This is a genomic window from Ensifer sp. 22460, from assembly GCF_052044935.1.
Lineage (GTDB): Bacteria > Pseudomonadota > Alphaproteobacteria > Rhizobiales > Rhizobiaceae > Ensifer.
Window position 1 is genome coordinate 110,831 of sequence record NZ_JBQENZ010000007.1, and the last position, 57,671, is coordinate 168,501.

Sequence of the window (57,671 nt, forward strand, 5' to 3'; positions counted from 1 at the left end):
CCTCTCTTCGTCGTCGGCCCCGACGGCAACGACTCCGAACTAGTGAACTATCGGGTTCGCGGCCACCACATGATCGTCGACCGGCTCTTTGCCGCCGCTGAGCTTCGTTTCGGCGCCGGCCGGACGCAGATGCGAGTGCGGATCCTGCGGACCGACGGGAGACGGATGTTGTGAGTGATCAAGAACCCCGGAACGAAGAAGGTCTGGAACCTGATGAGGCTCGCCCGCTGACGGGCGAGCCCGTGATCTCCATGCGGCTGCGCCCCAAGGCGCCGCGCGTGACCCGTCTGTCGCGGAAATTCCTGGCCGGTGTTTCCTTGATCGCCGGCCTCGGTCTCGGCGGCGCGCTGATCTACGCTCTCCAGACATCTGATGGGAGCGGGCCTGCCGAGGAGCTCTACTCGACCGAAAATCGCACCACGGCCGACGGGCTTTCCAACTTGCCGCGCGACTATACCGGTCCGATCCTCGGACCTCCGCTCCCTGGCGATCTCGGCCGCCCTATTCTCGACGCGCAGAAACGCGGGCAGGCGGTTCCCGCACCCGAGGTCGTCATGCCTGAGCCAGGCCTCAGCGAGGAGGAGCGGCGCCGGCAGGAGGAGATGGAGGCGGCACGCACGAGCCGGCTCTTCGCCAGTACCGTAACAACGCCGGCAGCCGTGGACTCGGATAGCTCCACGCCGCCGGCCGGTAATTCAACCGCCCTGTCCGATCTTGCAAGCCTTGGCATCGCTCCTGAGCCCGCAACACCCACAGCAGAGGAACGGCGGCTCGCGTTTTTGAACGCCACCCCTGACAAGCGGACGGTCGCGCCGGATCGTGTCGCCACGCCAGCCTCCCCGAACATTCTCCAGGCCGGCGCCGTCCTCCCGGCCGCGCTCATCACCGGTATCCGCTCCGACCTTCCCGGCCAGATCACCGCCCAGGTGACCGAGAACGTCCATGACAGCCCGACGGGCCGCATCCTGCTGGTCCCGCAGGGCGCGCGGCTCATCGGCCAGTACGATAGTGGCGTCGGCTACGGCCAGAGACGTGTGCTCATCGTCTGGAACCGACTGATCATGCCGAACGGCCGCTCCATCGTGCTCGAACGCCAACCCGGCGCTGACAGCGCGGGCTACGCCGGCCTCGAGGACCGCGTGGACTATCATTGGGGCCAACTGTTCTGGGCCACTGCCCTCTCGACGTTGCTGAGCATCGGCGCCGAGGCGGGCTCTTCCAGCGAGGAAAGCGATATCGTCCGAGCTCTTCGCCGAGGCGCATCCGACAGCATCAGTAAGACCGGCCAGAAGATCGTTGAGCGCCAGCTCGACATTGTCCCGACGCTGACCATCCGGCCCGGTTTTCCGGTTCGCGTGCTCGTCACACGCGATCTCGTACTCGAACCCTATGGAGAATCCTGATGGCGAAGCTGAAACTCGGGCCGGTCGCGGACGACAAGCCGGTGAAGATCAGCGTCGAATTGCCTGCAACCTTGCATCGCGACCTCGTCGACTGTGCGGAACAGCTCGGTCGCGAGACCGGGCGTCCTGTCAGCAATCCTCTTAAACTGATTGTGCCTATGCTCGAGCGCTTCATCGCCACAGATCGCGGGTTCGCAAAGACCAAAAGCCCCCATCCCCGCCGGCCCCACGGGCTTAAGCCCTTGGCACGTTACAGTTTGTGCACATTGCCCAGGCCATGCGGACAACTGGCAAGGTCAGGACGTCGCCAGCTCCACGCCGAACGAGTCGAGCACGTCGGCGATGTGGTTCGCGAATGAAATGGTTGAAGTTCCCGCGAATAGCAGTCCAATTGCCATGCCCGTTGTCTGCTCAAGGATGAGCGCCCCGGAATCGCCCTCCTCGCTGAACGGGAGGGCGTCGATCGATTTAATCGCGATCTGATCGTGGAACAGAATCGTCCCGATGTCGTAGCGTACCTTGAGGTCCGTGCTGGCGCTGTCTACGTAGCCGGTCGTGTAGCCGGTTGTGCGCCCGAATTTCTCGACGATCGTGTTCAGTGCCGCGGACTTGGCACCGACAGGCGGGCCGATTGCCAAAATATCGGGGATGGCGAGTTGCCGCTTAAGCAGACGAGCAATAGCGCCATCGACGTAGTTCGGCTGCAATGTGTCGAGAGGGACAAATCCTTCCAGTTCGGCGATTTTGTCCTTCGTTGGATTGCCGGCATCGAATGGACTCGGTTCGAATACGGCCGTTCCAAACGGTTGCCGGTTCTGGTCCGCGAGCACATGGTTGTTTGACAGGATGTAGCGACCGAGACTGTCTGCCACGAGCCCGCCGAAAGTGCCCGCGAGCGAATTGAGCGGGTCGGCGTCGGCAAAGCCCGTTGAACAGCCCGGCTGCGCCGGTCGCATGCGCGAACGTGGATTTGCGAGCGGCTGCAGAAAGCCGATCTCCTCCACGTCGGTCGGTATGCCGTCGATTGCTCGGGCAGCAGATCGCCCGTGCCAATCTCGGACTTAGGTTGCTTGCGTCGGACGCAGAATTTTAGCGCCGGCTCCGAGGTTGTCCGGCCCGACACGATTTTGAAGCCGATGCCGATGCCCTGGAGATTGATGTTCGGGGTGGGCGATACCACGCGACGTCCGCCGCGAGAAACCGCCTCGAAAGCGCTGACTTGGCCTCGCCGAGATGTGTCGAGGCCGGCGCAATCGTCGATCTGCCATCCAGTTTTATGGGACTGGAAGTCGAAATAGCGGCGGTCGGGCCGGCGCGACCGCTCGACGTGCGTTAAGGGCGGCGTCATCTCGTCCGTCCCCAGTTTGACCTGATTTTGATTCCTCGACGCTTTCTAGCTCTCCACGCAATTTGAACTCTATCTGAATGCTTTTCTGCTTGCCAAAGGTGTAGATCGAGAGACCATCCGCGGACTTCAGCACGATATGGGCGAGCGATGACGACGGGCGATGGATGCTGGCCTGGTTCTGCGCAAGCGCACTGTTGCGCACTTGGCGACGTTGTCCGATAACAGGGAGTATCTCGTCACCAGATACGGACCTGAAATGGACTGTCTCAGATAAATCGGGTCACGGCGACACTTGAGGAATTGGCGCATACAGTTCGAACGATTGTGGCGGCCGAGAAATCCTACAAGTAGAAAGATCCAAGCATGGCCATCGAATAGCCCACGGACACAATCGCGTTTCACGCGGTTTCGTCGGCGGAGATGTCGTTGCGACGATCATCAAGCATAAGAACGACACGAACACGAACAGTGGATTCTACTACGTAACAGTGCTTGGCACAGATCTGCGGGATCGATTTCGTTACATCGGCGAAGCGCGGTCGGCGGCTGAACGGATATACGGCGAGCGCTGATCTCAGGCAAAAAGGGCCTGTTGCGTGGGTGCGGACCGGCAACTCTGGATGCAGCCGATCCCCATTATCCGCTAAATGTACCAATCCGCGTCCAATGAGTACGCCTCGATGTAGTCGATCTTCATCTCTGATCCATCGACAAAGTCGTCATTCGGTTTGCGTCGCGCGCGGATATCGACATGACCAAGCTGATCGTCGAAACGGCGAAACCGCTGGGGATCGCCGTGCACGATCACATCATTATCGGCAAGGATGGGCATGTCAGCCGGAAAATGCCCGCGACTGTTTTGACGTCCGCCCCGGTTTACAGGACTACAGCCACTTCGCGCGACGGAAGAAGCGAAAGAGCGTCAGGCACAAACCGATAATCACCGCCAGCACGACGAAATAGCCGTAGCGGAACTTCAACTCCGGCATATCGTCGAAGTTCATGCCGTAGATACCGGCTATCGCCGTCGGCACGGCAAGGATCGCGGCCCAGGACGCCAGCTTGCGCGAAATTTCCGTCTGTTCGGATTGCCCGACCATCAGGCTCGCCTCGAAGGTAAAGGCAAGCACCTCGCGCAACGCATCGATATCCTCCTGCACCCGGCGCACGTGGTCCGTCACGTCGCGGAACAGCGGCTGTAGCGCCGCATCCATGCCTGGCAGATCGATGTGCTCGTGCCGGCGGCAGACATCGACGAGCGGCACCACGGCATTGCGCAATCTGAGAAGATTGCGGCGCATCAGGTAGAGTCGTTCGATGTCACCCTTGACCAGTCGCTCCCGCAACAGCCGATCTTCCAGTTCCTCGACCTCCTCATGGATCGCCTCGATGACCGGCATATAGTTGTCGACGATGAAATCGAGGATCGAATAGAGGATATAGTTTTCGCCATGGGCGAGTGCTGCCGGAGAGGATTCGCAGCGCTGGCGGACGGCCATGTAGGAGGTCGATGCGCCGTGCCTGACCGAGACGACATAACCGCGTCCGACGAAGAGATGGGTCTCGCCGAACGCGATTTCGTCGCCGACCATGTGGGCGGTGCGCGCCACGACGAAAATCGAGTCGCCATAGATCTCGAGCTTCGGCCGCTGGTGCGCCTTGCAGGCGTCTTCGATGGCCAGGTCGTGCAGGTCGAACTCCTGCTGTATCTGGCGCAGCAGTTCCGCATCAGGCTCATGCAGCCCAATCCAGACCACGGCGCCCGGCCGCGAGCGCCACTTTCCGGCATCTTCAATGCGGATATCGCGTACCCTTACGCCGTTCTCATAGACCGCCGCCGCAACGACACCCGACCGATGCTCCGCTTGCGGGATGACGCTCTCGCCCTCAGACTGCGGCACCGCTCTGTTCGTCAACTCCAATCCCATCGCCCCCTCCCAGGCAAATACGACACCGATGGGCCCGGCATGTCGTAACGAAGCCAGCATACGCACGTTCCCTTATATTCTCATCCAGCTGTTTCGGCTATGAAAACCACTTCATTAAACCGTGCCATTGACGGTATAGACGCTTGCAAGCGAGAGTTTTTGCGATGCACAACGATTCCTCCCTTCAAACGGAAATGCCCATGACTCAGTTCGATCTCATCGTCGTCGGAAGCGGGCCCGCCGGCCGCCGCGGCGCCATCCAGGCCGCCAAGCTCGGCAAGAAGGTCCTCGTCATCGAACAGGGAAAGCGCGTCGGCGGCGTTTCGGTGCACACGGGCACCATCCCCTCCAAGACGCTGCGGGAGACGGCGCTCAATCTTTCCGGCTGGCGCGAGCGGGGCTTCTACGGGCGGGCCTATCGCGTCAAGCAGGAGATCAGCGCCGACGATCTCCGGCAACGGCTGATCATCACCCTCAATCACGAGGTCGAGGTCCTCGAACACCAGTTTGCCCGTAACCGCGTGCAGCAGATGCGCGGCAAGGCAAGCTTCGTCGATCCGACCACGCTCGAGGTCGTCAAGGACGACGGCGAGACCCTGCTTGTTTCAGGCACCAGCATCATGCTTGCCGTCGGCACCAAGCCTTTCCGTCCGGACTACATGCCCTTCGACGGCAAGAGCGTGCTCGACAGTGACGAACTGCTCGATATCGCAGAACTGCCGCGTTCGCTCGTCGTCATCGGCGCCGGCGTCGTCGGCATCGAATATGCGACGATCTTCAGCGCGCTCGACACGCACGTGACGGTCATCGACCCGAAGACAACGATGCTCGACTTCATCGACAAGGAGATCGTCGAGGATTTCATCTACCAGCTGCGCGATCGCAACATGAAGCTGCATCTCGGACAGAAGGCCGAGACGGTCGAGCGGCTCGACGATGGTAAGGTCCTGCTGACGCTCGACAATGGCCGCAAGATCGTCACCGACATGGTGCTTTTCGCCGCCGGACGCATGGGGGCAACCGATACGCTCAACCTGCCGGCCGCCGGGCTCGAGGCAGACAGCCGCGGGCGGCTCAAGGTCAATCCGGAGACGTTCCAGACATCGGTCCCGAACATCTATGCCGCCGGCGACGTCGTCGGATTCCCGAGCCTTGCCTCGACCTCTATGGAACAGGGCCGCATTGCGGCTCGCGTTGCTGTCGGCGCGATTGCCATGGAACCGCAGAAGTATTTCCCCTACGGCATCTACGCGGTGCCGGAAATCTCCACCTGCGGCCTTTCGGAAGAAGAGGTGAAGGAACGCGGCATCCCTTACGAATGCGGCATTGCCCGTTTTCGCGAGACCTCGCGCGGTCACATCATGGGTCTCGAATCCGGTCTTCTGAAGATGATCTTCTCGATGAAGACCCGCCGTCTTCTCGGCGTGCACATCATCGGCGAAGGCGCGACCGAGCTGGTCCACATCGGTCAGGCTGTGTTGAACCTCAAGGGCACGGTCGAGTATTTCGTCGAGAACACCTTCAACTACCCGACGCTTGCCGAAGCCTACAAGATTGCCGGCCTCGACGCCTGGAACCGCATGGGCGAGATCAAGCAGGAACTGCCGAAAGCGTAAGCCGCTAGCGACATAGCTGAGCACGCATCAAACGACGACAACGGCAGTCAAAGGAATCCAATTCGATAGGTGACGAGCAATAGCGCTTTGTCACCTATCGCCCAGAGCGCCGTTCAAGATTGCGTGCACGCCACCATGCCGGCAAATCGGGTAGCCTTGCCGCTCCTGATGAAGAGACATGAACGCCATGCGCATCCTTTCCCTCAATGCCTGGGGCGGCAAGCTCCATTCCCCATTGATGAGATATCTGGCGGAAGTCGACGCCGATGTCCTGTGTCTGCAGGAGATCGCGCGGTCGCCGACGACCGACGCCGAATGGCTCACCTATCGCGATACAGATGTCGAACTGCCGCAGCGCGCCAACCTCTTCGATGAGATCGCGGCAGCACTTCCTTGGCATGATGGCTGCTTCTGCCCGACGGCGCGCGGCACGCTCTTTGACGGCGACAGGCCGGTGGCCTCGGAATTTGGGCTCGCGACCTTCGTCCGACGCTCCCATTCCGTCATCGGTCAGGCGCTCGGCTTCGTGCATGGCAGCTTTTCATCCGAGGGCTGGGGGCCACATCCACGTGCCCGCAATGCCCATTGCATCCGCCTGTTCGACCATGATGCCGGCACGGCAATCACCATCGCCCAGATGCATGGCCTACGGGAGATCGGCGGCAAGAACGACACACCGGCACGGCACGCGCAGGCAGACGCGCTGGTAAACCTCATCCGTCAGGTCTGGCCGGGCGATGAGCGGCTTGTCGTGTGCGGTGACTTCAACGTGCTCCCGGACAGCGTGACCTTTCAGGTGCTCGCAGAGCTAGGGCTGACTGACCTGGTCGCTTCCCGTGGCCACACGGATACTCGGACGTCGCACTATCTAAAGGGCGGCCGCTTTGCCGATTACATGCTGGTGAGTGGCGAGGTTGATGTCGCCCGGTTCGATGTCGTCGAACAGCCGGAAGTCTCCGACCATCGCGCCCTCCTCCTGGACATCGGCAAAGCTATTTCGCCACGCCGCTGAGACGGCGACGCCACCGACGCCCCTCAAACGAAAAAAGCCCTGCCGCAAGCGGCAGGGCTTTTCGATTCCTAAGGCTTCGGTCCGATTACTCGGCGCTGTCGTCAGCGGCCTTCTTCTTGGCCGGAGCCTTCTTCTTCGGAGCGGCAGCTTCTTCGCCTTCGGCTGCTTCAGCCTTGGCAGCGGCCTTCTTCTTGGCCGGAGCCTTCTTGGCAGCCTTGCCTTCGCCCTCTTCGTCGTCAGCCGTCAGCTCTTCCTTGGAAACCGTCTTGTCGGTTACCGAGATTTCGCCGAGCAGGTGGTCGACGACCTTTTCTTCGAACAGCGGAGCGCGCAGCGAAGCAGCAGCACCGGGGGTGTTCTTGAAGTAGTCGAGGATCTGCTTTTCCTGGCCCGGGAACTGGCGGAGCTGTTCGAACAGCGAACGCTGCAGTTCGTCGTCGCTGACCTGGACGCCGGCCTTTTCGCCGATTTCCGAGAGAACCAGGCCGAGGCGAACGCGACGCTCAGCGAGCTTGCGGTATTCGGCGCGGGCTTCTTCTTCGGTGGTTTCTTCGTCAGCGAAGGTCTTGCCGGCCTGCTGCAGGTCGGTGTTGATCTGGCGCCAGATGTTTTCGAATTCGGCTTCGACGAGGCGCTCCGGCGTTTCGAACTGGTAGAGTTCGTCGAGCTGGTCGAGGATCTGACGCTTGACCTTCTGACGGGTCAGGTTGCCGTACTGGCTTTCGATCTGGCCGCGGACGATTTCCTTCAGCTTGTCAGCCGATTCGAGGCCGAGCTTGGTGGCCAGTTCGTCGTTGATTTCGATGTCCTGGGCGGCAGCGACGTCCTTGACGGTGATGTCGAAGGTCGCTTCCTTGCCGGCGAGGTTTGCAGCCGGGTAGTCAGCCGGGAAGTTGACAGTGATGGTCTTTTCGTCGCCGGCCTTCAGGCCAACGAGCTGCTCTTCGAAGCCCGGGATGAAGCGGTTGGAGCCGAGAACCAGCTCAGCGTCTTCGTCCTTGCCGCCGTCGAAGGCAACGCCGTCGACCTTGCCTAGGTAATCGATCGTGACGCGGTCGCCGTTGGCGGCCTTGCCCTTCTTCGATTCGTAGCTGCGGGCGCTTTCGGCGATCTTCAGGATCTGCTCGTTGACTTCCTCGTCAGCGATCTCGACGACTTCGCGGGTCACCTTGATGCCGCTCACGTCCTTGAGTTCGATCGCCGGGATGATTTCGTAGGCAACGGTGAACTCGAGGTCAGCTTCCGCGTTGAGGATCTTGTCGGCTTCGGCCTCGTCCTCGGTCATCGCGACTTCCGGCTGGGTCGCCGACTTCTCGCCGCGGCCCGACAGGATCTCGGTCGGCTTCTCGCGGACGATCTCATTGACGAGGTCAGCCATGATCGACTTGCCATAGACCTTCTTCAGGTGCGCAACCGGCACCTTGCCCGGACGGAAGCCGTTGATCTTCACACGGTCCTTCACTTCGGCCAGGCGCTCGTTCATCCGAGCTTCCATGTCCTTGGCCGGGATAACGACCTTGAGTTCGCGCTTCAGCCCTTGAGCGAGCGTTTCGATAACCTGCATGTTCAAACCTTCATTTCACGTTGACTGTGCTCTTCCCCTTCGAAAGGTCTGGCGAGCACGTGAGCCGATCCATTTGCCGGGAGTGGCTTTACGCAGTTCTGCAACCGTTTTGCAAGCAAAATGGCACTCCAGCCCCCTTCATCCTCGCAGAATCCGGACTTTAGGCGCGATCGCTGTCTGGTGCGGGTAGAGAGACTTGAACTCCCACGCCTTGCGGCACCAGAACCTAAATCTGGCGTGTCTACCAATTTCACCATACCCGCGTTCAGACAATCGCACCGCCTGACCGTATTTCCGCAAGTCCAACCAGCGGAATACCGCGGATACAATGGGCATGCTGAAAGTTCAGGGCTTTCCCGAGCGCGGCGTCTCTATATCACTCGTTTTCACGGGATCAAAGGGAAAATGCGGAATTCCACGACGGATCGGAGCGCGTTCGCGGAGCCTCAATAAAGGGGCTCTTCATAGACCGGGCTGCCGTTGACCGCGATCTCGCGGATCTGTGCCCTGCCCTTGCCATCAACGCGGATGTTGACGGAGAGCGCCTCGGCATTGCGCGCCTCTTCCAATGTGCGCCCTTCGCCCTCCGGCACGTAGAAGCGCTCGATGCCATAGTCCACGGTCAAGGGTAGCGGCGACGGCGACGGATAGTAGGAGAATGGAAGCGAGCGGAGCACGACGCTGTCGCCGGTCACCGGCAGCGGCTGGAACGACGCTTCTGTCGCCGTCCAGAAACCGTCTGGCTGCTTCGCCAGCCGAACATAGAGCATCACCTCGCCCGATTGTGTCGGAAGTCCACCTTTGAACAGTTCCGGCTGCAACCTTGAAATATCATAGCTCAGTATCACGTAGTCGCCTCTGAGCAGGTCGCGCGGATCGACGGGCACGGTCTTCAGAAGGACATCCCGCCCGCTTCTGAGGATCGAAGCCCTGCTTTCGATCATGTAACCGAGCGCCGCCGTCTGGACGCCGGCCACAAGCAGGGCGGCGAGCAGCGGGTTCAGCCAACGTCTGGTCGATGCACCACTGTTCATTGAGAAACCTCCGCCTGGCGCGTTCGCGCCATATGCCCCTCGATCCGAATGACCAGCCAGGCGATGCACGCGACGACCAGGCCCGAAATCAGGAAGAAGCCCGATGTGCCAAGCATCGATCCCAAGGTTTCGAAGGCGAGATAGAGAAGCTCGCCGGCAAAGGCGATGTAACCGAGATAACGCACCGCCCCGTTCTGCGCACCGGCAAGCGCAATGCCCAGGAGCGCAACCAACAGCGTGCCTGTTCCGGTCGCGACCTCCGTCGTCACCCCAACCGCCTCGTATTGAAGTCCGGTGAAACCAAGCAGGGCGAGCGCGAAGGAATAGAAAGCGGGCGCTGAACCCGCCTCGAGCGCAAGTTGGCGCACGGGCGAACCCGGCAGGGTCGCCGCCAGAAAGGCCGCAAGGCCGAGGACTGCGAGGCCGACCGCGAAAGCAAGTGACGGACTATCCAGATAAAGCCAGCCGAGCCAGGAAAGGACGAGCAGATAGGCCAGATGCCGGGCCCTGCCCGCCTCCGTGAAGCGGACCAGAAGAACGACGATCACGGACAGAACCGGCACGGACCACAAGTGCCAGTCAGAAGCCGTGCTGAAACCATTTTCCGTCAACATGGTACCGAAATAGAACCAAGCGAGCCCGCCAGCGGCCGTTGCCATCGCTGCAGAGCGAAACGCGAGCGCCGAAAGGCAGGCGCCAACGAACCAGAGCAGCGCTGCATCCGCCGCATCGCCCGACAAATGATACATCTGCCCGATGAGCGCGATGCCGCCGCCAAAGGCCGCCGCGCCCAGAACCAGCGCCGCGGCGGCAAATGTCGTCCTGCCATTCTGGATCAGCCAGGCAGCGGCGAAGTGGAAGCCCCAGATCAAGGCGACGATGCCGGCGACGCGCGCGAGGCGCGGCAGTTCCTCCCAATTGGCGGCAACAAGCAACAGGATCGATGCGGATAACAGAAGGGCCGCCAGCATAAGCAGGACGCGCCCTGCCCGGAACGTCGACTCGCGTCCGTCATACTCGGCAAGCATGGCGCGCGCGGCATCTTCCTGCAGCAGCCCCTTGTCGATCCAGTGTTTGAAGTCTCGCTCGAGACGCGCGCGATACATCCTGCCCCCAGCCCTAAGAATCCAATGCTTGAAATGATCCCGTTGCGTCACCAGCTAACCACGTATCGGCGCGGAAACACAATCGCTCTGTCGCGACTGAGGCCCCGAGCCGAAAGGGACTGATGAACGGCTTGCGCGATGCGCATATCTTCCATGCGGATATTGCACTGCACAAATCGATTTAAAGCCCCTATATTCAAATCATCAAAGGCGAACGACGGCATGAAGCCAGACGGTCGCCGGCGGAAGCGGCCAACCGCCTCAGTTTACTGAGAAAGGCCCGGGCAAAACCCGAGAGAATTCGGTCGAGCGTACTCCTCCTCCCAACGCTCCTCCGATCAGATTGGCAACACTCCTCCTCCCAGTTGCCAATCACTTCAAATGACGCTCGCTGGACCTCCTCCCCCAGCGGGCGTTATTGTTTTCAGCCCTCCCCCAGCAAGAAAATCTCCGACTTTGCGCAATTGCACAATATTCGTGCACACTTTCTCTGTATTCGCTCGCAGCCATGCACTCGATGCATAGGTGCCATTCTGGATCAGCGCTACCCTTCCGCCCGACTCCATACTATCTTCAACTCATCGATCGGGGCGGCGCACTCCTCCTCCCAGCGCCCCTCGATTTGGATCGGCGACACTCCTCCTCCCGGTTGCCGATCAGAACAAAGCGACGCTCGCTGGATCTCCTCCCCCAGCGGGCGTTGTTTGTTTTCCGGCCCTCGATTTGGGTCGAAAGCTTCAATCATCAGAACCTGATTGCAGATGCGTTTCGAACGCCATCCGACATCTGTCCGCCGCGCTCAGGCTTGCACGTGCTGCATGGGTGCGATGCAGCATTATCTCTGTAACTTCTGCTCAAAACAATTATATTCCAGACCATCAGATGACGGCCAGCAAGAGAGATGAGCGCTGGCACACGACCCTAGAAAGGATAGGATCATGAACCTCGCACGTTCTTTCAACAATTGGCGCAAGTATCGTCAGACCTGCAACGAACTCGGCCGCATGAGCGACCGTGAGCTGAGCGACCTCGGCATCGGCCGCGGCGACATCCCCTACGTTGCTCGCCAGGCGATCAAGTAATTCAGGCTGCGCTTCAAGCGCGACCGACCTCCAGTAAACGCCCTCCGGTTCATTCCGGGGGGCGTTTTCTTTTGGATCGCGACCATCCAGCCGCGCCATTCTTTCGCACTTGCGAGATCCCTCAACATCAGGGCGGCGTTACCCGCCTGCCTACTGCGCAGAGCGCTCGCCGTGACGCCCAACGCGGGGCGTGCAGCTTTCCCCTAAAAACCCTTGCAACACAAAGCGTTAACGCGGAACTATCGGCATTTTAATCAAGCGTTAATCGATGCCGCGTTTTCAAGCTCCTGGGTCGCTGTGCCTATCTATGGTGCGACGCACTGCACAAATGCATAGCAGCTGCATTTTCTTTGCACTCCACCTTCTAATTAGACAAGCGTATAAGAACCTCAACGGCGCAGACAGATGGCTGTCGCGACAACCTGATTTGAGGAAAAGACCATGAACCCGATTCGTATCGCAAAAAGCTGGATCAACTACCGCCGCACCGTCAGCGAGCTCGGCAACCTGTCGACCCACGCTCTCAATGACATCGGCATCACCCGCTACGACATCCGCAACATTGCGGCCCGTTCTTTCCGTTAATCGGAACGAACGACCAGACTTCCAAGACGGCGCCTTCGGGCGCCGTTTTCGTTTATTCGCGTTGGAACCGAGGGGCGAGCCGTGATAGGAAGCCGGCCATGAGCAAAGACACCTCTTCCCACTCCCCCATCCATGTCGTCGGCGGCGGCCTTGCCGGTTCGGAGGCTGCCTGGCAGATCGCCGAGGCCGGCGTTCCGGTCATCCTCCATGAGATGCGCGGCGTGCGCGGCACCGATGCGCACAAGACCGACGGTCTCGCCGAACTCGTCTGTTCCAACTCGTTCCGCTCGGATGATGCGACCAGCAATGCGGTTGGCGTGCTGCACGCGGAAATGCGCCTTGCCGGCTCGTTGATCATGAAATCCGCCGATGCCAACCAGGTTCCGGCCGGCGGCGCGCTTGCCGTCGATCGTGATGGCTTCTCTGACGCCGTCAGCGCGGCGATTGCCGCCCATCCGCTGATCACGGTCGTGCGCGAAGAAATCACCGGCCTGCCGCCGAGGGAATGGGACCTCGCGGTCATCGCAACCGGCCCGTTGACGGCACCCGATCTTGCAGAAGCCATCCGCACGGAAACGGGCGCCGATGCGCTCGCCTTCTTCGACGCCATCGCGCCGATCGTCTACACCGAGACGATCGACATGGACGTCTGCTGGTACCAGTCGCGCTACGACAAGGTCGGCCCCGGCGGCACCGGCAAGGACTACATCAACTGCCCGATGACCGAGGAGCAGTACAACGCCTTCGTTGACGCGCTGGTCGCCGGCGACAAGACCGGCTTCAAGGAGTGGGAAGGTACGCCCTATTTCGATGGCTGCCTGCCGATCGAGGTCATGGCCGAACGCGGCCGCGAGACTCTACGTTACGGACCCATGAAGCCGATGGGCCTCACCAACGCCCATACCCCCACGGTCAAGCCCTATGCCGTCGTGCAGCTGCGCCAGGACAACGCGCTTGGCACGCTCTACAATATGGTCGGCTTTCAGACGAAGCTGAAATACGGCGCCCAGGCGGAAGTCTTCCGGATGATCCCGGGCCTGGAGAATGCCGAATTTGCACGCCTCGGCGGCCTGCACCGCAACACCTACATCAATTCGCCAACGCTGCTCGACCGAACGCTGACGCTGAAGTCGCGCCCGGGCCTGCGCTTTGCCGGTCAGATCACCGGCTGCGAAGGATACGTGGAGAGCGCCAGCATCGGCCTGCTCGCCGGGCGCTTCGCCGCCGCTGAGCGCAAGGGCGCGACTTTGGCCGCACCGCCAGCGACCACCGCCTTCGGCGCGCTGCTGAACCATATCACCGGCGGGCACATCGTTTCCGACGATGAGCCGGGCAAACGTTCGTTCCAGCCGATGAACGTCAATTTCGGCCTGTTCCCGCCGCTCGATCCGGGAGCAATCACCAAGCCGGAGGGCGCCAAGCGCTTCCGTGGCAAGGAAAAGGCCGCTGCCAAGAAGCAGGCAACGGCGTCGCGTGCGCTCGCAGATTGCGCCGCATGGCTCGGCAAGTCCGCCTGACGGCGAATATTATACCAGAACACGAAACGGCCCGCTCGCGATGACGCCAGCGGGCCGTTTCTTTTGAATGGATCTGTGATGTCGCTACTCGCTCGCCTGCGCCGTAGGGGACGGTTCCGAGTCGGGCTGCGTGAATTCCGATTTCGGGTTGAAGCTGCCGAGCAGCCAGAGAGAAACTTCCGCCGCCTCGCCGGCGTTCTGGAACTCGAAGGCATTGTCCAGATAGGCAAAGTCCGGGAAATGCACGATCAGCCCGCGGCCGGTCTCCGAGCTGTTCACCCGGACCTTTCCAGGCTGGATGACGTGGCAGACATAGTGCGTGCCATGCGATTGGATGAAGCCCGCCTTGCCGTCGTGCAGCCTCAGGAAGATCGCCTTCCGGTCCGCGGTGGAATGCAGCGCCCGGATCGCTTCATCCGGAAATGCGCGCCCGAATTCCACCATCGCAGAACCTGCATCGGGATTGTCCCAATCCCGCTCCGCACGAGCGTTCATCCACATGTAGAATGCGCCGGCCAGAACAATGACGGCGATGAGCAATAACCAAAGCATCCGCGGGCGCTCCCCTTCGCTCGGCATGACGCCGATAAACCGCTTCTATAGACTACGAGGCTTGTGCCAATTTGGCGTCCCGTCGGGCGCGCCGACGCGGAACGCATCGGGTTTTTACCGGGCAGCCGCTCCGCTACAGCCGTCTGCCTTGCCGCGCTAGAAGCGACGACGCCGAGCGGCACGCCACATCCACCATTGCCGTAGCCATTGCGCCGGGCGAATGGGCGCCTTCAAAAGTCCGGCGCCAGCCGCCTCGGCGCGATCGAAGATCGGCTCGGCCAGCGCGAGCGGCACGAACGCGGGAAAATTCGATGGCGAGATCGCCGCCGTCTGAGCCCGTGCCTTGGCCAGATGATCCCGCCCGAACCCAGAAAATGCCCTGATCGCCCGGCCGATACCGTCGCTGTCTTTGCCGGCAATAAGCGTTTCCCGATCAAGGCCGGTCGCGCGCAGCAGTTCTGCCGGCAAATAGACCTGGCCGCGTCTCAGATGCAGCGGCAGCAGCATCAGGAGGCCGGCGACAGTCTGCGCCACACCGGCGTGACCGGCGGCTTCCGCGGATTTGGCCGCATTCTGCGGGTCGAGCACCAGCGACGAGAGCTGGATCAAGGCCGAAGCGGTCTCGCCGGCATAACCCTCGAGCGCCGGGCGGTCTTCCATGGGGTCGTCATAGAGATCGAAGATCCGGGCATCGATCATGTTCTGCAGGACCGAGACCGGCAGCCTGTGCTCGCGAATGCACTGCAGCAGCGCTTCGGCGAGCGGATGCCCCTCACCGGAGGCTGCATCGTTGCCGATGAGATCGCGCCACCACTGCATGCGGATTTCGCCTGGAATCGGCTCATGCACGAGATCGCGAATTCGCGCGATTTCCGCGTTGAACGCATAGAGTGCCGCGAGCGAGCGCTGCTTGTCGGCGGGGGCAAGCAGGCAGGCGAGATAGCGGTCGCGGTCCGTATCCCTGAGGTCGGCCAGGATCTGAGCGGAAATATCTTGCACGTCGTCTTCCCCGAATGCCCGATCAGACAGCGATCAGCGCGACGGCGACAGCACGCGATTCGGCCAGCATCACATTGTAGGTGCGAACCGCAGCCCCGGTGCTCATCGGATCCGACGATACATTGACGGCACGCAGCGCGGCCTTCAGGTCGGCGGGCAGCGGGCGAATGTCTTTACCGGTGCCGACCAGCAGCACTTCGATGTCTTTCGCCTCATCGATGACCCTGAGGAATTTCTCGACGGCCAGGGGATCGCCTTCGGCCACGTCCCACGCATAGACGCCCGAGGGCAGCATCAGGATCGAGCCGCGATGCGACATGTCCGCAAAGCGAAAGCCGCCGTTGCCATAGGCATCGATCGGTGCGCGGCCCGGAAAATGCGCTTCGCGAATTTCAATACCCTTGGGCATTTCAAACTGTACCCTTTGCCGCGCCGGCAGCACCCGTATCCGCGCCGGACGCGTTTTCGTCCCCCGGAATGTGGTCGGTCCGCTTCCCGAAGAGGATGAGGATCGGGCCGGCGATATAGATAGAGGAGATCGTCCCGGCGACGACACCAAACAGCATGGTGATGCTGAATGAGCGAATGAGGCCGCCGCCGAAGAGATAGAGCGCGGCGAGCGCCAGAATGGTCGTCAGCGCCGTCAGGATCGTGCGCGAGAGTGTCTGGTTGATCGACGTATCGATCAGCACCGAAAGCGGCATGCGGCGATAGCGGCCGAGATTCTCGCGAATGCGATCGTAGATCACAACTGTATCGTTCAACGAGTAGCCGACGATGGTGAGAACGGCGGCGATACTGCCGAGATTGAACTCGATGCCCGTCAGCACCAAGAACCCAATCGTCAGCAGCACGTCGTGCACGGTTGCGATAATCGCACCGACGGCAAAGCGCCACTCGAAACGCAGCCAGACATAGAGCAGGATCGCCACGAAGGAGATTGCGAGCCCAAGCGTTCCCGCGCGCGTCAGCTCGCTCGAAACAACCGGGCCAACCACTTCGACGCGGCGGAAGTCGTATTCGTCGGCCAGCTCCGTCCTGATGACGCTGGCTGCGGTCTGCTCGGCATTGTCGCCCGCTTCTTGAGACGGAACCCGCACCAGCACATCCTCGCCCGAGCCCAGTTGCTGGACCTGGACCTCGCCAAAGTTCAGCTCGTCGAGGCGGGTGCGGAGGTCGGCAACGTCGACGGGACCGCCCTTGGAGTGCAGCTCGATGATCGAGCCGCCCTTGAAGTCCACACCCAGATTGAGCCCGATACCCGCAAGCAGGAGCACCGAGGCCGCCGACAAGGCGGCCATCAGGATGAACACCGGATTACGGATCCGCATAAAACGGATGTCCAGATCGCTGAAGCGCCCGGTTCGAATGCCCTTCGGCAGGCGTTCCGACTTCCACTGCCGGAGCCAACGCTTCACGATCAGACGGGTCACCGTATAGGCGGTGAAAAGCGTCGTGACGCTGCCGATCGCGAGAGTGACGGCGAAACCGCGCACTGGCCCGGAGCCGAGGTAGAACAGGATGGCGCTGGCGATCAGCATCGTCAGGTTGGCGTCGAAAATGCTGCTGAAGACGCGAGAGAAGGCGTTGTTGATCGTGCGGAGCAAGGGCTCGCCACCACGAACCTCCTCGCGAAGGCGCTCGTAGATCAACACGTTCGAATCGACCGCGACGCCGATCGTCAGGATGATGCCGGCAATCCCCGGCAGGGTCAGCGTCGCCCCCGACACGGAAAGCGTCGCAAGGATCAAGACAATATTCAAGGCGAGCGCGATGATGGCAAAGACACCGAAAACGCCGTAGAAGAAGATCATCGAGGCGGCGACGGCGATCGCCGCGACAAAGCCGGCCTTGAGGCCATAGGCAATCGCGTCGTCACCGACACCAGGGCCGACCGTCCGCTCCTCGACGAAAGTCAGCGGTGTTGGGAGCGGTCCGGTCCTGATGAGAGCGGCGAGATCCGCAGCAGAGTCGGCCGGAAGCTCGGCAGAAATGCGCGCCGTGTCGCCTTTGACGGCTTCCGAAAGCTTGGGCGTTGCGGCAACCTGGCCATCAAGAACGATCGCAATCTTCGCCTCCGGCTGCTGCGCCGTGACGGCGGTAACCCGCTGCTGCGCGGCCGCCTCGAGCTTGACCGCGACCGACGCCGTATCGGCGCTGGCATCTGCTTCCGGCTGCGCGGCGACAAAACTGGCCGCCGCCAGCAATGGTTCCTTCTGGACCAGATAGGGAACCGGCGGATCGTCATAGGAATAGAGGACTTCTGCGCCCGCTGGCACCTGGCCATCGACGGCTCGCTCAACCGGCACGGACGTATCCAGCAATCTGAAAGTCAGACGTGCGCTTTGGCTGAGCAGATCTTTCAGTCGTTGCGGGTCGTCGAGCCCCGGCACCTGGACGATGAGCCGATCTTCGCCACGGCGCTGGATCAGCGGCTCCAGAACGCCAACTTCAGCGACGCGGCGACGCACCACATCGATCGATTGCGTAAGGGCCAGTGACAGCCGGTAGTCGATGCCTTCGTCGGTCAGGCGCAGACGGACGAGTTCATCCTCGTCGGCGCTGTCAAACACAACTTCGGAAATCGACCCGGAGCCAAATCCGCCAGCATCGACCGGCGCCGTCAGCGTCTTCAGCTTATCGCGAGCGGCGGGGAGTTGCGCACGGTCCCGAACCCGGAACGAAATCGACTGACCTTCGCCCGATAGGCCGATATAGGCGATATCGGCATCGCGCAGGGACTTGCCGACTTCGCTGGCGACCGCTTCGAGCCGCTCGGCGACGATGTCGCTGCGCGCGGCCCGCAGCATGAAGTGCGAGCCTCCCTGGAGATCAAGGCCGAGGGCCACCTGGCGATGCGGCATCCAGGACGGTAATCCGGCTGCCTCTTCACGGCTCAGAACATTCGGCAACGCGAAGGCGATGCCGGCGAGTGCCACCAACCAGACGAGGATACGTTTCAACGGCGGAAATCTGCGCATGCCTCAAACGCTCCAGTTGCTCGTCGGATGGTCGCTGTCCGCGTCCCTTATTCTTTCACAGGTTCGCCTTTGACGCGAACTTCAGATACGCCGCTGCGAACGACGCGGATCTTCACGCCTTCGGCAATTTCGACTTCGAGTTCGTTGTCATCGACGACCTTCGTAACCTTGCCGACGATGCCGCCGCCGGTCACCACCTGATCACCGCGGCGGATGTTCTTCAACAGCTCCTCGCGGCGCTTCATCTGGGCGCGCTGCGGACGGATGATCAGGAAATACATGACAACAAAGATCAGCAGGAACGGCAGGATGGACATGAGAATGTCCGCGCCGCCGGTGGAAGGGGCACCGGCTGTCTGCGCAAAAGCTTCGGTAATGAACATCGATCACTCCTTGAGTTCAAATATCGGCGGTTCCTCCGCACCAAATCGGCCGGAATATAGGGGCGCGCGGCCGCTCTGCAAAGCGGCGGCACCCTTACCCGTTCCTGTGCCTCTGACACAATTTGGACAAGAGGAGAACCCCCCGCACGGGGCTCTGCGGCCTTTTCCAGCGCAAACCTGCGTGCTACCGGGTGTCTATTAACGGTAGCGTCGCAATTGCGGGGCAATCGCGTGCCGTTCCTGGCGCCCCGTTTTCATTGTAGCGCGACCAAATGATTGATTCAGTTGTTGGAGATAGACATATGCCGGAAGCAAAGATCGACGTTCTCATCAGGGAAATGCAGAAGCTTTCCGCGGCGATCGAGCGCATGGCCGGTCCAGCCGCAGCAAGCAATGACTGGGACGGCGCCGAATGCTTCGTCTGGGCTCCAGCCACACATCACCTGCAGCCGGTTGCCAAGCCCAACCGTATCGAGTTGTCGCTGATATCAGGAGTGGATCACGTCCGTGACATCCTGCTCGACAACACGCTGCGCTTCGCCGAAGGTTTTCCTGCCAACAACGTTCTCCTGTGGGGCGCCCGTGGCATGGGCAAGTCTTCGCTGGTGAAATCCGTGCATGCGCAGGTCGCTCGCGATACCGGCGTCGCGGTCAAGCTCGTCGAGGTGCATCGGGAGGACATCGCCACCCTGCCCGCCCTGATGGACATCCTCAAGACCGCACCGGTGCCCGTGATCGTCTTCTGCGACGACCTGTCGTTTGATCATGACGACACGTCCTACAAATCGCTGAAGGCCGTACTCGACGGTGGCGTCGAAGGTCGGCCGTCGAACGTGCTGCTCTACGCGACATCGAACCGGCGCCATCTGCTGCCGCGCCACATGATGGAAAACGAGCAGTCGACCGCCATCAATCCTTCCGAAGCGGTCGAGGAAAAGGTGTCGCTGTCCGACCGCTTCGGGCTGTGGCTTGGCTTCCACAAATGTAGCCAGGAAGACTACCTTGCCATGGTCGATGGCTATGCAAAGCATTACGGCTTTGCGGTCGAGGCCGAGACCCTGCATGCGGAAGCGCTCGAATGGGCGACGACCCGCGGCGCAAGGTCCGGCCGCGTCGCCTGGCAATTCATTCAGGATCTTGCCGGACGCATGCGCCATCGACTGGACGCATGGGCCTAGCGATCGGATCGCTGGCCAAATCTGCTCGACCATGGACAAAAAAATACCGCCCGCCGAAATCCGGCGGGCGGTATCTGATTCTTACGCTTCCTACAGCGCCGCGCGTCTTATCAGACGCGCAAAGGTCGCTGTAGCACTTTGATTTTCTGCATGTCTTTGTCTTTAAATCGAGCTCGATTTAAGGAGACATGCAGTAGATCCAGTCAGACCCGGAGACCGGACTATTCGAGGAAAGTCGAAGGGTTCACCGCGGTCGCATTCTTGCGCACCTCGAAGTGCACCTGCGGCTGGCTGGCGCGACCCGTCATGCCGGAAGCCGCGAGCGTCTGGCCGCGCTGTACCTTCTGGCCACGCTGAACCTTGAGTTCGGAAGCGTTGCCGTAGACCGTGACCGTGCCATCGTCATGGCGAACCAGGACAGCGTTGCCGAGTTCCTTCAGGCTGCTGCCCGAGTAGATGACGACGCCGTTCTCGGCCGCCTTGATCGGCGTGCCCTCAGGCACCGAGATGTTGATGCCGTCGTTGCGGTTGCCGTCGACGTTGGCGCCGTAGCCGGCAACCACTGCGCCGCGAACAGGCCAGCGATACTTGCTGATCCCAGTCGACTTCGGCGAGTCCTCATCGACATCCGCCTTGAGCGCAGCAACGTCCGTAACGCTCTGCTTGGCGGCCGGCGGCTGGTATTCTGCCGGTTTACCTTTTTCGAGTGAGGCAACCTGCGGCTGCTCAGTCTTCTTGCTCGGAACCGATGCGGTTTTGACCTGGTCCGGCGCGGCACCCGCCGCACCCGGCAGCTGCAGCGTCTGGCCGACGCGGATCGATTCTGCGCTCAGACCGTTCGCCTGCTTGAGGGCTGCGACAGACACGCCCGTCGTCTTGGCAATGCGATTGAGCGAGTCGCCGGGCTTCACGGTGTAGGTGCCACCGCCACTGCCTTCGCCGTTCGTCGCCGGCTTGCCGGCAACGACATCCGTCTTGCCAGCGTTCTTGTCGCGAGACTGGGCGGAGCCCGGCAGGATTGCGACGTCGCGCTGATCGTTGGGCAAGGGCGAAGGCTGGCGCTTGCTACCATCGAGACCGGCGATCGAGTTGGTCGCCGCCCCCTTCGCAGGGCTACCGACGGAACCAAAGGTCGGGATGACCAGACGCTGGCCGGTTTCGACCTGAGCAGCCGATTGCAGACCGTTGGCCTTCAGAATTTCCTTCTCGGGAACGCCGAAGCGCTTGGAGAGAACTGCGACGTTGTCGCCGGGCCGAACCATGATCGTGGGGGCATTCTGCGTCGTCCAGCCGCTCTTGCTTGCGGTTTCGTTGACGGCCGCCGGCAGCGTCTGCTGCGTCGCGATTGCCGCCTGCTGACGAGCAGCGGGGAACGGCTGCGCTTCTGGGCGCTGACGCGTCGTCGCGCTCGGATCGGCCAGGGTCGTGCGCTGGACGGAGATCGGCGTTGACGCCCCACGGGCAGCCGATACCGGAGTGGAAGCGGTATTCACTGGATCATAGCCACCCTGCGCGCTTGCAGTCGGATAGGGTTGGCCGAGAGCACCGTTATCCGCCGGAGAAGCTGCCGCCATCTGGCCGACAGCCACGTCGCCACGCGGAACCGGCGTCGCATCGCGCGGAATTGAATTTGTGGTGATGTTGTCCGACCGGGAGAACAGGCCGTCAAATCGGCTGGCATCCGAACTGCAGCCCGTTGCGGCGCCTGCTAGCAGGACCGCCACGCACAGGCGGATCGTGGACTTTCCAACCCCGGGAGATACAAACTGACGCATGACGCTTACCCACTCCGAACGCAACTCGATGTGGGATGATTAAAGCGTATTAGAGTTACCGCCCGGTTAAGGTCAGCACCACCAAAGGACTAATTTGACGAAACGCTAACCATAGGTCCGGCCGGCCATCTGAGAATGCCGATCGGCCTGGCCGCACGCCGTGAGCGTCCCGCCACGCTTCGCGGGCGCAGAAGCCCCGCGTGCGGCAATCGCGAGAACCTAGCTCAGTTCGGAATAGAGACGCTCGATTTCCGAAACGGAATGCCGCTCCGTTGGTTCATCTTCATAGCTGATGCTTGTCAGATCCCAGGCAAAAATCGGACGCCCCTCGGGACGGACGGGGGTTTCGGACTGAGCGGTCTTGTCTTCTTCAAGCAGGACACTCACCAGCGTCTGGAACGTGGTATCGCCGTCGGCGCCGCTCGCCTGTTCATATTCAAGCGACCGCAGACCGGCGACGGCGGCTTCACGCGTCCCAAAATAGCGCAGGCTGTCCTGATCTTCGGGACGAAGGCTGTCGTAGTAGTCGATGAAGTTCTTGTAGTAGCCCTCATGATCCCCGGCATCGAGAAATTTGCCGAAGGCCTGGTATTCGCGCAACGCCAGCTGCGGAGACAGGCGGTTGTTCCACTCGTCGCGGCTGAGCGCCGGCTGTCCGTCCGATGCCTTCTTCGTCTGGCTGAGATAGAGCAGAGCATCGGCGGAAAGCGAGATGCGCGGAGTGGGGTCGAAGAGACTCGCCGCGAGCGCCTGTGCGGACTGTTCGTCCTTGCCGGCGGAATTCGCCTGGCCGGCGTTGCGCCCTGCAAGATTATTCAGCCCGTCGCCCGATGCTGCGGCCGTCAGCCTGTTCGCGATCTGCATTTGCCGTCTCCGTCAATCTCACGATCCGGCAACAACATCCCAGTCGTGCAAGAGCGACGACTCGCGGGCGGAACCTATCGTGCACTGGAGGGGTATGGCGCGAAGCTTGCGCGAGGCTGGACGCGGTTAAGAATTCCTTAACGCACCAAAGTGCCGGCGGAGATGTTCGGCAGCGGCCGTATCACAGGAACGACGCGAGCTGCGGCACGATCGGAAGGTAAGGCGCATCAAACAGATCCTCGCGATCGAAGCGGCTTCCCGTTCGGTTGACCCGAACGACCCGGCAATGAGTCTCACTCATCATGATCGGCACCACCAAGGTTCCGCCTGAGACGAGATGATCGGAAAACATGCGCGGCAGGCTATTGAAGGCAGCGGTGATCAGGATGCGGTCGAACGTACCCTCGCCCGGCACCCCGGCGCTGCCATCGGCATGGCGAACGATCACGTTGCGAACGCCTGATTTCTCAAGGTTTTTCTGCGCCGTACCGACGAGTGTCTGATAGCGGTCGATCGTCAGGACGCGTTCAGCCACCCGCCCCATCACAGCTGCGGTAAAGCCGCTGCCGGTACCGACCTCGAGGATGCGCTGTCCTGTCTTCAGGTTCAGACAATGCAGCAACCGCACCGCAAAATCATAGCCTTCCATGAACGAGCCGCACTCGAGCGGAATCGTCCGCTGCGAGTAGGCCTCGGCCTGATATTGCGGGGGTGCGAACTGGCCGCGCGCGGTCTGCTCGACCGCCTTGAGGAGGTCATGATTGATGATGCCGGCGGCGCGCAGCCGTAGCACCATCTTGGCAAAGCCTTCCTGTTCCGAAACGCGCGCGCTCAATCAATGAGCCCCTTCGTTCAAAGCCCGCATCAGACGGTCCTGGACGCTATAGTCCGTCAAGTCGAGCTTGAGCGGCGTCACCGAGATGTGATTCTCGCGCAGAGCGTGAATGTCGGTTCCGGCGCGAAAATCGCCGAACCGCTCGCCGAAGCGCAGCCAGAAGTAGGGAAAACCACGGCCGTCCGTCCGCTCATCGATCGACAGGCCAAAGTCGAGCTTGCCTTGCGACGTTACCTCGATCCCGGCAACTGTGTCGGCTGAGCAGTTCGGGAAATTGACGTTGAGGAACGTGCCATCGGGCAGGTCCACGGCCATCATTTTGCGGATCAGGCCCGGGGCGTGTGTCTCCACCACATCCCAAGGCACAGACTTGCCGACGGCGTGGTGATAGGCTTGGCTGAGCGCGATCGCGCGAACACCCTGCAACGTGCCCTCGATAGCGCCCGCCACCGTGCCGGAATAGGTCACGTCGTCGGCCATGTTGGCACCGATGTTGACGCCGGAGAGCACGAGATCAGGCTTGCGATCCAGCACCTTGCGAACCGCCATGATGACACAATCCGTCGGCGTGCCCCGAAGGGCAAAGCGCTTTTCTGCGATCTGCCGAAGCCGCAGCGGCTCCGACAGGGTCAGAGAATGCGCCAAGCCGCTCTGGTCCGCTTCGGGTGCCACGACCCAGACATCGTCCGAGATCGTCCTGGCAACCCTTTCGAGCACAGCGAGACCTTCAGCGTGAATGCCGTCATCGTTTGTCAGCAGGATCCGCATGGTTGCCGTCCTTCCCTTGACGTCCGCTCAGACGGCCTTCTCGATGCGCTTCTGGCCGCTCATGTAGGGCACCAGCACATCCGGCACCGATACCGAGCCGTCTTCATTCAGATAGTTTTCGATGACGGCGATCAGCGCGCGCCCGACGGCGACACCGGAACCGTTCAACGAATGAACGAAGCGCGTGCCCTTGTCTTCCTTGGTGCGGTAGCGGGCATTCATCCGGCGGGCCTGGAAATCGCCGCAGACCGAGCAGGACGAAATCTCGCGGTAGGTGTCCTGCCCCGGCAGCCAGACCTCCAGGTCGTAAGTCTTGCGCGCACCGAAGCCCATGTCGCCGGTGCAGAGCGTCATCACCCGGTAGTGCAGACCCAGGCGCTTCAGCACCTCTTCCGCACAGGCCGTCATGCGCTCGTGCTCTTCGACCGAAGTTTCGGCATCGGTGATCGAAACCAGTTCGACCTTGTTGAACTGGTGCTGGCGCAGCATGCCGCGGGTGTCGCGACCGGCCGAACCCGCCTCCGAGCGGAAGGACGGCGTCAGCGCGGTGAAGCGCAGCGGCAGCTTTTCGCCTTCGAGGATCTGCTCGCGAACGATGTTGGTGAGCGGCACTTCCGCAGTCGGGATCAGCCAGCGACCGTCCGTCGTGCGGAACAGGTCTTCGGCAAATTTCGGCAGCTGGCCGGTACCGTACATCGCGTCGTCACGCACGAGGAGCGGCGGATGCACTTCGGTGTAGCCGTGCTCCTGGGTGTGCAGGTCGAGCATGAACTGGCCGAGCGCACGCTCGAGCCGCGCCAATTGTCCCTTGAGGATCGTGAAGCGCGAGCCGGAAATGCGGGCAGCCCCTTCGAAATCCATGAGGCCGAGCGCCTCGCCGATCTCGAAATGCTCGCGCGGCTGGTGATTCCAGGTGGGCTTGTTGCCGACCACGCGCTTGACGACGTTGCCGGTCTCATCTTCGCCGACCGGAACGTCCTCGAGCGGGATGTTCGGAATGCGGGAGAGCGCGTCGTTGAGCTCTGCTTCCACCTTGCGGCTGTCTTCCTCAAGCGCCGGCATGGCATTCTTGAGTTCGGCCACCTCGGCCTTCAGTTTTTCGGCAAGCTCGGCGTTTTTCTGCGCCATCGCCGCGCCGATGTCCTTGGACGCGGCATTGCGGCGCGATTGCATGTCCTGCAGGGACTGGAGGACCGTGCGGCGGCGTTCGTCGAGGGCGATCAGCGACGCCGACAAAGGCTCCGCGCCCCGCTTCACCAGGGCGGCGTCCAGCATCTCGGCATTTTCACGGATCCATTTAATATCAAGCATTGTCGTTCCACGCGTTGGTCAACTCACGGCGCGAAATCTCGAATGCTCAGCCCTTGGCGGGGCCGACCTCTCCGGAAGATCCTTCCTGCGACTCGGCAACTTCGCTCTTGAGCGCGTCCGCTGCCCGCTGTCTTTCGATGAGTCGCGCCGTATAGATCGAAATTTCGTAGAGAAGGATGGCTGGCAGTGCAAGGCCGATCTGGGAAACGGGATCGGGCGGCGTCAAGATGGCTGCGACGAAGAACGCAATGACGATCGCGTACTTTCGCTTATCCTTGAGGCCCTGGGACGTGACGAGGCCGACGCGCGCAAGCAACGTCGTCACCACCGGCAACTGGAAGACGAGGCCGAAAGCGAAGACCAGCGACATGATCAGACTCAGGTATTCCGATACCTTTGGCAGGAGCTGGATTGCCACCTGCCCTTCGCCGCCGCCCTGCTCCATGGCCAGAAAGAACCACATGACCATGGGCGTGAAGAAGAAATAGACCAGGGCGCCCCCCATGAGGAACAGTATCGGCGACGCGACCAGGAATGGCAGGAAGGCAGCGCGTTCGTTCTTGTAGAGGCCTGGGGCGACAAACTTGTAGATCTGCGCGGCGATCACGGGAAAGGCGATGACCATAGCGCCGAACATCGCCACCTTGATCTGGGTAAAGAAGAATTCCTGCGGGGCCGTATAAATCAGCTCGACATTGCGATGGTTCAGGCCGGCCCAGCCCACTGCCCATTTGAACGGCAGCACCAAGAGGTTGAAGAGGCCCTTGGCAAAGTAGAAGCAGACGAGGAACGCCATGAAGAACGCGCCGACGGCCCACATCAGGCGTCTGCGCAATTCGATCAGATGCTCGATCAGCGGCTGCGGCCGATCCTCGATATCGCCGCTCATGCTTCACCTTTCTTGCGCGTGCTGGCGCGCGGCTTGGACGTCTTGGTAGCCGGCTCGGCTGCAGCGGGCTTCGACGACTTCTTCTCGGCCACCGCCTTTGCGGGTGCCTTTGCCGGAGTTTTGGGCGCAGCCGCCTTTGGCGTTGCGGATTTCTTTGCCACCGGTGCCGGATCGGCCTTCGCCTTTGGCATCCGCTTGGGCTTTTCAGCCGGGACGGCCACCTCGGCGCGCTCGAGCTGACGAGTGGCAGAGCCTACGGCCGCAGCGGCGACCGCATCTGCGGGCTTCGCTTCCGCGACAGCTACCGGAGCGGCCATGACCGGCTCCGCAGTCGCGGGCTCGGTGGTACCCGTCGTGGCGGGCTTGTCAGGCGTCGCAGCCTTCTGCAGGTCCGATTTGATATCGTTGCCGATCTGGCGAAGCGGATTCATCGCATCCCTGAGCGCATTGGCCGGGTTGAGACTTTGCGCATCGCTGATCGTTTTTCGGACGTCGTCCAGATCCGCTTCGCGCAACGCTTCATCGAACTGCTGACGGAACTCGGAGGCCATGCCACGCAATTTCGTGGTCATGCGCCCGAATGCCCGCAGCATCGGCGGCAGATCCTTCGGCCCGACAACGACAATGAGAACGATTGCAATGACGACAAGCTCGGTCCAGCCGATATCAAGCATTTGATATGTCCTGCAAATCCATGATCCAGCCCGCCTGGCATCAATGCCAGCCGGGCCCTACGGACGCTTGATCGTTAGCGAACTTCGTCTGACTTGTGGTCGACCGTCTTGTTGTCGATCGTCTTGTCAGCCGAACCGGCGTCGTCCTCGCTCATGCCCTTCTTGAAGTTCTTGATGCCTTTGGCAACGTCGCCCATCAATTCCGGAATCTTGCCACGGCCGAACAATAGCAGGACCACCGCCAAAAAGATTAGCCAGTGCCAGATGCTTAAGGACCCCATGCTCTTACTCCCTTGAGGCTCTCATCAAAATTAAGAGCCTGCCACATGTCAAATTTCAGGCGTGCCACGGACAATCGCGCCTTGCGATCGACCCTAAGACGTTGATGCGTCTTTTTCAAACAGCAATATATCCCGCTCGTTAACCGAAAGCATTACGTCACGCAATCCTTGCGGCAATTGGTCCGCGCGGATACGGGCGCGCACAATGTCCTCGCAGCCCGGCACGGCCAGTTCCAACAACTCCACCACACCGATGAACCGGCGGGAAAGGATGCGCGCAGGCGTGTCGCCATTCTCCTCGCCGACGCGCACCCCGGAAAGCCGCACCGCGACCGAAACGCGCTCCCCTTCGCCGTGGCGCCCGGCCGCTACGGTGCCGACCGGCGTATCGACGCGGCCATTGCGAACCTGCGCATTGAACACGTTGATTTCCGAGAAGAAACCGGCCGCAAAGAGGTTTCTCGGGTGGCGGTAAAGCTCATCTGCCGTACCAACCTGGACCAACCGTCCGTCTTGCAGCAGCGCAATTCGATCGGCCATGCGCATCGCTTCTTCCGCATCGTGGGTGACGACGATCGCCGTCGCCCGGGTCTCTCTGAGGATAGCGAGCGTATCGGCGCGGATCGAATCCTTCAGACGCGAGTCGAGGCCGGAAAACGGTTCATCCATCAGAAGCACGGCAGGACGCGGCGCAAGCGCGCGCGCCAGCGCCACACGCTGCTGCTCGCCGCCGGAAAGCACGTGCGGGTACTGGTTAGCGTAGTGGGAGAGCCCCACACGCTCGAGTGCCGCGTCCGCCTGGTTCAGGGCTTCCTTCTTTGGAATCGCCGTCAGGCCAAAGCGGACGTTGTCGCGAATGGACATGTGCGGGAAGAGCGCGAAATCCTGGAACATCAGCCCGACACCGCGTTTTTCGGGCGGCAGGAAAACCGTGGGGCCGGAAATCTCCTGGCCATTGAGCAGAAGGCGTCCCGTGCTCTGCTTCTCGATCCCTGCGGCGATACGCAGCAAGGTCGTCTTGCCGGACCCAGACGGACCGAGCAGGCAAAGGACCTCGCCGGCCTTGGCCGCCAGGCTGACGCCCTTGATCGTTTCCTTGGCGTGATAGCTGTGATGAATATCTTCGAAGGCCAGGCTCGCCGCGAAGGATACACCCGCCGTCCGTCGCGTTGTCATGACGGGAGCGTCCTGCGGATCTGAAACCATGCTTGCATTCCTTGACACCAGTCGCGCCCGCTGAAACGGCCGGGCGCCAGGGAAAGCCGATATCCCCATTCAGGTTTTAATCAGCTTCTTCGCCCTTCGGTGTCAAGAGCCCCAGTTCTTCAAGGTCCAGCTGGGTGATGGGGTCTTCGTTCTCGGCAAGTTCGTCTTCGCCTACCGGAACGGGAATATTGAGATTGGACGGCACGCGGCCGGAAAGCAGCCCCGCCCCCTTCAGCTCCTCGATACCCGGCAGGTCGCGCAGTTCTTCGAGACCGAAGTGATCGAGAAAATCGCGGGTGGTGCCGAAGGTGACCGGCCGGCCCGGCGTGCGCCGGCGTCCCCTGAAGCGGACCCAGCCCGCTTCCATCAGCACGTCGAGCGTGCCCTTCGACGTCTGAACCCCGCGGATATCCTCGATCTCCGCGCGGGTCACCGGCTGGTGGTAGGCAATGATGGAAAGAACTTCGAGCGCAGCGCGCGAGAGCTTGCGGACCTCCTGTTCGTCGGTCTGCACGACGAAGGAGAGATCGGCTGCCGTGCGGAAAGCCCAATGGTCGGCGACCTGAACCAGGTTGACGCCGCGCGTCGCGTAGAGCGCCTTCAGCCGCATCATGATGCGACCGACATCGGCACCACGCGGCAGGCGACTTTCGATATAGGTCTCCGACACCGGCTGCGCCGAAGCAAACACCAGGGCTTCCGCGATCCGCTCGGCTTCCTGCTCCATCCGAGGATCGAAGGTCGGCGTCGCTCCGATCTCATCGTCCTCGTCGGAAGCTTCGGGCACGTACTTTTGGGCTTCAGCCACGGGCTGCCTCCATTTCGGCAAGCGTCTCCGCATCGATCGGGTTCGGTCCGCGCCGAAGATAGATGGGCGCAAAGGCCTCTTCCTGGCGGATCTCCAGCCGGCCCTCGCGAACCATCTCGAGCGAAGCTGCGAAGGAACTGGCGATCGCCGTTGCCCGCTCCTTCGGCGTCGTCATGTAGCGGATGAGAAAATGATCGAGCGCTGTCCAATCGTCGAGACCGCCGATCATGCGCGCCAGTATCAGGCGCGCGTCGGCGAGCGACCACACATGGCGCTTCTCGATCGTCACCTGCGTGATCGCCTGACGCTGACGCAGGCTCGCATAGGCGCTCAGGAGATCATAGAGCGAGGCATCGAAGCCGGACTTCTTCTCGGTGACGATATGTTCCGGGGCACCGCGAACGAAGACATCCCGGCCGAGCCGGTTTCTATTGATGAGCCTTGTTGCCGCCTCACGCATCGCCTCCAGGCGTTTCAGCCGGAAAGCCAGGGCCGAGGCCATTTCCTCGCCCGTTGGACCGTCGTCCTTCGCCTGTTGTGGGATCAGCAGGCGCGATTTCAGATAGGCAAGCCATGCCGCCATGACGAGATAGTCGGCGGCAAGCTCGATGCGGATGCTGCGCGCCCGCTCGATGAAGGCGATATATTGCTCGGCGAGTGCAAGTACGGAGATGCGCGAAAGATCGACACGCTGGCTGCGGGCAAGATGAAGCAGGAGATCGAGCGGGCCTTCGAAACCGGCAAGATCAACCACCAGCGCTTCTTCATGCAGCCCGCGCTCTGAAGTCTCTTCCTGCCACAGGGGCTCCATCGGCGCCTTCGACGCAGGCTTGCCTTGTCTTTCGCCCGCATTGCTCACTGACAGTCCAATCCTTTCCTGCCGGCCGCGCCTACCTTACACCGTCGCGAACTGGCCGTTAAACTCCGTCCGTAGATCGCTTTCGCTCGCATCGTCAGGCGCCCGGAACGCCGCTTCGACAGCCTTCGCCCGACGCAGGCTCTCGCCGGCGAGAACCGGCACCACGTCGGCGACGGCCTTCATTTCTTCCATTATGCCATGACAATGCAAGACGAGATCAAGCCCCGCGGCGATGATGTTGCGCGCGCGAGTGGTCATGTCGCCGGCCAGCGCGTTCATCGAGACGTCGTCCGACATCAAAAGACCGTCGAAACCGATGTGACCGCGAATGATCTCGCGCACCACCTTCGCCGAGGTTGTCGCCGGATTGTCCGGGTCGATCGTCGTGAAGACCATGTGCGCCGACATCGCCATCACCTCGTCCTTCATCGCAACGAAGGGCAGGAAGTCGCTGGCGGCAAGCTCTTCGAAAGTAGCCCTGACCACAGGCAGATTGTGGTGCGAGTCGACGAAGGTGCGGCCGTGACCGGGCATGTGCTTCATGACAGGCAGCATGCCGCCGGCCTTCAACCCCTCGCCCATCGCGCGGCCGATCGCCGTTACGGCCTCAGGGGCGTGACCATAAGCGCGATTACCGATGACGTCGTGGCTGCCGGGCACCGGCACATCGAGCACCGGCAGACAATCGACCGTGATGCCGAAGCGCATCAGGTCGAAGGCGTGGAGGCGTCCCATCAGCCAGGCAGCACGCAGACCGAGCTCCCGGTCGCGGCGATAGATTTCGCCGATCGCCGCGCCATTCGGGTATTGCTGGACGAGCGGTGGCCGAATGCGCTGCACGCGCCCGCCTTCCTGGTCGATGAGCACAGGCGCGTTCGGATTGCCGATGCTGTCGCGAAGTGACGCCACCAGATCGGAAATCTGCTGCTCCTCGCCGATATTGCGCCCGAACAGGATGAAGCCCCATGGCCGCTCGCCGGCAAAGAACTGGCGTTCGTCTTCGTTAAGAGAAAGGCCCTTGCAGCCCGAGATAAATGCTTTTGATTCGCTCATTGAGAGAGCATAGAGCGGGCGCCGCCCGGCGCGAAGCCACAAAGACGAAGCCCCGTCGTTCATGCACAAGGCCATGGGGCAAACGAAAACCCTGAAATGCGAAGGGCGCGGCCTATGAGCCGCGCCCTCCTCAACTCTATCCGTTGTGCCCGACTTACTTGGTCACCAGGCAGCTTCCGCCAGCGCCCTTGTACTTGGAGCACAGGGCATTTGCCTCTTCCTTGGAGCCGGCCGGGATGCGGACGCGATAGTAGGTGCCCTTGCCGGCGATCTCCGCCTTGCGGATATCGACGCCACGGCCGCCAATGACGCTGCCGAACTTGCTGGAAAGGCTGTTGTAGGACTTCTGTGCTTCGGCTTCGGACGGCAAGGATGCGACCTGGATGAAGTATCCGCCGGTCGGAACCGATGCGGTTGCAACCTGCTGCGCCGGCTGGGCTTCTGCAGTGGCAACCGCCTGCTCTTCGGCCGGACGCATGTTGCCGCGCTCGGTAGCAGTGCCGGCAACTTTAGCCGGCTGCTCGACCGGACGCGCCTGCGGCGTCGGCGCCTTTTCGCCTGTTGCCGTCGTCGTCACGCTGCGAACCGGAACCTGTTCGATATCGGCATTGCCCGTTGCGGCAAGCGCCACCTGATCGACATTGGCCGATGCCTGACCGGCAGCAGTGACATCAGCCGAAGCGACTTCCTTCGAGGGCGCTTCCGGCAGCGGCTGCGTCGCGCCGGCGACATCGGTCGCGGGTGCGGCAACCGGCTCTTCACGAGCAACCAGCGTGCCATCCGGCTTGACGATCATCGTGCGCACCTTGCGCGGTGCGACGGCCGGTGCCTTGTCTTCTTCCTGAGCGGCAGTCTGGGCGCCGCCATCCGGCAGCAAGCGAGCGCCGTCCTCGTCATCCGCCGGCAGGTTGGCCTGCAGGCCGTCCGAGTCGTCGCTGCCTTCGAGCGGCAGCGTTTCCGGCGTCAGCGTCTTCTGAACGACGTCCATCGGCTCTTCGGTCGAAGAAACCAATGCTTCCTGCTGCGGCGCTCCGGCTTGGGCTCCAGCGACGCGATCGTAAACGGCCTTGTCCTGGTTCGGTACGGTCTTGCCGCCCTTTTCTTCCGGCACGACCTTAACCGGTCCCTTGTCGGCGAGAATGATCTTGGGACCCTCGGCAGAGGTTACCGCACCACTGCCGCCCATCCAGGCGTAGACAGCCGCACCACCGAGAATGATGACGCCAGCAACGCTTGCCGCGAGCAGCATCGTGCGCTGCGACCGCCGACCCGAGCCGTAGTCGCGATAGTCGCCCGCATCGTCCTGGCTCTGCACCGGGGAAACCCGCTCGGCATCACGCGTCGGGGACTTCCGTTCGGTTATGGAGCGGCGGAAGTCCTCTTCCATCGCCTTTTCGAATTCGTCGAAATCGTCGAGCGCGCCGCCTCCGAACGACGGATTTGCATTTGCTGCCGGGGTCGGACGAGCCACTTCGGCCTTTTCAACCGCGGCCGGACGGGGATCCTTGGCGGCCGGAGCCGGCGTGCCGAACAGCTGCGCCATTTCCGCATCGATATCGAGATCGTAGTCTGCCGGATAGGCGACCGGCTTTTCCGTTTCGATGACCGGCAGCTGCGGCACATCCATGTCGGCGATCGGCGCAACGCCATTCTCGGCTTCGGCGATCATCGAGGGATCGAAGGGCAGCGTGCTTTCAGGCTGCACGTCCTGCTGCTCCACCGGGGCCGGAGCCACGAAGGTTTCGACGGAACGTTCCGGTTCACGCTGCGGAGCAACCGCCTCGATGACCGGCTGCGCAGCAGCCTGCGGCACGACCGCAGGTGCAACGGCAATCGGTTCGGTCGGTCCGAGGTCCGCAAGATCGAGCTTCAGTGCGGCATCGGAGAGCTCCATTTCGAAGTTCTCGATGTCGAAGCCCGGCTCGTTCTCCGGTTCTGCAACGGGCTGGACCGGCTGGACCGGCTGGGCAGCCTCGACAACCGGCGTAACGGCAGGCGTGGCGACTGCGGCAGCTGCGGGTGCCGCAACAGGCGCTGCCTGCGTCACGAGCGGACCGGCGAAGGCGCGCTGCTGGCTGGCGCCCGAGGGCGAAGCAACAGGCGTCGCCCGGCTGAAGGTCGGCGTAAAGGGATAGGGGCTCTTCTTCGCCGGCGGCGCAACCGTGTTTACCGGGGCGGCTGCGGGAGCAACGACCGGCTGTTGCGTGGCGTGAAGGGCAGGATGAGACTGCACGGCAGCGGCAACCACGGCGGTCACCGGCGGAACCGGGAAGCGCTCGATATCCGCAAGGAGATCGTCCCGGGCAATGTCATGGCCCGCGGGCTCTTCCGGGATTGTCTCGCTCACGTATACGGCCTCGTCCACGCGCTCCTCCGGAGCGACGTCAAGGTTGGCAACGTCAAGGTTGGCAACCTCAAGGCTCGGCTCGTCGTAAATCGGGAACGGCTCGGGGACAGCAGCGGGCTCGGACCAAGCCGTCGACAATTCTGCGGCCGGTGCCTGCCAGTCGTCGACTACCTGTTCCTTCGCCTCAGATACCGGCTCTTCTTCGAACGGCAACAGATCGGCTTCGCCGAGCGACAGTTCGAGCTCGCGCTCCAGATCGAACGCCGGCTCATCGGCGACGAATTCCGTGCTATCGACTTCGGCACCCTGAGGGGCGGCCGAGAACGACTGCACTTCGACAACCTGCTCCGGTTCCTCTTCGGCGACAGCGGCCGGTGCTGCGACCGGCTCGGGCTGACGGAATATCGGCGCCTCGTACTCTTCCGCGAATTCGGCTACCGGCTCGATCCGGGCCTCTTCGACCGGCTGCGGCGCCGAAGCCGGCTCCACAACAGGCTGCTGCCCAGCACGGGGTGCATCGTAGCTGTCGAAAGCGCGAAGGAGTTCGTCTTCGAGATCGAAGGCGGGTTCCTGACGGACCGCCTCCTGATGTCGCTGCAACTCTTGCAATTGCTGTACGGCCGGACGGGCATCGTAACCGACGATCCGGGCGAGTTCGGCCAACGGATCATCGTCTGCCAATACATCGAATTCAGCCGGCCCGCTTCGTGCGAATTGTTTGTCTGCCATGCTCTCCACTCACAATTGCCTGTATTTATGTGCCAGTGCATTGTGGGAAAATGGTGACAATACTTATCGCATTTCCTCCGGTGCGGAGGTGCCTGTAATAGACAGGCCGGACTTCAATACCGAAGCGACAGCATGCACCAGCCCGAGTCTGGCAGTACTTAATTGTCTATTTTTATCGTTAACAAAACGTAATTCCGGATTCTCTTTACCTTTGTTCCAGTGTCCGTGGAAGGCAGCGGCAAGATCGTACAGGTAAAACGCGATACGATGCGGCTCCTGAGCCAGTGCCGCGGCCTCGATCACGCGCGGATATTCTGCGAGCTTGGCAACGAGCTGAAGCTCCGTCGGATCCTCGATCTGCCCCTGAACCGCACCGGCGAAATCAAGCGATTCGATGTCCAGATCCGGGAACGCGTCCGCCGCCTGGCGGAACACAGACCGGCAACGCGCATGCGCATACTGCACGTAAAAGACCGGATTATCCTTGGACTGTTCTGTAACCTTGGCAAAGTCGAAGTCGAGCGGCTCGGAATTCTTCCGGTAGATCATCATGAAACGAACCGGATCACGGCCGACTTCATCGACGACTTCGCGCAGCGTGACGAAATCGCCGGAGCGCTTCGACATCTTCACCGGCTCACCGTCGCGGAAGAGCTTCACCAGTTGGCAGAGCAGAACCGTAAGTTTCGACGAACCGCCTGACACGGCGCGTGCCAGCGCCTCAAGCCGCTTGACGTAACCGCCATGGTCGGCGCCCAGCACATAGATCATCTCGTCGAAGCCGCGGTCGAACTTGTCCTTGAAGTAGGCAACGTCAGCGGCGAAGTAGGTGTAGCTTCCATCCGACTTGATCAGCGGCCGGTCGATATCGTCACCGACCTCCGTCGAGCGGAACAGCGTCTGCTCGCGATCTTCCCAATCCTCCGGGAGCTGCCCCTTCGGCGGCGGCAAGGTACCCTTGTAGACGTGCCCCTTGAAGGTCAGGTCGTTGATTGCCGTACGAATCGCAGCCGCCCCATTGGCGTGAAGCGTGCGTTCGGAGAAGAAGACGTCGTGAGTGACGTTCAACGCCGCGAGATCCTCTCGGATCATCACCATCATGGCATCGATCGTCCGGTCCTTGACGAGCGGCATCCACTTGTCTTCGGGCATCAGGCGCAGGCTCGTGCCGAATTCATCGGCGAGCGCTTCGCCAACCGGAACGAGATAATCACCCGGATAAAGACCCGGCGGGATTTCGCCGATGTCTTCACCAAGCGCCTGGCGATACCGCATGAAGGCAGAACGTGCGAGAACGTCGATCTGCGACCCGGCGTCGTTGATGTAGTATTCCTTGGTCACCGCATAACCGGCAAAGGCCAAAAGGTTGGCAAGCGCGTCGCCGACCACGGCGCCGCGGCAATGGCCGACATGCATCGGCCCCGTCGGGTTGGCCGAGACATATTCGACGTTGACCTTGCGGCCCGAACCGACGGTGCTGCGACCATAGTCGGGGCCGGTGCGCACCATGTTCGACAGCAGCTTCTGCCAATAGGAAACGGAAAGCCGGACGTTGATGAAGCCCGGACCGGCAACGGTCACTTCGGTGACTTCCGGATCCTGCTTGAGCTTCTCAACGATGAGTTCAGCGAGCGCCCGCGGGTTCAGGCCGAGGGGCTTGGCCAGTACCATGGCGGCATTGGTCGCGACATCACCGTGGCTTGGATCGCGCGGCGGCTCGACATTGACACGGCCGAAGTCAAGCTCGGATCGCTTTTCTCGAACGCTGTCAAGCGTTTCGAGAATGTCCTTAATTCTTGATTCGAAGTCCGTGAAGAGATTCATCTGATCCGTCCGCTTTTCCCGACCACATGTGGCCGGCGCAAAACTCAAAAAGGAGGCTCGGTTCGCTTGAACCGTAAGCCTCCGGGCGGGGCGTCCCTACCGCAAATCCGGCGTGTGGTCAAACAAGCGCTTGTGCACGCTGATCGCGAAGGTATCGGTCATGCCGGCCAGATAGTCGCCGACATGACGGGCCCTCGCCGGTTCGGCCATGCCCGAGATCTGATCGATCCAATAGTGCTCCCGCATCAATTGTGGGTCGTCCATGAAGGCATGATAGAGATCGCAGACGATCGACGCCGCACCTTCCCGCACCCGCATCACTTCCGGGTGGCGATAGATCCGGGTCATCAGCAGACGCTTGATCTGCTTGTCCGTCTCGCTCATCTCCTCGGAGAACGTCGCCATGACCGTACCCGCCTGACGTACCTCGGCTACGCTCTCGGGGCGAATGTCCGCGATACGCTGCTGGGCGACGCCGATCACGTCCTCGACCATTGCCGTGATCTGACGGCGCATGATTTCGTGCGTGAAGCGGCTGCTTTCAAGACCGGGATAGCGATCGTGAACCTCGCGCATCAGACGGGCAAGGAACGGCACGTCTTCCAGCATTTCGAAGGTCAGGTAGCCGGCCCGCAGGCCGTCATCGATATCATGGGTGTTGTAGGCGATATCGTCGGCGATGGCCGCGACCTGCGCCTCCAGGCTCGCGTAACTCGCCAGTTCCAGATCGTGAAGAGCACAGTAGTCCAGGATCGGCTGAGGGACCGGTCCACGCGTGCCCTGCCCGTCGGGCGTGAGCAACGGCCCATTGTGTTTGACCAGCCCCTCAAGACTCTCCCAGGTCAGGTTCAGCCCGTCGAACTCGGCGTAGCGCCGCTCGAGTTTGGTGACGATGCGCAGCGACTGGGCATTGTGGTCGAAGCCGCCATGGGGCTTCAGCATCTCGTGCAGGGCGTCCTCGCCCGTATGGCCGAACGGCGTGTGACCGAAATCGTGAACGAGGGCGACGCCTTCGGCGAGGTCCTCGTCGAGCTTGAGGGCACGCGCCAGGGCGCGGGCGATCTGCGCCACTTCGATCGTGTGCGTCAGCCGCGTCCGATAGTGGTCGCCGTCGGCAGCGATGAAGACCTGTGTCTTGTGCTTCAGCCGGCGAAAGGCCGTCGTGTGGACGATGCGATCGCGATCGCGCTGGAAATCCGAACGTGTCGCGCTCGACGCTTCCGGATAGAGCCTGCCGCGCGTCGCCCAGGGGTTCGACGCGAACGGCGCGTGTTCACCATAACCGAAGCCCAGCGCATTTTTGTCGAATGTCATTTTCCACCCAAATCGTCATCCCATTGACGGGACATTGAAGCCTTCATACCTATAGTGAAAGCCACGGAAACGCGTCGCGCAAGCATCGACCGATTCCGCAAGCGAAAGCAACGGCTTGGCCGCGGGGGTTGAAACGACCTCCGGCGTTGGCCGAGGCGGAGCTGCAAATGACAATCAAATCTCTCCGGTTCTTGACCCCGGCAGGAGGCAGATATGACGCAAGAAACCGTGACCCTTTCGGACGCTGCTGCAAAGCGGATCGCCACGATCCTTCGTTCGGACAGTCACAACAACGCGATGCGGGTGTCCGTCGAAGGCGGCGGCTGCTCGGGATTCTCCTATAAGTTCGACCTGGTCGACAGCGCCAACGACGACGATCTGGTGCTGGAGAAGAACGACGCCAAGGTGCTGATCGACAGCCTGTCGCTCGTCTATATGGGCGGCTCAGAGATCGACTTCGTCGACAACCTGCTCGGCCAGTCGTTTCAGATCAAGAATCCGAATGCGGTCGCAAGCTGCGGATGCGGAACGAGTTTTTCCATCTGAGCCAACGGCCACCTGGCCTGCCTGCGGTCGCCGTCAGAGATACGGCGACCCCAGCCAAAGCACACGATTCGCCAGCCGGTCGATAAGTGGCTTGGCGCGCAAGGCCTCGAGCGTGACCGGTTCGGCCGAAGCCAGCACATCCGATATCATGCCGCCGATCGTATGGGCGAAACCATCGTCCAGCACTTCGAGATCGAACTCGAAGTTGAGACGCAGGGAACGCGGATCGAGATTGGTCGACCCAACATAGGCCCAGCGCTCGTCCACGATCAGAAGCTTCGAATGGTTGAAGGCGCCCTCGGCGCGCCAGACCCGACAATGACCTTTCAATACCTGATCGAACTGGGCGGTCATTGCGCGATCGACCAGAAGCAGATTGTTGACCGCCGGCACGATGATGTCGACCTCGACGCCCCGGCGCGCCGCGGTCACCAAGGCGCTGATCAGTTCGCGGTCCGGAAGGAAATAGGGCGACATCAGGCGGATGTTCTTGCGCGCCACCGAGAACGCCCCCATCAGCATCTTGTGATTGGTTTCGTTCGTGGCGTCCGGCCCTGAGGGTATGGCGCGCATCAGCACGGAAGGCGTTTCTGCCGGCAAAGGCATTTCTTCGAGCGCCCAGGCTCCGCCCGTCAGCATCTCCCCGCTGGAGAACTGCCAGTCCTCGGCGGCGACCTGAAAGATGTCGGCGACCACCGGGCCCGTTACCCGAAAGTGCGTGTCGAGGGCCGGCTCCTCGCCGGCAATCTCGCTGCTAAAGCCCGCCCGGATGTTCATGCCGCCGGCAAAGGCGACGCGGCCGTCGACCACGAGAATCTTTCGGTGCGTGCGCAGATTGGCATAGGGCAACCTCAGCCCCATGATGATATTGCCGTTGAAGACGGCCGTCGGAACGCCGGCCGTCTTCAGATGACCGACAATGCTGGGGACGGAGTAGCGCGCGCCGACTGCGTCGATCAGTACGCGCACCTGAACGCCACGCGCGATCGCGGCGATCAAGGCGTCGGCAAAGCGAAGGCCGACCACGTCGCGATCGAAGATATAGCTCTCTATCAGGATGCTGCGCTGCGCACCGGCAATGGCCACCAGCATGGCCTCATAGGCAGCATCCCCGCCGGCCAGCACCTCGATGCCGTTGCCGGAACACATGCGGTGCCGGGAAACACGGTCGCCGAGGATTTTCATCGCGGCAAAACGATTCCCGAAACTTCCGGCAATATCTGTTTCAGAGATATCGAACCTGCCGAACTGATCGGGGCCTTGCCCGCGCAGCAGTGCGCGTTGCGAGCCGATCGAGGAGCGGCGGATACGGTTGATGCCGGCAACGGCATAGAGCAATGCCCCGACGATCGGCGAGAGCAGAACGACACCGACCCAACCTGCGGCGGCGCGAACGTCGTCCTTGGTCATGGCGGCGTGAATGGCAGCCGGGATGCCAAGCGCGAAGGACAGCAGCGCCAGGATATGCGGCCAGTAGTTCTGCACGAGATCGATCATGCGCCGGACTATAGCCGGCCATGGATCGGAATCAATTCAAGCAGCCGCACCTATACCGTATATAAACTGCGCGCGGCGTCGCCCGTCGTCGTTGCAGCTCTGCCCAGCGCTGAAAGTCCGCAGGTATCGGATTTGTCAAAAGAATCCGGAGCGGCTAGAAGAGTCCCGCCGCAAGGACTCACCTGTATGGAAGGGCGTTTCGAGCCATGAAGATTGCCACCTGGAACATCAATGGCGTCAAGGCGCGAATCGACAGCCTGTTGGCATGGCTGAAGGAAGCCAATCCGGACATCGTCTGCCTGCAGGAGATCAAGTCTGTCGACGACGGCTTTCCTCGTCTGGAGATCGAAGCCCTCGGCTATCATGTCGAGACCCACGGCCAGAAGGGCTTCAACGGCGTCGCCCTGCTCTCCAAGCTGCGTCCGGACGAAGTCAACCGCGGCCTGCCGGGCGACGACTCCGATGAGCAGTCGCGTTTCATCGAAGGCGTGTTCTCGGTTGCCGGCGGCGTGATCCGTGTCTGCTCGCTCTACCTGCCGAACGGCAATCCCGTCGATAGTGAGAAGTACCCCTATAAGCTCGCCTGGATGCGCCGGCTGACCGCCTATGCCGAGCAGCGCCTTCTGCTCGAAGAGCCCTTCATCCTGGCAGGCGACTACAACGTCATCCCGGAGGAGCACGACTGCTGGGACATCAAAGTCTGGCAGAACGACGCACTTTTCCTGCCGGAGACGCGCGCGGCCTATCGGCGCCTGCGCAATCTCGGTTTCACCGACGCGGTGCGGGCCACCTCAGACGCGGTGCCGCTCTATACGTTCTGGGATTATCAGGCCGGCTGCTGGCCGAAGAATTTCGGCATTCGCATCGACCATCTGATGCTGTCGCCGGAGGCAGCCGATCGACTGGTTTCGACGTCGATCGACAAACATGTTCGCGCCTGGGAAAAGCCCTCGGACCACGTTCCTGTTATCGGCGAGTTTGCTTTCGCGGCCGCCTGAGGTGCGGATCTGCCGTTCGGCTATTCGGTGCTGGCTGAGGAGTAGCCGCGCGGCGAACTCAGTCGTCGTCGCCCTGCATATGTAGATTCTGCGAAAGCGAGATTGCCGTACGGCGATCATCTTCGGTGGCAAGCGAGAATGCCTGCTCCTGCATCGACTGGAGCCAGGGCCGATCCTTCGGCGAACACTGATCGAGCGCGGCGGTCATATAGGCGAGACCGCGAATGGTCTGGCCTTCCTGGAAGATTACGTTGCCGAAGACACCCATGGCACCGGCATGGCCGCTCTTGCGGGCACGGTTGAGCCACTTCTTGGCTTGCTGAACGTTGACGCTACCGCCCTCGCCCGACAGCAGCATGCGCGCAAGCTGGAACTGCGCCTCAGCGACACCAAAGGTCGACGCCGCCTGGAAATAGAGCTGCCGCGCCTGGGCCATATCCGACTGGATCGGGCTGTCGGGAATGCCGCGTCGGTAGTAGCCGGCAAGAGAGATCAACGCGTTGACGAAATAGCCGGTATCCTCAGAACCCGGCTCCACACCCTGCTGGGCGATCTCGCTGTAGATCTTGAAGGCCTCGAGGTCGTTTTCGGCGACACCGTCGCCATAGGCATACATGTTGGCCAGAGCCCAGCGGGAGCCGGTATGCCCCTTCTCCGCAGCGTATTTGTAGGCCTCGACGGCCTCGTCCTTGCGGCCGTTCTTGTAAGCGGAGAAACCGAACTTGAAGAGCGCGAAGGGACCGGATTCCTTCGTGACGCCTGCCCCCGGATCAAAGGCAAGGGCCGGCATGGTGCTGGTCCCGCAGACCGCCAGCGACACGCCGAGTATCGCAACCTTCAGTGACTTCAGTTCACCCGCAAGCATCACAGTCTAATTCTTCCGTTCCAGCCGGCCACGCCGAACTCATCACCGCTGCAAACACAAACGCCCGGACGACCCGTCGCCGCCCAAAACTTCACCAACTCCGCCGAGAACGTCGACGCACCCATTCCAGAACGAAACTTCGACACATGCACCGAAACGACCATTTCAGTCGACCACTTGCACAAAGGTGCCGAAGGCCACATCTGACATGAGCATCGACAGTCCAAGTTTCATTTCACACCAAACGCCGCAGGTTTCGTTTTCACGGTTGCAGGTTTGTCCCTACTATCGCTGCTCCCTGTTTGTGGCGGGAAATGGACATAGCCAGGACGAGTCCGATGCTAGCAAAATCTAGCATTAAATGTGTTGCTGAATCGTCACATTGAGGGACGGTGCGGGCTCTTGGTTAAATGGCTCCACACCAAAAGAAAGGCCCGGTCGAAACCGGGCCCAAACACTCAGATTGGCGAAGGATCAGAACTTGATTTTGAGCGACGTCGATATGGCGCCGAAGAAATCGTTGCCATAGTCGTAGGACACATCGCCGCCGATCACCTGCCCCTCGAAGTTGACAGGGCCTGAGCTACCGCTCGTCAGGATGCCCACTGCACCAGCCAGTCGAAGTTCGATGTTTTTGTTTGGCGAATAAGATACACCAGAACCGAGCGACCAAGTATCGGACTGGGTGCCATAGCCATGGCTGGTACCACGGTCCCAGGTCAGACTGACAGCGCCGCTCCATTGATCATTGAACTTGTGACCAAAGCCGCCGCTGATCGTCCAGCCGTCGCGATAGAGCAGATCAAGCGAGGTGCAAGGCTGAGCAAAGCTCCCCCCTCCTGCTGGGCAGAAGCGGAGCACTTGGAGTTGACTCCAGTCGGTCCACTTTACCGAGCCGAATGCGACCCAATCTGGCGCGATACCGGACTGGATTTTCATTTCCAATGAATCAGGCATCGATGCGAAGCCAGAAACACCATAGAAATTCACAGGATTTGGACCACGTACATTGCGGAGATCGATCGTTCCTGCGAGGTTATCGAGGTCTACCGCGCTGTTGTATACGAGGCTCGCACGTACCGCATACTCGGGGATTTCATAGGCGATGCCCGTGCGCCAGCCCCAGCCGTCTCCCTCAAGGTCAAGCCGGCCGATACCGGACATCAACCCACCGAATGCTGGCGGCACGCCCGTGAAATCCTGAACCAAACGCTCCTTGAAGCCACCGACTTCCTGATAGAAGACACCACCGATAAGCCGGAACTGCCCTTGGCCGACGTCCCATTTGTAGGAGCAAGTTGCGGAGTAGTTGTCGCTCTCGACCTTCGTCTCAACGTTGTTGTTGGCACCAGCCCAATTCAGGCCAGGCTTGGTATGCGCACCCCAAGGCTGAGAGTAGTCGGCCATACAATCGATATCATCGCCGAAGCGCGCCTTAATACCGATACGGGGAACCCAATAGCTTTCGGTTTCTTCAACAGAATTCGGCCTGGAGTTTAAGTCACCTCCCCCACCGAAAGTGCCAGGCGGAGCTGGTCCGGTTCCATTAAACGGAAACGCGGCGGACGTCGTATCGGTGTCCCGCACGTTCTTCAATTCCCGCTGCGGATTGACATAAGTCGCCGACGCTTCCCCAGCGTAGTCCGACGGGTCGAACAGCAGATCGATGTTGTAACCACCGCGCTCAAGACCGCCGGCGTGGACCGCCGACGCAAACAGCAAACCAGCCGCCACCGTCAGGACGCCACGCTTAAAATTCATGTGAGCCATCAAGCTCCTCCCCTGCACTGCAATCTGCGACATTCCACCTCATGCCGCATGTGGCGGAAGTATTCTCACGAACATGTGAAATCGCAAATGCCAGATGCAGAGGCGGTGCGGCACTATGCGTCACATAATTTACGTAAGATTCTCATGATTTAGACACATTCGCGCATTTCCGAAATGATATTCCGGAAAATAGGTAAATAACCCAATAAAATAGGAAAAACTTCCAACACTCGCGAAAGCTGTGTCGTGGAGACAACAATATTGGTTTTTGCTGGAGATCAACAAAAATGGCCGTTGAAACTCCGCCGGCCCATGCCAAGCGATTTCCTGACCGGTCGACAGTATTCAGCTCAACGATTCGATCGCGAAGCGAGCGCATGCAAGTATGTCTAAACATGCTAAAATAAAAAATCCGCGACAGACTTGTCGCGGATCTTGATTTTCTTAGCCGATCAGTCTCGGAGCCGTTGCAGCCTTAGCGTGCTTCCCTATCCGGCTTCCGCAACGCGCGTGAGCGCGACGCCAAGCGAATCTTTCTGAAGATCGAGCTCGATCAGGCGCTCGCGCTCCGCTTCCACCAATTCCGGTTTTGCGTTCGCGACGAACTTTTCATTGGCCAATTTGCCAAGAATACGCTCGCGCTCCGCATCCACCTTGGCGATCGCCTTCTCGAGGCGCGACTTCTCGGCGGAGAGATCGATCAGATTGCCGAGCGGCAGGCACGCGGTCGCCTCGCCGACAACGATCTGGGCGCTGCCGCGCGGGGCGACAGTCGCATGGTCGATGTGTTCGACACGCGCCAGGCGCGCGATTGCCGGAGCATGCTGCTGCAGGCGTTCGCGCGTCAGATTGTTCGCACCGACGACAATCAGCGGGGCGGTTGCTGCCGGGGGAACATTCATCTCCGAGCGGACGGAGCGGATGCCCGAAACGAGGTCGATCAGCCAGTTGATCTCGTCGGCGGCCGCATCATCGGCATAGGAAGCCGCCGGCCATTCGGCGTGGCAGAGCAGCGTCTCGCGTTCACGGCCCTCGCCTGCCGTCTGCCCCCAGAGCTCCTCGGTCATGAACGGCATGAACGGGTGCAGCAGCTTGTAGATCTCGTCGAGAACATAGGCGACGCAGGCCTGCGACTCGCGCTTGGCCGCCTCGTCCTCGCCGTTGAAGACCGGCTTCAGCAGTTCGAGATACCAATCGCAGAACTGGTTCCAGACGAAACGATAGAGACTGCCGGCGGCTTCGTTGAAACGATAGGCCTCGATCGCCTCGGTGACGTCGCGGATGGTGCGCGAAAGCTCCGTCAGGATCCAGCGGTTGATGGTAAGCGACGCGGCTTCGGGGATGAAACCGTCGCTGTCGACCACGCCGTTCATCTGGGCAAAACGCGTCGCGTTCCAGAGCTTCGTGCCGAAGTTGCGATAACCGGCGATGCGGGCGGGATCGAGCTTCACGTCGCGGCCCTGGGCAGCCATGATCGCCAGCGTGAAGCGCAGTGCGTCGGCCCCATATTCGTCGATAAGTTCGAGCGGGTCGATGACGTTGCCCTTCGACTTCGACATCTTCTGGCCGTTCTTGTCGCGAACGAGCGCATGGACGTAGACCGTATGGAACGGCTCGACCGGGGTGCCGTCGGCATCCTTCATGAAGTGCAGGCCCATCATCATCATGCGGGCGACCCAGAAGAAGATGATGTCGAAGCCTGTCACCAGGACGTCGGTCTGATAGTACTTCTCCAGTTCCGGCGTCTCGTTCGGCCAGCCGAGCGTGGAGAACGGCCAGAGCGCCGACGAGAACCAGGTGTCGAGCACGTCTTCGTCGCGAGTCAGGATTTCGCCCGGCTTGAAGTTTTCGAGCAGGTCCTCGACATAGGCCTTCATCGGGCCTTCATGCGCGAGATAGTGCTGGATCGCGGCGTGCAGCGCCTCTTCCTCGGTCTTCTCGACGAAGACCTGACCATCCGGGCCGTACCAGGCCGGGATCTGATGCCCCCACCAGAGCTGGCGCGAGACGCACCAGGGCTGGATGTTTTCCATCCACTCGAAGTAGGTCTTTTCCCAGTTCTTCGGAACGAAGTTCGTCCGGCCTTCCTTGACGGCGGCAATCGCAGGCTTCGCGAGCGTCTTGGCGTCGACGTACCATTGTTCCGTCAGGCGCGGCTCGATCGGCACGCCGCCACGGTCGCCATGGGGGACCATGTGCTTGTGCGGCTCGATCTTGTCGAGCAGGCCAGCCTCTTCGAAGATGCGGACGATGATCTTGCGCGCCTCGAAGCGGTCCTTGCCTTCGAGTTCGTCCCACGCACCATGCAGGGCTGCCGGATCGGAAAGCCCTTCGAGGAACTCCTCGTTGTCCTTGATGGTGATGCGACCTTCGATCGTCATGACGTTGATCGCGCTGAGGCCTGCGCGCTTGCCGACGTCGAAGTCGTTGAAGTCGTGCGCAGGCGTGATCTTCACCGCGCCGGTGCCGGCCGTCGGATCCGCATAGCTGTCGGCGACAACCGGAATGCGCCGGCCGACGATCGGCAGGATGACATGCTTGCCGAGGAGCGGTTTATAGCGCTCGTCGTCCGGGTTGACGGCAATGCCGCTGTCCCCGAGCATCGTTTCCGGGCGGGTGGTCGCGACGACCAGATAGTCGCGTTTCTCCCATTCGGTCGCCTTGCCTTCCTCATTGAAGGCAATCGGATGTTCATAGGTGACACCCGGTTCGAGCGGATAGCGCAGATACCAGAGATTGCCGTTGATCTCGTGCTGCTCGACCTCCAGATCGGAAATCGCCGTCAGAAGCTTCGGGTCCCAGTTGACCAGGCGCTTGTCCTTGTAGATCAGCCCTTCCTTGTAGAGCGAGACGAAGACCTCCAGAACGGCTTCCGAGAGGCCGTCGTCCATGGTGAAGCGTTCACGCGACCAGTCGCAGGATGCACCGAGCCGCTTCAACTGATTGAAGATCAAGCCGCCGGATTCGGCCTTCCACTCCCAGACCTTCTCAATGAAAGCCTCGCGCCCCATCTGCCGACGGTGCTGCTGGGTTTCCATCAGCTTGCGCTCGACGACCATCTGGGTCGCAATACCGGCATGGTCCATGCCCGGCTGCCACAGCACGTCCTTGCCGCGCATACGCTCGAAGCGAACCATGACGTCCTGAAGCGTGTTGTTGAGCGCGTGGCCCATGTGCAGTGAGCCGGTCACGTTCGGCGGCGGGATCACGATGCAGAAGCTATCGGCGCCGGGCTTGGCACCCGCACCTGCACGAAACGCGTTTTCTTCGTCCCACTTCTTGGCGATACGTGGGTCGACGGATGCGGAATCGTAGGTCTTATCAAGCATTTTGGAGCCAATTTTGGAGAGTGATGTCTGTGTCTTGTAAACCGGAACGGCCGGTGCAAGTCAACACGAACGCAAAAAGCCGCGACGGTCGCCGCGGCCCCACGCATCAAAAGATCTGAATTTCAGCGACGCGGTCCGCGGGCAACGCGCTCGATTTCCTCGCGAACCAGCCGTTCGACGAGTGTCGGCAGATTGTCGTCCAGCCATTCCTGTAGCATCGGCCGCAGCATTTCCTGGGCGATTTCGTCGAACGAGCGCCTTGCGCCCTGATCGACCGCGAGAGCGAGGTTGTCGAAGGACTGCGCGACCTTCCGGCCGACTTCCGGAGAGACGATGGCTGCGATCGCCTTCTCGGGGGCCACCGTGTCGATCACGGGCGCCGGCGCCGGCGCTGGCGATTCGACGCTGTCGCGACGCTCCGATGGCTCTGGGGCAGCGACGGCTTCCGCATCCTCGTGTGTTTCTGGGGCCACGATCGACTGAACGGCCGGAGCCTTGGGCGCTGATACCGCGGCCATGCGCGACGTTACGACGGGGCTGTCCTGGATCGCCGGCGCTGGCGCGACTGGCTGCGTTTCGCGCGGGGCAAACCCCGTTGCGTGACGCTCCGAAGCCGCACGAACGCGTGCTGCGACATCAGCCAGCGAAAGCGGCGGCTGTGCAACCGACGCGCTGGCCTCGGACGAGACGATGGAAAGCTCTACGGCAGGAGCCGCGGGGGCGGGCCTCGATGTTTCGGCAGATTCCTCGCGCCGCCCGAAGGCTACGGTCTCGATCTCGCTGTCGATCGTCAGCTCAATCTCGTCACCCGCCTCGTCCTCGAAATGCTCCTGCGGCGAAAGCCCGGCCTGCCCAGGCTCATTGCTCTCGATGATCTTGCGAATGGATGCCAGGATCTCATCCATCGAAGGTTCACGCGCGACATTGAGCTGTGCCATTTCTATCCCCGTTTGACGCGGCCGGCATGTGTTTCAAAACAGGACATGCGCCGATTTCCGACAAACCTTATGTGAGTTCGCGGACGAAACATACGCCACGAATCAGCCACTCAGATCCTTGCACAGATTTGTTTTCAGGGGGAAAAATAGAAACGCCCCGGGGAGACCGGGGCGTTTTCTTTAGCGACCGTCGACGGTTCGAAGACCGAACCATTTATCCTTGACCGCCTCGTAATGTTCTTCGGCGCGATATTCGGCCACCTGCAGACCCTGGCTCTTCACGGTCAGCCTCGCGGAGGCTGCAAGCAAGGTATAGCTCGCGACGACCGCATCGCGCTGCGCAAGCGCCAGGAGTTCCTGCGCCTGCAGCACGTCCTGCTGCGAATCGAGAACGTCGAGGGTCGTGCGCTGGCCGACTTTGCGCTCTTCAATGACGCCATCCAGTGCCAGCTTGGCGGCAGAGATCTGCGCCTTGTTGGCGGAAATACGCGCGATCGCTGCTTCGAGCTGTGCGTAGGCCGAAACAATCGTTTCCTGAATCGATGCTCGCGCCGAATCAACCAGAATGCGCTGCTGCCCCAGGCGTTCCTTCGCCTGCCGGATCTGGCCGTATTCGAGGCCGCCCTGATAGATCGGGACTTCGAGGCGAGCAGTAATGCTCGATGTGTTGCTGTCGATGCCATCACCGACATTGCCAGTGGTGCGGCCGACCTGTCCCTGAAGCGTCACGCCGGGCAGCATCGTGCCCTCAGCCGACTTCACCTGGTAACCGGCCGAATCAACCGAGTACTGCGCCGCCAGAATGGTCGGGTGGTCGCGCAGGCCGCTTGCGACCGCCTGGTCGAGCGAGCGCGGCAGGCTCTTCGATGCGGGAGACGCCTGCTTGATGTTCTTCGGCAAGTCGCCGACGATCCGCACATAGGTCGCTTCGCTCTGCTTCAGCTGCGCAACAGCGACGATAAGCTGCGACTGCGCGTTGGCGAGCGAAGCCTCTGCCAGGCTCACGTCCGTACGGGTGCCCTCACCCACATCAAGCCGCGCCTTCGCGGCGTTCACCTGTTCCTGAAGGAACGCGATGTTCTGCTTGCGGATCGACACGAGCTGCTGATCGCGGGCGATATTGGAATAGATGGTCGCCGCCGAAAGCAGGATCTGCATCTCGTTGGCGAGCAGCGATTCGCGGGTGGCAAACACATTCGATTCGGCCGCGCGAACATTGTTCAGCGTCTGAAAGCCATCAAAGACCATCTGCGTTATGGAGATGCCGACCTGCCCCTGGTGAACGTCCTGAGTTCCGGAACTCTCCCTGTCGATGGTCGAAAGCGTCCCGCTGGCGAAACCAGCCACCTGGGGGCGAAAGCCGGACTTGGCGATCGGTACGCTCTCGTCGGTGGCGCGCAGCCCCGCCCGCGCAGCGTTCAGATCCGGGTTGTTTGCGTAGGCTTTGGCCATTGCGCCGAAGATCGTCTCGGCCAGTACTGCGTGCGGGGCAAGCAGCACACTCGTCGAGACGGCGGCCCACAGGGCCGCTTTGCGGACAATCGACACCATTACTTCTCTCTCCGATCGGGGGCGGCAAAGCCTGCCCTCATTTCCCGCAGCGCTGTCCTCGTTACAAAACGGCGCTGCCTAGACACGGCGATGAGCGCTCACACCGCCCACTGGTGAGCAAATCACTACCACTGCACTCTTTGAAACCCGGATTCCAAATTCCGACAACTGCGCAGCCCTACTCTGCGCAGGCATTTCAAAAAGAAACAAGTACCGCGTTGCGAATTGGCAACATTGTTATTTTAGCAGTACATTCAAATGTTGATATCCCTCAATAAGCGGGACCTCAAAAAACAAATTCCTGCTCGCGGCGGAAGCCGGGAAGCGGCTTCACCGCAGTGTTGAAGTCGGCACGCTCGGAGGTTTTTCCGTGCTCGTGCACATAGAGTTTAGCGCGCGAAGCGTTGCCAAATCCTTCGACCACCACGAGTCGGCCGCCATCACGCAACTGCTCGAACAGAGCCGCAGGCAACACTTCCACCGCACCGTGAACGAAGATGACATCGTAAGGCGCTTCGGCAGCGTAGCCCTTCTCGAGTTCGCCGGTGACGACGGCGATATTGTCATAGCCGAGACGTGCCAGCGTTTCGGTCGCGGTGGCGGCAAGACCCTGATCGCTTTCGAGCGCGACGACGGAACCAGCAATCAGGGAAAGCAGTGCCGAGGCATAGCCGGTACCGCAACCGATCTCGAGCACGACGTCGGACTTGGCGATCTCGGCGAGCTGCAGAAGCTTGGCAAGCGGCGACGGCTCCATCAGGAAGCGCGGCCCTCCGCCGTTGGCGGCGTCAAGCGCGATGTCGGTGTCGATATACGCGAGCTCCTTCATCTTCGCGGGCACGAACTCCTCGCGCGGCACGGTGAGGAAGGCGGACAAGACCGAGTGAGACGTCACATCCGTGGTCCGGATCTGGTTGTCCACCATCTTGGTGCGCGCTGCTTCGAAATTCATGCTGGTGCCCTCGTATCCGGATAGGCGCGGCGCCGCTTTTCGGAGAAGCCCGCGCGATCGTCTTGTGGCTCTCAACGGAAAGCCTTTGACGTAAGCTCTTAAATCGCCGCCCCGCGGGATTCAAGCGACAGCGGCAAATTGCGCCGGAAAAACGGGGAAGAAGAGCCCTGATCGATCATGGCGGCGACGCGCGGACATGGGCGCGACGCATTGCTGGCACGTGGACCGCGGGCAAACTCAGCGCCCGAGTGCGCCTTCCAGGCCCACGAGGGCGATCTTGGTGTAGCCGGCGTTCTGGATGAGGTTCATGACCGTCATCAGCTCGCCGTAGTCCACGGCCTTGTCGGCCCGGAGCAGGACACGCGTCTCGGTGTTGCCCTCCGTCAGGCGCTTCAGCTCGTCGGCGAAGGTCTCACGCGCCGTTTCCTCGTTGCCTATGGCCAGCGCCAGATCGGCCTTCAAGGTCACGAAGACCGGCTTGTCGTCGCGCGGCGCTGGCTTTGCCGCCGATTGAGGCAGATCCACCTTCATATCCACCGTGGCAAGCGGCGCCGCCACCATGAAGATGATCAGCAGCACGAGCATGACGTCGATGAAGGGCGTGACGTTGATTTCGCTGTTCTCGTCCAGATCGCCGCCGTCCTGGCTTACTTTTCCGGCCATGGGTCACCCGATCCGTGCGATGGTCGTTTCGGCATGGACGAAGCCTTCCTGCCGGCGGGGCTGCGCCTTGCGGACCATGCGGTGGTCGAGGTCGCGGCTGACGAGCCGTTCAACGGCGGCCGCAGCATCGGCAAGGATCACCTTGTAGCCACCCACTGCACGTGCGAAATAGTTGTAGATCACCACCGCTGGAATTGCCGCAACAAGGCCGATAGCAGTGGCGAGCAGCGCTTCGGCAATGCCGGGTGCGACGATCGCGAGATTGGTCGTCTGCGCCTTGCTGATGCCGATGAAGGAATTCATGATCCCCCAAACCGTGCCGAAGAGGCCGACGAACGGTCCGACCGAGCCGATCGAGGCCAGAATACCGGTGCCGCTCGTCATGCGCTTGCCGGCGCGAACCTCGATGCGGGTCAGCAGCGAAGAGACGCGTTCCTTGATACCGCTCGCAGGCGCATGGTCGACAACCGCTTCCGAACGCACCATCTCGTCGATCGCCGCAGCCACCATCTCAGGTGCTGGGCCCGACTTCCCGTCGAATGCAGTATTGACATCAGCCAGACCGTTAGCGGCTGACAGGAGACGCACCGCCCGCTTGAGGCGCGCCTTGGCGCTGAAAAGCTCGAGTGCCTTGACCAGGAAGATCGCCCAGGTGGCAATGGACGCCACTGCCAGGCCGACCATAACGCTTTTGACGACAAGGTCCGCCGCCATGAACATACCGATCGGCGACAGATCGTGCGGCAGCACCGGGTTCGCCGCACCTTCGGTCGCAACGGCAGTGCCCTCGACAGCAAGGGGGGCAGTCTCCGGCGACGCGGCTTGTGGTGCGGGCTGCACCTGAGTGATCGGCGTCGCCTGGTTTACCGGTGCGCTGCCGGTTGCCGTCTGGCCCTCTACGACCGGCGTCGGCGTGGGAGATTGTGCGACAGTGCCCTGAGTGCCGTTCGTAGCCGGGGCTGACGATGCCCCTTCACTCGCTGACTGAGCGAACGCAACCACGGGCATAGCAGCCGATGACAGACCCAGCATTGCGGCTGCCAGCAGATTGATCGTCGATCGGGCTCGGTTCGGCATCTTGTTCCTCACGTACTGGTCCGTTTCGTCATTTCAGAGCGAAGGGATTGCCGCCACCCGTCACATCCCTTGCGTGCTTTCGGGCTCTTTACGCAAAGGGGAGCGGAATGACAAGGATTTGTGGAGTTTATTAATCAAGAATAATTTCGCAACCCGCCCGCTCAGGGCGCGACCGGTGACTGCGGTCAGAAATCTGGCGAAACGTCCATGAAAGAACCGGTCCGCCAGTCATACGCGCGGTGCCGTTCCCATGGGCGGGCAAGGGCCGTGAATGCCGTTCGAAACTGCATTGCGGGCGGCGCGTGCTCCGTATCCGACTGCGCTCGAATTTCGATTGCGCCCGTGCGACGCAGCGTCTGCGCATTCACAATACGGGCGCGGTTGGTCGGGCACGTCGCGCCATCGACCCGCGCCGCAGTCACCACAAGATCCGCCTGGTCGCACAAGGCCGGAAAGAGCCGCGGGTTCTCGATGGCAAGGATCGTCCAGCCGTAGCCGTTGCGCGCCGCACACCATTGCTTTTCCCGGCAGATGAAGACACCCGCAGCATTCGCCTCGATCGCCGACGACAGATCCGCGCGGATCGCGGCCTGTTTTTCCTGGTCGAGCGGCGGAGCGCCCTTCCCGGCCGGCTCCGTAGCCGGGTAAGGATCGGCAGCTGCCGGCGGCGGAAGCATCGCTGGCTTGAGGTGGTTTTCCACCGCGAGGGCCCGTTGCCATTGCGAAAACACGAAATCCGACAGGCGCATCCTGTTGGTTGCTATCGCGCCGTTCGCAACGAGGCCGACGAGGCGACCATCCTCGGCAATCACGACATCGGGCAGACGATCGTGCTCGACTGCGAGGCTGACGAGACCGACGCTGATCAATACCGCTCCCGACAGGGCCAGCCAGCTCCGCAACACACAGACGAGAACACCGCCTGCGGCAATCAGCGCAAAGCCGAAATGCCCGATGCGACCCGTGACGATCTCACCGTCGAGAGAGGTTACGAAGCGGGCGATGTCGAGCATCCGGTCGAGGCCCCATGCCATCGCCATCAATGGATAGTGTTCAAGTCCCAGTGGCATCAGAAGCATGGCGAACAGGCCGAACGGCATGATCACAATGCTGATCACCGGCATCGTGAGAACATTGGCAAGCAGGCCATAGGCCGGCAACCGGTGAAAATAGGCGATCGAATAGACCGATGTCGCCAAACCGCCGATGAGAGAGGTGATGACGACACCGGCGATCACGCCGGTGACCGGGCCCCTTCCCTTGCCCTGCCTCGCCGCCGTCGGTACCTCCGTCTCCCGTCGCTCGCGCCAGCGCGCATAGCCGGCAACGAGCGCAAGGGTCGCAGCGAACGACATCTGGAAACCCGGCCCAGCAACCGCAGACGGCGTTGTGGCGACGATGACGATCGCCGCGAGGGCAACGTTGCGCAGGCTGATCGACATACGATCGAAAAACACCGCCACGAGCATGATGGAAATCATGATCCAGGCGCGCAATGCCGACACCGCTCCCCCGGAGATGAGAATGTAGAGGCAAACCATCAGCAGTGCGCCGGTCGCCGCAACCTTCTTGATCGGCACACGATGCGCTAGGCCAGGGATCATGCTGAGAACGGTGCGGGCGCCAATCAGAAAGGTCCCGGCGGCAAGCGCCATGTTGAGGCCGGAGATCGCCAGCACATGCGCAAGCCCGGCTTGCCGCAACACCTCGACCGTCTCACGGCTGATTGCCCGCTCTTCCGCGGTCACCAGCGCTGCCGCAAGCGCTCCCGTGTCGCCGCCGATCGATGCACGGATGCGCTCTCCGACGGCCTCCCGCATCGCGGCGATGCTGGTCGCCAGGGATGAACCAAAGGAAGAGGCCGCTTCCGATTCTCCGGTCGCAGGCGCTTTTCCGCCCGTGGGCGAACCGTAGAAAAACCCGACTGCACCGATACCCCGGAAGTAGCTGTCAAACGCGAAGTCGTTCAAACCCGGCAATGCCGGACCGGAGGGCGGAGACAGCCGCGCCCTGCCCTCGATGGTCGCACCTATCGGCAGCGGATCTTCCCGACCCCGCGCCACCAGCGTGACTTTCGTCGGTTGACGGCGCAGGCGCGGCCTGGTCGTCTCGTGGATCTCGACCCCGTAGCGCCACTGGCCCCGGTCGTCCTGCTCACGCGAAAACACCACACCCCGCACGTTCGTCGTCACCGGTGCGTCGAGGACGATCGTATCGGTCCGCGCCGTCTCGGCAGCGACCAGCACCATTCCCGCCACAAACAGTGTCGCCCCAATCAGCGGCACCCGCAGCCGTGCAAATTTTCCGACGCATGCCACCACCGCCATGCCGAAAACGCAAAGCAGCAGTGCAAGTTTGACAATTCCGACGTCAAAAGGGAGCGACAGCCAGGTGAGGACGCCTGAGATCAGCAGCACCGGTATCAACACAAAACCGTGACCGAATGCGCGTTCCTCTTCGATTGCGGACGCGACCGATGCCTTGACCACGCGCGGACCGAGGCGCGCCGAGAGCGTCGACATGCCGCGGCGCACCTGTGTCGAAAGCAAGCCTCGCGGCGCATTGGGAGCAAAGACGGTAACGGCAGTGGCGGCATCGGAACCGGGCAACATGAAGCTGCCGCGCTCAGCGTCCTGCGACGCCTGCCGCCTTTCAGTATCGCTCATTGCGCCAGCGCTCTTTCCCCCGAATACCCGGTCGATCATGCAACCAAGGGCACACAACCGCAACCGATACGCTATCTGCTGAAAAAAGCGGCAAACCTATATAGAATGGTACCGCACCATCATCCGACGAGATTATTGATCTCCTTGGACTTATTGCCGTAACATGCCATTGTTGCGTCGCCATATGCACATTTTCGCATCGCACAATTTGCCTTTCGTACAGCTTGGCAGTCGAAAATAAATCATATAGCAAATTCGCAACGTTCATTGTCGTGGCATGTCTCTATGTCACGTTGCCATAAGACGGAGGGTCCGATGACTGAAAAAACCGCGGTTGTAACACTCGATGGAAAGTCTGCGGATCTTCCGGTGCGATCGGGGTCCATCGGCCCTGACGTCGTGGACATCGGCTCGCTCTACAAGCAGACGAAAATGTTCACCTACGACCCGGGCTTCACGTCAACGGCGTCGTGCGAATCCAAGATCACCTATATCGACGGCGACGAAGGCGTGCTCCTGCACCGCGGCTACCCGATCGAGCAGCTTGCAGAACATGGCGACTTCCTCGAAGTCTGCTACCTGCTGCTCTACGGCGAACTGCCGACGAAGGCACAGAAGGCCGACTTCGATTATCGGGTCACGCACCACACCATGGTGCATGAGCAGATGTCGCGCTTCTTCACCGGCTTCCGCCGCGACGCGCATCCGATGGCCGTCATGTGCGGCTGCGTCGGCGCACTTTCGGCCTTCTACCACGACTCGACCGACATCACCGATCCGCATCAGCGCATGGTTGCCTCGCTGCGCATGATCGCCAAGATGCCGACGATCGCGGCAATGGCCTACAAGTACCACATCGGGCAGCCCTTCGTTTACCCGAAGAACGATCTGGACTACGCCTCGAACTTCCTGCGCATGTGCTTCGCCGTTCCGTGCGAGGAATATGTCGTCAACCCGGTTCTGTCGCGCGCCATGGACCGTATCTTCATCCTGCACGCCGACCACGAGCAGAACGCGTCGACCTCGACGGTCCGTCTGGCTGGCTCGTCGGGCGCAAACCCGTTCGCCTGCATTGCTGCCGGCATTGCCTGCCTCTGGGGCCCGGCCCACGGCGGCGCCAACGAAGCGGCGCTCAACATGCTCGCCGAAATCGGCACGGCCGACCGCATTCCGGAGTTCATTGCGCGCGCCAAGGACAAGAACGATCCGTTCCGCCTCATGGGCTTCGGCCACCGCGTCTACAAGAACTACGATCCGCGCGCCAAGATCATGCAGAAGACCACGCATGAAGTGCTGGCGGAACTCGGCCACAAGGACGATCCGCTGCTCGAAGTCGCGATGGAACTCGAGCGCATCGCGCTGACCGACGAGTACTTCATCGAGAAGAAGCTCTATCCGAACATCGACTTCTACTCCGGCATCACACTGAAGGCGCTGGGCTTCCCCACCACCATGTTCACCGTGCTCTTCGCGCTCGCCCGCACCGTCGGCTGGATCGCGCAGTGGAACGAGATGATCGAAGATCCGGAACAGCGCATCGGTCGTCCGCGCCAGCTCTATGTCGGCGCCCCGCAGCGCGACTACGTGCCGGTCTCCAAGCGCTGATCGTTATCAGCCAAGAAAAACGAAGCCCGGTCAGCGATGACCGGGCTTTTATTTTGTAGGTCCGGGAACATCGGTTCGAACCCCGTCCACCATCGGGCTGGCCGCAAGCAATGCCGGTCCCAAACCGGCTCCGCCGGCGGGATCCTTGCGCACACTTTCGACGACGTCGACGCATCGAGGGATGCATCGCGCTCGCTCAAGGAACTATGAAGCTTACCTGTTATTCTTCATGAGGTAGCCAAGAACAATCTCGGCTGCTTTCTCACCGGGCGGATGAGTTGTCGCCATGCGCTGTTGCACCAGTGCATAGCCATCCAGCATCGAGGCGCGTTGCGCCGTTGCACCGGAAAGCCGCTCCATCCAACGCGTCAAGGCACCAGGGCGGATGGACTCGCTGAAGTATTCCGGCACGATGGGGAAGTCTGCGATCAAATTCGGCAGCGCGCCGCTCCAGATGCTGATGCGCTTGTGCAAGAGCTTCACCAGGAAATCGGGATCGTAGGTTGAAACGACGGGAACGCCGGCAAGCGCAAGTTCCAGGAGAACCGTTCCCGAGGCAGCGATCGCCGCATCGGCCCGATCGAAAGCGGCCCACTTTTCCGCCGCCCCTACGGTGATCTCCGGCTGGATGGGCCAGGATGCCGTGATTTCGCGCACCAGCTTTTCCTGCTGCGAAACGGTTGGCAACAGGAAGTGAATGCCGGGATGTCGGCTGGCAAGCTCTTCGACCACCCGACCGAAGGTGGGCAACAGGCGGCCGACCTCACTCGAGCGGGAGCCCGGCAGAAGGAGGCACGTAGCGACCCGACCATCGACGGCGCCGGCAAGGCGCTGCTGGCGGCTCGCCCGAACCGCGAGCACATTCGCATCGCTTGCGAGGCGGTGACCGACATAGGTCGTCGGCGGGCCCTGCAGCTTCTCCATCGCCTGCGGTTCGAACGGCAACACGGCCAAGACGTGATCAACATAGCCACGCATGCGCGGCGCGCGTTCCGGCTTCCAGGCCCAGACGCTCGGGCAGACATAGTTGATGACGGGCACATCCGGCAGCGCCGCACGAATCTTGCGCGCCACGCGATGGGTAAAGTCCGGGCTGTCGATGATCAGCAACGCATCGGGGCGCGCGGCGATGATCGCCTTTGCCGTCTGGCGAATGCGCATGATGAGCTTCGGCAATCGTGCCAGGACCTGGGTGAAGCCCATGATGGATAGTTCGGAATAGTCGAAGAGCGATCGAAGGCCCTCCGCCTCCAGCGCCTCGCCGCCGACGCCGACGAGTTCTATCGTGCTGCTGATTTGCGTTCGAAGCGCCCGGACGAGATCGGCGCCCAGGAGATCGCCGGAAACCTCGCCTGCAATGACTGCAAGCTTGTAGCTGGATGCACTCAT

General features: G+C 61.5%; 48 protein-coding genes, 1 tRNA gene and 2 pseudogenes (2 of these 51 running past the window's edge). 13 read left to right on the forward strand and 38 right to left on the reverse strand.

Features of this window, described 5'->3' with window-relative positions; all coding sequences use genetic code 11:
• The 3 genes and pseudogenes from trbG to ACTJKM_RS10905 form a co-directional block, all read left to right on the forward strand.
• Positions 1–174, forward strand: partial view of a P-type conjugative transfer protein TrbG gene (trbG, locus tag ACTJKM_RS10895; RefSeq protein ID WP_082663457.1) — the final stretch only. Its footprint begins 891 nt before the window's first position; the window shows 174 of its 1,065 coding nt (coding positions 892–1,065); its start codon lies beyond the left edge, outside the window; its stop codon occupies positions 172–174.
• Positions 171–1,403, forward strand: coding sequence for a TrbI/VirB10 family protein (locus ACTJKM_RS10900; RefSeq protein WP_440660331.1), 1,233 nt, complete (start codon positions 171–173; stop codon positions 1,401–1,403). The genes trbG and ACTJKM_RS10900 overlap by 4 nt, the downstream gene beginning before the upstream one ends.
• Positions 1,403–1,609: pseudogene (locus ACTJKM_RS10905) on the forward strand (DUF2274 domain-containing protein); the annotation flags it as partial. The gene ACTJKM_RS10900 and the pseudogene ACTJKM_RS10905, both read left to right, overlap by 1 nt.
• A 90-nt stretch (positions 1,610–1,699) precedes the next feature.
• On the opposite strand, the gene ACTJKM_RS10910 reads toward ACTJKM_RS10905, so the two are convergent.
• Positions 1,700–2,407, reverse strand: a complete 708-nt coding sequence (locus tag ACTJKM_RS10910; protein ID WP_058326610.1) for a hypothetical protein — start codon at positions 2,405–2,407, stop codon at positions 1,700–1,702.
• A gap of 1,077 nt (positions 2,408–3,484) precedes the next feature.
• Between ACTJKM_RS10910 and ACTJKM_RS10915 the strand changes: the two are divergent.
• Positions 3,485–3,595, forward strand: a pseudogene (locus ACTJKM_RS10915) (JAB domain-containing protein); the annotation flags it as partial.
• A 40-nt stretch (positions 3,596–3,635) separates the two neighbouring features.
• On the opposite strand, the gene ACTJKM_RS10920 reads toward ACTJKM_RS10915, so the two are convergent.
• Positions 3,636–4,679: a magnesium and cobalt transport protein CorA gene (locus ACTJKM_RS10920; protein ID WP_058326612.1), complete on the reverse strand. Its 1,044-nt coding sequence runs from the start codon at positions 4,677–4,679 to the stop codon at positions 3,636–3,638.
• Between the two features lie 200 nt (positions 4,680–4,879).
• Here ACTJKM_RS10920 and sthA point away from each other — a divergent pair, with 200 nt between their 5' ends.
• Together sthA and ACTJKM_RS10930 are read left to right on the forward strand one after the other, a co-directional pair.
• Positions 4,880–6,295, forward strand: a complete 1,416-nt coding sequence (gene sthA / locus ACTJKM_RS10925; protein WP_057255851.1) for a Si-specific NAD(P)(+) transhydrogenase — start codon at positions 4,880–4,882, stop codon at positions 6,293–6,295.
• A gap of 187 nt (positions 6,296–6,482) precedes the next feature.
• Positions 6,483–7,307, forward strand: coding sequence for an endonuclease/exonuclease/phosphatase family protein (locus tag ACTJKM_RS10930; protein WP_440660333.1), 825 nt, complete (start codon positions 6,483–6,485; stop codon positions 7,305–7,307).
• 85 nt (positions 7,308–7,392) lie between these two features.
• On the opposite strand, the gene tig is transcribed toward ACTJKM_RS10930, so the two are convergent.
• The 4 genes from tig to ACTJKM_RS10950 all read right to left on the reverse strand — a co-directional run bounded on the left by tig (position 7,393) and on the right by ACTJKM_RS10950 (position 11,011).
• Complete coding sequence (tig, locus tag ACTJKM_RS10935; protein WP_057255849.1) at positions 7,393–8,871, reverse strand: trigger factor; 1,479 nt, start codon at positions 8,869–8,871, stop codon at positions 7,393–7,395.
• Positions 8,872–9,049: 178 nt separating this feature from the next.
• Positions 9,050–9,134: transfer RNA gene (locus ACTJKM_RS10940), tRNA-Leu, on the reverse strand.
• Between the two features lie 183 nt (positions 9,135–9,317).
• A complete protein-coding gene (locus tag ACTJKM_RS10945) occupies positions 9,318–9,905 on the reverse strand; it encodes a GDYXXLXY domain-containing protein (RefSeq protein WP_057255847.1) in 588 nt (195 codons plus the stop codon).
• Positions 9,902–11,011: a DUF2157 domain-containing protein gene (locus ACTJKM_RS10950; protein ID WP_058326613.1), complete on the reverse strand. Its 1,110-nt coding sequence runs from the start codon at positions 11,009–11,011 to the stop codon at positions 9,902–9,904. Before ACTJKM_RS10950 ends, ACTJKM_RS10945 begins: the two co-directional genes overlap by 4 nt.
• Positions 11,012–11,949: 938 nt before the next feature.
• Between ACTJKM_RS10950 and ACTJKM_RS10955 the strand changes: the two genes are divergently transcribed.
• The 3 genes from ACTJKM_RS10955 (at position 11,950) to trmFO (ending at position 14,195) form a co-directional block, all read left to right on the forward strand.
• The gene (locus ACTJKM_RS10955; protein WP_065376908.1) at positions 11,950–12,093 is read left to right on the forward strand and encodes a DUF1127 domain-containing protein; all 144 of its coding nucleotides are present in this window, start codon (positions 11,950–11,952) and stop codon (positions 12,091–12,093) included.
• 441 nt (positions 12,094–12,534) lie between these two features.
• Positions 12,535–12,678, forward strand: coding sequence for a DUF1127 domain-containing protein (locus ACTJKM_RS10960; protein ID WP_065376909.1), 144 nt, complete (start codon positions 12,535–12,537; stop codon positions 12,676–12,678).
• A gap of 98 nt (positions 12,679–12,776) precedes the next feature.
• Complete coding sequence (trmFO, locus tag ACTJKM_RS10965; RefSeq protein ID WP_058320626.1) at positions 12,777–14,195, forward strand: methylenetetrahydrofolate--tRNA-(uracil(54)-C(5))-methyltransferase (FADH(2)-oxidizing) TrmFO; 1,419 nt, start codon at positions 12,777–12,779, stop codon at positions 14,193–14,195.
• Positions 14,196–14,279: 84 nt separating this feature from the next.
• Here the strand turns inward: trmFO and ACTJKM_RS10970 are convergent, their stop codons facing one another.
• The 5 genes from ACTJKM_RS10970 to yajC all read right to left on the reverse strand — a co-directional run bounded on the left by ACTJKM_RS10970 (position 14,280) and on the right by yajC (position 19,110).
• The gene (locus ACTJKM_RS10970; protein ID WP_058326614.1) at positions 14,280–14,747 is read right to left on the reverse strand and encodes a hypothetical protein; all 468 of its coding nucleotides are present in this window, start codon (positions 14,745–14,747) and stop codon (positions 14,280–14,282) included.
• 156 nt (positions 14,748–14,903) lie between these two features.
• Entirely contained in the window at positions 14,904–15,746 is an 843-nt protein-coding gene (locus ACTJKM_RS10975) for a phytoene/squalene synthase family protein (RefSeq protein WP_058326615.1), read from the reverse strand.
• 22 nt (positions 15,747–15,768) lie between these two features.
• Complete coding sequence (locus ACTJKM_RS10980) at positions 15,769–16,155, reverse strand: Mth938-like domain-containing protein (RefSeq protein WP_057255838.1); 387 nt, start codon at positions 16,153–16,155, stop codon at positions 15,769–15,771.
• Position 16,156: 1 nt separating this feature from the next.
• Entirely contained in the window at positions 16,157–18,727 is a 2,571-nt protein-coding gene (secDF, locus tag ACTJKM_RS10985) for a protein translocase subunit SecDF (protein WP_058326616.1), read from the reverse strand.
• A gap of 47 nt (positions 18,728–18,774) precedes the next feature.
• Positions 18,775–19,110 (reverse strand): preprotein translocase subunit YajC, encoded by a 336-nt coding sequence (gene yajC, locus ACTJKM_RS10990; protein WP_057255835.1) that lies wholly within the window; start codon positions 19,108–19,110, stop codon positions 18,775–18,777.
• A gap of 302 nt (positions 19,111–19,412) precedes the next feature.
• Here yajC and ACTJKM_RS10995 point away from each other — a divergent pair, with 302 nt between their 5' ends.
• The gene (locus ACTJKM_RS10995) at positions 19,413–20,288 is read left to right on the forward strand and encodes an ATP-binding protein (RefSeq protein WP_057255833.1); all 876 of its coding nucleotides are present in this window, start codon (positions 19,413–19,415) and stop codon (positions 20,286–20,288) included.
• A gap of 221 nt (positions 20,289–20,509) precedes the next feature.
• On the opposite strand, the gene ACTJKM_RS11000 is transcribed toward ACTJKM_RS10995, so the two are convergent.
• The 15 genes from ACTJKM_RS11000 to ACTJKM_RS11070 form a co-directional block, all read right to left on the reverse strand.
• Positions 20,510–22,063, reverse strand: a complete 1,554-nt coding sequence (locus ACTJKM_RS11000; protein ID WP_058320622.1) for a peptidoglycan DD-metalloendopeptidase family protein — start codon at positions 22,061–22,063, stop codon at positions 20,510–20,512.
• Between the two features lie 219 nt (positions 22,064–22,282).
• Complete coding sequence (locus ACTJKM_RS11005) at positions 22,283–22,927, reverse strand: hypothetical protein (protein ID WP_058326617.1); 645 nt, start codon at positions 22,925–22,927, stop codon at positions 22,283–22,285.
• A gap of 181 nt (positions 22,928–23,108) precedes the next feature.
• Positions 23,109–23,762 carry a protein-L-isoaspartate(D-aspartate) O-methyltransferase gene (locus tag ACTJKM_RS11010; RefSeq protein ID WP_058320621.1) on the reverse strand — a complete coding sequence of 218 codons (654 nt, stop codon included), beginning with the start codon at positions 23,760–23,762 and terminating at the stop codon, positions 23,109–23,111.
• Positions 23,763–24,530 carry a 5'/3'-nucleotidase SurE gene (gene surE / locus ACTJKM_RS11015; RefSeq protein WP_058326618.1) on the reverse strand — a complete coding sequence of 256 codons (768 nt, stop codon included), beginning with the start codon at positions 24,528–24,530 and terminating at the stop codon, positions 23,763–23,765.
• Positions 24,531–24,557: 27 nt separating this feature from the next.
• Positions 24,558–25,841: a serine--tRNA ligase gene (gene serS / locus ACTJKM_RS11020; RefSeq protein WP_058326619.1), complete on the reverse strand. Its 1,284-nt coding sequence runs from the start codon at positions 25,839–25,841 to the stop codon at positions 24,558–24,560.
• 46 nt (positions 25,842–25,887) lie between these two features.
• Positions 25,888–26,730 carry a twin-arginine translocase subunit TatC gene (tatC, locus tag ACTJKM_RS11025; RefSeq protein WP_057255820.1) on the reverse strand — a complete coding sequence of 281 codons (843 nt, stop codon included), beginning with the start codon at positions 26,728–26,730 and terminating at the stop codon, positions 25,888–25,890.
• On the reverse strand, positions 26,727–27,404 hold the full coding sequence (gene tatB, locus ACTJKM_RS11030) for a Sec-independent protein translocase protein TatB (protein WP_058326620.1): 678 nt from the start codon (positions 27,402–27,404) through the stop codon (positions 26,727–26,729). Before tatB ends, tatC begins: the two co-directional genes overlap by 4 nt.
• A gap of 74 nt (positions 27,405–27,478) precedes the next feature.
• Complete coding sequence (locus ACTJKM_RS11035; RefSeq protein WP_057255816.1) at positions 27,479–27,685, reverse strand: twin-arginine translocase TatA/TatE family subunit; 207 nt, start codon at positions 27,683–27,685, stop codon at positions 27,479–27,481.
• Positions 27,686–27,778: 93 nt separating this feature from the next.
• The gene (locus tag ACTJKM_RS11040; protein ID WP_058326621.1) at positions 27,779–28,891 is read right to left on the reverse strand and encodes an ABC transporter ATP-binding protein; all 1,113 of its coding nucleotides are present in this window, start codon (positions 28,889–28,891) and stop codon (positions 27,779–27,781) included.
• Between the two features lie 76 nt (positions 28,892–28,967).
• Positions 28,968–29,699, reverse strand: a complete 732-nt coding sequence (gene scpB / locus ACTJKM_RS11045) for an SMC-Scp complex subunit ScpB (protein ID WP_057255812.1) — start codon at positions 29,697–29,699, stop codon at positions 28,968–28,970.
• The gene (locus ACTJKM_RS11050) at positions 29,692–30,558 is read right to left on the reverse strand and encodes a segregation and condensation protein A (protein ID WP_373419810.1); all 867 of its coding nucleotides are present in this window, start codon (positions 30,556–30,558) and stop codon (positions 29,692–29,694) included. The genes scpB and ACTJKM_RS11050 overlap by 8 nt, the downstream gene beginning before the upstream one ends.
• A gap of 36 nt (positions 30,559–30,594) precedes the next feature.
• Positions 30,595–31,611, reverse strand: coding sequence for a beta-N-acetylhexosaminidase (gene nagZ / locus ACTJKM_RS11055; protein WP_057255810.1), 1,017 nt, complete (start codon positions 31,609–31,611; stop codon positions 30,595–30,597).
• A gap of 154 nt (positions 31,612–31,765) precedes the next feature.
• Complete coding sequence (locus tag ACTJKM_RS11060) at positions 31,766–34,687, reverse strand: SPOR domain-containing protein (RefSeq protein ID WP_058326622.1); 2,922 nt, start codon at positions 34,685–34,687, stop codon at positions 31,766–31,768.
• A 63-nt stretch (positions 34,688–34,750) separates the two neighbouring features.
• The gene (argS, locus tag ACTJKM_RS11065; RefSeq protein ID WP_057255806.1) at positions 34,751–36,511 is read right to left on the reverse strand and encodes an arginine--tRNA ligase; all 1,761 of its coding nucleotides are present in this window, start codon (positions 36,509–36,511) and stop codon (positions 34,751–34,753) included.
• A gap of 96 nt (positions 36,512–36,607) precedes the next feature.
• Positions 36,608–37,825, reverse strand: coding sequence for a deoxyguanosinetriphosphate triphosphohydrolase (locus ACTJKM_RS11070; RefSeq protein ID WP_057255805.1), 1,218 nt, complete (start codon positions 37,823–37,825; stop codon positions 36,608–36,610).
• A gap of 213 nt (positions 37,826–38,038) precedes the next feature.
• Between ACTJKM_RS11070 and erpA the strand changes: the two genes are divergently transcribed.
• Entirely contained in the window at positions 38,039–38,371 is a 333-nt protein-coding gene (erpA, locus tag ACTJKM_RS11075) for an iron-sulfur cluster insertion protein ErpA (protein WP_057255803.1), read from the forward strand.
• Positions 38,372–38,404: 33 nt separating this feature from the next.
• On the opposite strand, the gene ACTJKM_RS11080 is transcribed toward erpA, so the two are convergent.
• A complete protein-coding gene (locus ACTJKM_RS11080) occupies positions 38,405–39,868 on the reverse strand; it encodes a phospholipase D-like domain-containing protein (RefSeq protein WP_058326623.1) in 1,464 nt (487 codons plus the stop codon).
• A 206-nt stretch (positions 39,869–40,074) separates the two neighbouring features.
• Here ACTJKM_RS11080 and xth point away from each other — a divergent pair, with 206 nt between their 5' ends.
• Positions 40,075–40,866: an exodeoxyribonuclease III gene (gene xth, locus ACTJKM_RS11085; RefSeq protein ID WP_057255799.1), complete on the forward strand. Its 792-nt coding sequence runs from the start codon at positions 40,075–40,077 to the stop codon at positions 40,864–40,866.
• Between the two features lie 58 nt (positions 40,867–40,924).
• On the opposite strand, the gene exoR is transcribed toward xth, so the two are convergent.
• From exoR to ACTJKM_RS11130, 9 genes are all read right to left on the reverse strand, one after another.
• Positions 40,925–41,731, reverse strand: a complete 807-nt coding sequence (gene exoR, locus ACTJKM_RS11090; protein ID WP_058320613.1) for an exopolysaccharide production regulator ExoR — start codon at positions 41,729–41,731, stop codon at positions 40,925–40,927.
• 474 nt (positions 41,732–42,205) lie between these two features.
• On the reverse strand, positions 42,206–43,501 hold the full coding sequence (locus ACTJKM_RS11095; RefSeq protein ID WP_058326624.1) for an OmpP1/FadL family transporter: 1,296 nt from the start codon (positions 43,499–43,501) through the stop codon (positions 42,206–42,208).
• 488 nt (positions 43,502–43,989) lie between these two features.
• Positions 43,990–46,830, reverse strand: coding sequence for a valine--tRNA ligase (locus ACTJKM_RS11100; protein ID WP_058326625.1), 2,841 nt, complete (start codon positions 46,828–46,830; stop codon positions 43,990–43,992).
• Between the two features lie 122 nt (positions 46,831–46,952).
• A complete protein-coding gene (locus ACTJKM_RS11105) occupies positions 46,953–47,768 on the reverse strand; it encodes a PopZ family protein (protein ID WP_057255791.1) in 816 nt (271 codons plus the stop codon).
• 180 nt (positions 47,769–47,948) lie between these two features.
• The gene (locus ACTJKM_RS11110) at positions 47,949–49,319 is read right to left on the reverse strand and encodes a TolC family outer membrane protein (RefSeq protein ID WP_057255789.1); all 1,371 of its coding nucleotides are present in this window, start codon (positions 49,317–49,319) and stop codon (positions 47,949–47,951) included.
• A gap of 286 nt (positions 49,320–49,605) precedes the next feature.
• Positions 49,606–50,271, reverse strand: coding sequence for a protein-L-isoaspartate O-methyltransferase family protein (locus ACTJKM_RS11115; protein ID WP_057255786.1), 666 nt, complete (start codon positions 50,269–50,271; stop codon positions 49,606–49,608).
• Positions 50,272–50,508: 237 nt separating this feature from the next.
• Entirely contained in the window at positions 50,509–50,934 is a 426-nt protein-coding gene (exbD, locus tag ACTJKM_RS11120; RefSeq protein WP_058326626.1) for a TonB system transport protein ExbD, read from the reverse strand.
• Positions 50,935–50,937: 3 nt separating this feature from the next.
• Entirely contained in the window at positions 50,938–52,011 is a 1,074-nt protein-coding gene (gene exbB, locus ACTJKM_RS11125; protein ID WP_058320609.1) for a tonB-system energizer ExbB, read from the reverse strand.
• A 185-nt stretch (positions 52,012–52,196) separates the two neighbouring features.
• Complete coding sequence (locus ACTJKM_RS11130; RefSeq protein ID WP_058326628.1) at positions 52,197–54,677, reverse strand: ComEC/Rec2 family competence protein; 2,481 nt, start codon at positions 54,675–54,677, stop codon at positions 52,197–52,199.
• Positions 54,678–54,992: 315 nt separating this feature from the next.
• Here ACTJKM_RS11130 and gltA point away from each other — a divergent pair, with 315 nt between their 5' ends.
• Positions 54,993–56,282, forward strand: a complete 1,290-nt coding sequence (gene gltA, locus ACTJKM_RS11135) for a citrate synthase (protein ID WP_057255779.1) — start codon at positions 54,993–54,995, stop codon at positions 56,280–56,282.
• Positions 56,283–56,495: 213 nt separating this feature from the next.
• Here gltA and lpxB read toward each other — a convergent pair whose 3' ends face one another.
• Entirely contained in the window at positions 56,496–57,671 is a 1,176-nt protein-coding gene (lpxB, locus tag ACTJKM_RS11140) for a lipid-A-disaccharide synthase (RefSeq protein WP_058326629.1), read from the reverse strand.
• On the reverse strand, positions 57,668–57,671 hold the 3' end of the coding sequence (locus ACTJKM_RS11145) for an LpxI family protein (protein ID WP_058326630.1). Its footprint extends 884 nt past the window's final position; the window shows 4 of its 888 coding nt (coding positions 885–888); its start codon lies off the right edge, out of view; its stop codon occupies positions 57,668–57,670. The genes lpxB and ACTJKM_RS11145 overlap by 4 nt, the downstream gene beginning before the upstream one ends.

Coding starts and splice junctions, on each gene's coding strand:
- ACTJKM_RS10920 (WP_058326612.1), bottom strand. CDS start 4,679: ATGGGATTGGAGTTGACGAACAGAGCGGTGCCGCAGTCTGAGGGCGAG.
- sthA (WP_057255851.1), top strand. CDS start 4,880: ATGACTCAGTTCGATCTCATCGTCGTCGGAAGCGGGCCCGCCGGCCGC.
- ACTJKM_RS10930 (WP_440660333.1), top strand. CDS start 6,483: ATGCGCATCCTTTCCCTCAATGCCTGGGGCGGCAAGCTCCATTCCCCA.
- tig (WP_057255849.1), bottom strand. CDS start 8,871: ATGCAGGTTATCGAAACGCTCGCTCAAGGGCTGAAGCGCGAACTCAAG.
- ACTJKM_RS10945 (WP_057255847.1), bottom strand. CDS start 9,905: ATGAACAGTGGTGCATCGACCAGACGTTGGCTGAACCCGCTGCTCGCC.
- ACTJKM_RS10950 (WP_058326613.1), bottom strand. CDS start 11,011: ATGTATCGCGCGCGTCTCGAGCGAGACTTCAAACACTGGATCGACAAG.
- ACTJKM_RS10955 (WP_065376908.1), top strand. CDS start 11,950: ATGAACCTCGCACGTTCTTTCAACAATTGGCGCAAGTATCGTCAGACC.
- ACTJKM_RS10960 (WP_065376909.1), top strand. CDS start 12,535: ATGAACCCGATTCGTATCGCAAAAAGCTGGATCAACTACCGCCGCACC.
- trmFO (WP_058320626.1), top strand. CDS start 12,777: ATGAGCAAAGACACCTCTTCCCACTCCCCCATCCATGTCGTCGGCGGC.
- ACTJKM_RS10970 (WP_058326614.1), bottom strand. CDS start 14,747: ATGCTTTGGTTATTGCTCATCGCCGTCATTGTTCTGGCCGGCGCATTC.
- ACTJKM_RS10980 (WP_057255838.1), bottom strand. CDS start 16,155: ATGCCCAAGGGTATTGAAATTCGCGAAGCGCATTTTCCGGGCCGCGCA.
- secDF (WP_058326616.1), bottom strand. CDS start 18,727: ATGCGCAGATTTCCGCCGTTGAAACGTATCCTCGTCTGGTTGGTGGCA.
- yajC (WP_057255835.1), bottom strand. CDS start 19,110: ATGTTCATTACCGAAGCTTTTGCGCAGACAGCCGGTGCCCCTTCCACC.
- ACTJKM_RS10995 (WP_057255833.1), top strand. CDS start 19,413: ATGCCGGAAGCAAAGATCGACGTTCTCATCAGGGAAATGCAGAAGCTT.
- ACTJKM_RS11000 (WP_058320622.1), bottom strand. CDS start 22,063: ATGCGTCAGTTTGTATCTCCCGGGGTTGGAAAGTCCACGATCCGCCTG.
- ACTJKM_RS11005 (WP_058326617.1), bottom strand. CDS start 22,927: ATGCAGATCGCGAACAGGCTGACGGCCGCAGCATCGGGCGACGGGCTG.
- surE (WP_058326618.1), bottom strand. CDS start 24,530: ATGCGGATCCTGCTGACAAACGATGACGGCATTCACGCTGAAGGTCTC.
- serS (WP_058326619.1), bottom strand. CDS start 25,841: ATGCTTGATATTAAATGGATCCGTGAAAATGCCGAGATGCTGGACGCC.
- tatC (WP_057255820.1), bottom strand. CDS start 26,730: ATGAGCGGCGATATCGAGGATCGGCCGCAGCCGCTGATCGAGCATCTG.
- tatB (WP_058326620.1), bottom strand. CDS start 27,404: ATGCTTGATATCGGCTGGACCGAGCTTGTCGTCATTGCAATCGTTCTC.
- ACTJKM_RS11035 (WP_057255816.1), bottom strand. CDS start 27,685: ATGGGGTCCTTAAGCATCTGGCACTGGCTAATCTTTTTGGCGGTGGTC.
- ACTJKM_RS11040 (WP_058326621.1), bottom strand. CDS start 28,891: ATGGTTTCAGATCCGCAGGACGCTCCCGTCATGACAACGCGACGGACG.
- nagZ (WP_057255810.1), bottom strand. CDS start 31,611: ATGAGCGAATCAAAAGCATTTATCTCGGGCTGCAAGGGCCTTTCTCTT.
- ACTJKM_RS11060 (WP_058326622.1), bottom strand. CDS start 34,687: ATGGCAGACAAACAATTCGCACGAAGCGGGCCGGCTGAATTCGATGTA.
- argS (WP_057255806.1), bottom strand. CDS start 36,511: ATGAATCTCTTCACGGACTTCGAATCAAGAATTAAGGACATTCTCGAA.
- ACTJKM_RS11070 (WP_057255805.1), bottom strand. CDS start 37,825: ATGACATTCGACAAAAATGCGCTGGGCTTCGGTTATGGTGAACACGCG.
- erpA (WP_057255803.1), top strand. CDS start 38,039: ATGACGCAAGAAACCGTGACCCTTTCGGACGCTGCTGCAAAGCGGATC.
- ACTJKM_RS11080 (WP_058326623.1), bottom strand. CDS start 39,868: ATGATCGATCTCGTGCAGAACTACTGGCCGCATATCCTGGCGCTGCTG.
- xth (WP_057255799.1), top strand. CDS start 40,075: ATGAAGATTGCCACCTGGAACATCAATGGCGTCAAGGCGCGAATCGAC.
- exoR (WP_058320613.1), bottom strand. CDS start 41,731: ATGCTTGCGGGTGAACTGAAGTCACTGAAGGTTGCGATACTCGGCGTG.
- ACTJKM_RS11095 (WP_058326624.1), bottom strand. CDS start 43,501: ATGGCTCACATGAATTTTAAGCGTGGCGTCCTGACGGTGGCGGCTGGT.
- ACTJKM_RS11100 (WP_058326625.1), bottom strand. CDS start 46,830: ATGCTTGATAAGACCTACGATTCCGCATCCGTCGACCCACGTATCGCC.
- ACTJKM_RS11105 (WP_057255791.1), bottom strand. CDS start 47,768: ATGGCACAGCTCAATGTCGCGCGTGAACCTTCGATGGATGAGATCCTG.
- ACTJKM_RS11110 (WP_057255789.1), bottom strand. CDS start 49,319: ATGGTGTCGATTGTCCGCAAAGCGGCCCTGTGGGCCGCCGTCTCGACG.
- ACTJKM_RS11115 (WP_057255786.1), bottom strand. CDS start 50,271: ATGAATTTCGAAGCAGCGCGCACCAAGATGGTGGACAACCAGATCCGG.
- exbD (WP_058326626.1), bottom strand. CDS start 50,934: ATGGCCGGAAAAGTAAGCCAGGACGGCGGCGATCTGGACGAGAACAGC.
- exbB (WP_058320609.1), bottom strand. CDS start 52,011: ATGCCGAACCGAGCCCGATCGACGATCAATCTGCTGGCAGCCGCAATG.
- ACTJKM_RS11130 (WP_058326628.1), bottom strand. CDS start 54,677: ATGAGCGATACTGAAAGGCGGCAGGCGTCGCAGGACGCTGAGCGCGGC.
- gltA (WP_057255779.1), top strand. CDS start 54,993: ATGACTGAAAAAACCGCGGTTGTAACACTCGATGGAAAGTCTGCGGAT.
- lpxB (WP_058326629.1), bottom strand. CDS start 57,671: ATGAGTGCATCCAGCTACAAGCTTGCAGTCATTGCAGGCGAGGTTTCC.